Source organism: Rhodovarius lipocyclicus, assembly GCF_009900765.1.
GTDB classification, from domain to species: Bacteria; Pseudomonadota; Alphaproteobacteria; order Acetobacterales; family Acetobacteraceae; genus Rhodovarius; species Rhodovarius lipocyclicus.
Window position 1 is genome coordinate 1 of the sequence record NZ_JAAABL010000028.1, and the last position, 50457, is coordinate 50457.

Sequence of the window (50457 nt, forward strand, 5' to 3'; positions counted from 1 at the left end):
GCCGCGCCACCTTCCACTTGCACCTCAAGGAGTGCGAGTTCAGGTACAACAACAGAGCCAGGAACCTTACTCGCCTCCTGCTCAAACTCTGCCGGGATAACCCGCTCTCCTAGTCGAGACCCTCAATAAGAAACACGTTCTCAAGATGTAGCACCAACTCCCCGGGGTCCAGGGCCGCTACGGTCCTGGCGGGGTTCCAAGGGGCAGCGCCCCTTGGTGGGGTCCAGGGGCAAAGCCCCTGGCCCTCCCTCACCCAAACGCCCCCACCTCATGCGTAATGCCCGCCGAGCATTCCCGCGTCAGCGCGAACAGCCGCCGCATGGGCTCGAAGATCACCTGATGTTCCCGCGCGTAGGAGGTGCCGGTGCGCGGCGGCGCGGCCTCCCCGAAATCCAGCCCCGAGGCGGGGTCAGGGGCGGCGGGGAACACCTCGGTCAGGATGGCCAGCACCGGCTCCACATCCAGTTGCAGGATGCGCCCGATCAGGCTGGCGCGGGTGGCGCCGTGGCGGGGGCTGAATTCCGGCACCTCCACCGCCAGCAGCCAGATGCGCTGGATCAGCGCCAGGCGCAGCGCGTGCAGCAGCACCAGCCGGTCGGGCATGCGCGGCAGTTCGGGCCAGCAGGCGCGCAGGTTCAGCGCATCGGCCTGCAACCGGCGGAACATGCGGCGCACATCGGCGGAAAGGCCCAGCTTTTCCAGCGCCTCGGCCACGGCCATCAGGGCCTCCCGCCGGCCGGGGCGGGTGGTGAAGCCCGCGCGGTCCAGCCAGGAGCCGGGGTCGAGCGTATCCACCCCCGCGCGCAGCACGCCGATATCGCTGGCCGCCGCCGCGTGGCTCGCCATCTCGATCGCGCGGGCGAAGCGGGGTGAGCGCGCGTGCAGGTCCTGGAAGGCATCGGGGTTGGCGACCGCCGCGCGGCCCAGCCCATGCAGCGTGTTCGCCAGCCAGCCCAGTTGATGCAGGATGGCGTTGTTCGGAATGGCCCGCAGCTGGGAGGGATGGGTGATGCGCGCGGCGCCGCCCATCCCGTCGCTCTGCCGCGCGGCGGGGCGGCTGCCGGTGCGGTCCAGCAGCCCGGGCCCGAAGGCGCCCAGCAGCGCGGCATAGCCCGGGTCCTCCACCAGCCCCTGCACCGCGTCGCGGGCGGTGGCGAAGAAATCGGCGCCCCAGTCGCTCTCGGCATAGATCGGGTCCGGCACGGCGGAGGGTGCCGAGAAGGCGTGTTCCGCGATGCGGGCGATGGTGGCGCGCGCCAGCGTCGGCGTGCCGAACAGCATGTAGCCGTCGCCGCCCTGAAAGGCCGTTTCCTCCCGCAGCCACAGCCCCGCGCGCGCCAGGGAAAGCCGCACGGCGGGCGGCGAGAGATACTCGAACCGGTCCGCCAGGCTGGCCGGGTGCCCGCCCCGGCCGATGCTCTCGCCATGGGTGTCGAACAGCACCAGCTCGATGCCCGTCAGCCCGTGGCGGCGCAGTTGCTCGGCCAGGCGCAGCTTCAGGCGCTCGGCCAGATAGCTGGCCGCGAGCTGGCCCACATAGCGCCCGGAATCCGAATAGCCGAATTGCAGCGCGAGCCGCCCGTGATGGCGCAGATAGTCGCGGTAATGCGGGCTGCGCAGCGCCTCCTCCAGCACGCGCTCGCCGCGTTCCAGCGCCTCCGCCGTCTCGAACAGGGGCGAGATCTCCACCTGCTCCGCGATGCCGAAACGCCGCGCGAGCCAGAGGGCGGCCAGCAGCGTGTATCCCGTCTCGGTCTCCGCGATCAGGAAGCGCACGGGCTGGCTGGCGTCGATGTGCTTCACGATCTGGGCGACCGTCATCATCAGCCGCGCGGCGGAGGCCTGTTCGCCCATCAGCGCGCCGAAATCCACCGGTTGGGGCGTGACCTCGGCCAGGGCGGTGTTGATCTGCGCCAGCACCCCCCGGCGAGAGGCCATGTCGTTCGGTGCCTCCGCCATGCCCAGGCGCTGGCGCAGCGCGTTGTGCACCTGCGCCGCGTTCAGCCGCACATGGGTGTGGGCCAGCGCCAGCCCATGCCCCAGCAAGCCGGCCCGCGCGACCGAGAGCGCGCGGCGCGCTTCTTCCGGCGCCGCCATGATGGCGGTGTCGAACATCGCGGCCAGGGGGGCGGTGTGGGTCAGCGCGGCCTCCCGCCCCTCGATCAGCGCGGTGGCGAAGGCCTGGACGGCGGCGGGTTCCTGGCTGTCGGGGCTGGCCGCGATCTGCGCGCCCACGGCGGCCAGCGCCTGGGCCACGCGCTGCCGCAGCGCCTCCGCCGCATCCCCCAGCGGGGCCAGCTGCGCGCCGAGGCGTTCCAGCTGCAGGCGCTTCATCGTCAGGCGCAGGCGCAGCGTGTCGTACCACTGGATGTCCGTGCGGCCATCCGTGTCATAGCCCACCCAGCTGGAGAGGATGATCGGCCGGGGGGTCAGTTGCAGCACGCGCTCCCCCCACACCGCGCGGCCGGCGTCGAACAGGGCGCCCGCCAACTCGTCCAGTGCGTCCCGCCCGCGGGTGATGGCGGCGGTGGCCTGGATGAACTCGTCCATCAGGGTGGGGGCGATGGGGCGGTGCGGCAGCCCCTCCGGCAGGGGGGCGCCGCTGGCGGCGGCGGCCAGCGCCTCGGCGGTGGAACGCGGCAGGCTGAAGGTGGGGTGAGCGGTGAAGACGGCGGCGAAGCGCGGGCGCTCCAGCGCCTCCCGGAACTGGGCGAAGGGGATGGGGCTGTCATCCGGGTCGGGGCGGATGATGCGCTCGGCGGTGGCCTGGAAATCGGGCGCGGGGCCGACATAGGCGCCCATGCGGGCTGCCCGGTCGCGCGCCGCCGCATCGGCCAGCTGCTGGATGATGCGCGCCACCTTGTCCAGGTCCAGCCGCCCGTCATCCAGCCGCCGGCTGATGGACAAGGCGATGGCCAGCACCGGGTCCCCGAACGGGTCCTGGTCGGCGGCCTCACGCGTCGCGTGCAGGCGGGTGAGAAGATCTTGGAGCTGTTCCTCGGGCATGGAGCCATGCTGCATGCGCGAAGGGGGGAAAAGCAATGCTGATGAGGGGGTTGGAACGAGAGGGCGCCGCCCTCTCATTCCCTCCCGCCAGGAGCCCCGCCTAGCGTTGCAGCGCCTGCACGATCTGCTGCGTCACCTTCTTCGCATCGCCGAACAGCATCATCGTGTTCGGGCGGAAGAACAGCTCGTTGTCCACGCCGGCATAGCCGCTGGCCATGCCGCGCTTGATGAAGAACACGGTCTTGGCCTTTTCCACATCCAGGATGGGCATGCCGTAGATGGGGCTGGACTTGTCGGTCTTGGCGGCCGGGTTCGTCACGTCATTGGCGCCGATCACGAAGGCCACGTCGGCTTCCGCGAATTCGGGGTTGATCTCCTCCAGCTCGTGCACTTCCTCGTAGGGCACATTCGCCTCGGCCAGCAGCACGTTCATGTGGCCGGGCATGCGCCCCGCGACGGGATGGATGGCGTAGGAGATGTCCACCCCTTCCTTCTTCAGCAGCTCGGCCATTTCGCGCAGCACCTGCTGGGCCTGGGCCACCGCCATGCCATAGCCGGGCACGATGATGATCTTCTGCGCGTTCTTCATGATATAGGCCGCGTCCTCGGGGCTGCCGGCCTTCACCGGCGGGCGGTCGCCGCCGCCGCCACCGGCCGCCGCCGCCCCGCCATCCGAACCGAAGCCGCCCAGCAGCACGTTGATGATGCTGCGGTTCATGCCCTTGCACATGATGTAGGACAGGATGGCGCCCGAGGCACCGACCAGCGCGCCGGTCACGATCAGCAGCAGGTTGCCGACGGTGAAGCCGATGCCCGCCGCCGCCCAGCCGGAATAGCTGTTCAGCATGGACACCACGACCGGCATGTCCGCACCCCCGATCGGGATGATCAGCAGGAAGCCGAGGCCGAAGGCCAGCAGCGCGATCAGCCAGAACAGCAGCGGGTTGCCGCTGGCCACGAAGCTGATGATCAGCACCAGCAGCAGCGCGCCGAGCGCCGCGTTCAGCAGATGCTGGCCCTTGAAGGTGATCGGCGCGCCGGACATCCGGCCATCCAGCTTCAGGAAGGCGATGACCGAGCCCGAGAAGGTGATGGCGCCGATGGCCAGGCCCAGCGACATCTCGACCAGCGAGCCCGCCTTGATATGGCCCCGGGCATCCAGGATGCCGAAGCTCTCGGGCGCGTAGAAGGCGGCGGCAGCGACGGCCACGGCCGCCATGCCGACCAGCGAGTGGAAGGCCGCGACCAGCTGCGGCAGGGAGGTCATCTCGATCTTCTGCGCGACATAGGTGCCGATGCTGCCGCCGATGAGCAGGCCCAGCACGATCAGCGAAATGCCGGAGAAGGACATGCCCGGGTGCAGCAGGGTCGCCAGCACGGCGATGCCCATGCCGACCATGCCGAAGGTGTTGCCCTTGCGGCTGGTCTCGGGGTGCGACAGGCCGCGCAGCGCCAGGATGAACAGGACCGAGGCGACGAGATAGGCCAGCGTGGAAAGCGTGTGCGCCATGGGTTCAGCCCTTCTTCTTGAACATCGCGAGCATGCGCCGCGTGACCGCGAAGCCGCCGAAGATGTTCACCGAGGCGAGTGTGACGGCGATGAAGCCGAAGACCTTGGCGGCGGTGGATTCACCCAGGCCCGTGGCCAGCATCGCCCCCACCACGATCACCGAGGAAATGGCGTTGGTGACGCCCATCAGCGGCGAGTGCAGCGCGGGGGTCACGTTCCACACCACGTAATAGCCCACGAAGCAGGCCATCAGGAAAATGGTCAGCAGCAGCAGGAAGGGCTCGGCGGCGGCGGCGGCGGGGGCCACATGGGTCTCGGCCACCACGCGGGCCTGGGCGGCCAGCGCCATCGCGTCCTGGGCCAGGGCGGCGGCCCGGTTGGCCAGTTCGGTCGGGTTCATCTCTGTCTCCTCAGGCCAGGCCGGGGTGCACGACGGCACCGTTGCGGGTGATGGTGACGCCACGCACCAGGTCGTCGTCCTCGGGCAGTTTCGGCGCCTGGGCGTCCTTGTCCCAGAAGGTGGTCAGGAAGGTCAGCAGGTTGCGGGCGTAGAGCGCGCTCGCGGCATTGGCGATGCGGCCGGGCCAGTTGGTGTGGCCCAGGATGGTCACGCCATTGTCGGTCACCACCACCTGGCCCGGCTGGGTCAACGCGCAATTGCCCCCGGCGTCGGCGGCGATGTCCACGATCACGCTGCCGGGCTTCATGCTGGCCACCATCTCGGCCGTGACCAGGATGGGGGCGCGGCGGCCCTGCACCAGCGCGGTGCAGATCACCAGGTCCTGCTTGGCGATGTGGGCGGCCACCACCTCGGCCTGCTTGGCCAGGAATTCGGCCGACATCGGCTTGGCATAGCCGCCCGCGGTCTGGGCCGCGCGGCTTTCCTCATCCTCATAGCCCACATAGGTCGCGCCGAGAGACTTGATCTCCTCCTTCGCGGCGGGGCGCACATCGGTGGCCGAAACCCGCGCGCCCAGGCGGCGCGCGGTGGCGATGGCCTGCAGCCCCGCCACGCCCGCGCCCATCACGAAGGCATTGGCGGCGGGGATGGTGCCGGCCGCCGTCATCAGCATCGGGAAGGCGCGGTCGAAGGCGGCCGCCCCCTCGATCACAGCGCGATAGCCCGCGAGGTTCGCCTGAGAGGACAGCACGTCCATGCTCTGCGCGCGCGTCGTGCGCGGCAGCAGTTCCATGGAGCACGCATCCACCCCGACGCTGGCCAGCGCATGGGCGCGGCCGGGGTTCGGCAGCGCCTCCAGCGTGCCGATCAGCAGCGCGCCGCGATGGAACAGCGCCAGCTCGTCGATCGGGCCTTCGCCGGTGCCCAGCGGCGCGCGCACCTTCAACACGATGCCCGCGCCGAACAGGGCGCTGCCGGCATCGGGCGCGATCTCGGCCCCCGCATCGGCATAGAGCTGGTCGGGATAGCCGGCCGCGAGCCCGGCCCCAGTCTCGATCGCCACGGTGCAGCCCAGTGCCGCCAGTTTCTTCGCGGTTTCCGGGGTGGCGGCCACGCGCGTCTCACCCGCGCGACGTTCCTTCAACACTGCAAGGCGCATTCATTCCTCCACATCCCGGGACGCGATCATGCCCGCATGCGGGCGATCCCGGAATGTTCATGCCGAGATGCCCGGGCGGGCGCAAGCGCCCTGCCATGACGGTGCATGCCATGTGCATGGAAAATGGGCGTTTACCGCGCGTTTAGACAGAAGTGCCAAGCATGCGCCCCAGGGTCCGGATGTCCCGGCCCCGGATTGTCCTGAGGAAAAACCCCGATGGCACTCAACAGTATCAATACCAACCTCGGCGCCCAGGTGGCGCTGCAATCGCTGAACCGCACCACCGATGAGCTGGCGTCGGTTCAGAAGCGCATCTCCACCGGCTATCGGGTGGCGGATGCGAAGGACGATGGCGCGGCTTTCGCGGTGGCGGAACGTGTGCGGGGCGAGATCGCCGCGACCACCTCCGCCAACGAGCAGCTGGGCGGCGTCAAGGGCCTGATCGACGTGACGAGCTCCAGCCTGCAGAACGTCTCGACCTCGCTGTCGAAGCTGAAGGAACTGACGGTGAAGCTGGCTGACGGCAGCATCACCTCCGACCAGCGGACGCAGTATCAGTCCCAGGCCAAGGAACTGACGAACAACATCAAGGCCTTCGTCACTGACGCCTCCTACAATGGTCAGAACCTGATCAAGGCGGGCGGCGCCAGCGTGAATGTCGTGACCAATGGCTCGGGCAGTTCCTACACGGTGGCGGCGTATGACGCGGAAGCGAACATCTTCAATGGCGTTTCCGGTGCCAATGCCTACACCGCCGGCGATGCCGCCGCGGCGCTGACCACCTCCGGCGCCGTCAACAAGGCCATCACCAACACTCTCACTCAGCTGAACACCTTCGGCTCCTATTCCAACTACGTCGACACCCAGATCTCGTTCAACAAGAACAAGGTCGATGCGATGGAAACTGGCATGGGCGCCCTGGTGGATGCCGACCTCGCCAAGGAATCGGCCCGGTTGCAGGCGCTGCAGATCCGTCAGCAGCTCGGCACCCAGTCCCTTGGCATCGCCAACCAGGCCCCGCAGGTCCTGCTGAGCCTGTTCCGCTGATCCAGCATAGGGCCTGGCAAAATGCCGGCCCGCCCCTTTTCCCTTCCGATAAGCCGTCAGCGCAGGAACCGCCCCCGCCATGTCCGAAGCCCTGCTTTCCGCCCAGGCCTCTCCCTCGCGCCATGCCGGCGCCAGCGCCTATGCCCGCCGCCGCAGCGCGAAGCAGCAGGAGGCCGAGGTGTTCGCCCGCGCCACGCGCAGCCTGCGCGATGCGATGACGGGGGATGACACGCCGGCCTCTCCCATGGCGCTGGCCCGCGCGGTCGCGGACAACCGCCGGCTGTGGGATGCGGTGAACATCGCCGTGATGGACCCCTCCAACCAGTTGCCGCGCGAATTGCGGGCCCAGATCGCCTCCATCGCCCGCGCCGTGCTGCGCGAATGCGGCGCGGAGACGCCGGACCTGGCCTTCATCGCCGACATGAACGAGCAGGTGGCGGGCGGGCTGTGGGCATGATCCCCGCGCCGCTGGTGCCCCCCTTGGCGGCCGCCCCGCCGCCCCCCCTGGCCGAGCGCCTGCTGGCCGAGGCCGGCCGCCTGCTGGAACGCGGCCACGCGCCGGAAGCCCTGCCGCTGCTGACCACCGCCGCCCGCATCGCCCCCAGCCCCGGCACCTGGCTGGCGCTGGGCCGCGCGCGCTTCACCCTGGCCGATGTGCCGGGCACCATCGAGGCCTGCGGCCAGGCCCTGGCGCTGGGCGGCGACAGCCCGGAGGCCCTGACCCTGCGCGGCCGCGCCCATGCCCTGCTGGGCGACAACCGCGCCCTGCTGGCCGATGCCGCCCAGGCCGTCTGCCTGGCCCCGCGCGACACCCAGGCCCGGACCCTGCTGGCCCAGGCCCTGCTGCTGGCCGAGGAATTCGACGAGGCCCTGGCCGTGCTGGGAGAGCTGTGGCGCGAGAACCCCGCCGATCACGGCGCCAGCCTGCGCCTGGCCGAGGCCTTCCAGCGCGCCGGCCGGTACGACGCGGCGGAGGAGCTGGCCGCCGCCCTGCTGGCCCTGCCGGACCTGCCGCCGGCCCAGCGCCGCCTGGCCCATGGCATCCTGGCGCAGAGCGCGCTGGGGCGCGGCGACCATGCGGGCGCGATCCGCGCCGCCGAGCGCGGCCTGGCCGAGACCGGCCCCGACATGCCCCTGCTGAGCGTGCTGGGCCACGCGCAGCTGCACAGCAACGACCACGCGGGCGCCGCCCGCCACATCGCCGCCGCCCAGCGCCTGGCCCCGCGGGATGGCTATCTGAGCCACCTCTCGGCCGCCTTGAATGAGGATGCGGCGGCCGGCCGCGCCCCGGACGGCTATGTGGCGCATCTGTTCGATGGCTACGCGCCCCGGTTCGAGGCCTCCCTGTTCGGCCTCGGCTATCGCGTGCCCGGGCTGGTGCTGCGCCTGATCGAGGAACTCCGCCCCGGGTTGAACGAGGGGCGCAAGCTGGGCGATGTGCTGGACCTGGGCTGCGGCACCGGGCTGGTGGGCGTGGTGCTGCATGACCTGCTCGGCGGCCGGCTGAAGGGGGTGGACCTGTCCCCCGCCATGCTGCGGGAGGCCGAGGCGAAGCACGTCTATACCGAATTGCAGCGGGCGGAGCTGGGCCAGTCCCTGCTGACCGACCCGGCCCTGTACGATGCCGTGATCGCGGCGGATGTGTTCTGCTATTTCGGCGAATTGCTGCCCGCCTTCACCCTGGTGCCGCAGCGCCTGGCGCCCTGCGGGGTGTTCGTGTTCAGCGTGGAGCTGACGGCCGGCGAAGGCTGGGAACTGACCGGCTCCGGCCGCTATCGCCACGCGCGCGGCTTCGTGGAACGCGCCCTGGCGCTGGCGGGGCTCTCGCCCCTGGTGCTGCGGGAGGAAGTGCTGCGCACCGAGAACAACACGCCGGTCCGGGGCCTGCTGGTCGCGGCGCAGGCGACGCCGGCCGGGCGCGCATGAACCACATCGCCCCGTTCCGGCAGGCCATCCAGGCGCTTTCCGAGGGCCGGCCCAGGGAAGCCCTGCCCTGGCTGCGGCAGTCGATCGCGGAGGCCGATGAGCCGGAGCTGGCCGGGCTGAACCTGGGCATGGCCCTGGCCGACCTGGGCGAGTTCGGAGAGGCCGAACCCCTGCTGCTCCGCGCGGCCCAGGAATTGCGGCATCTGGCGGAGCCGCATTTCCGCCTGGGCCGCATCGCCGCCCAGCGCATGCGCATCGCCGAGGCGCGGCAGCATTTCGACACCGCCCTGGCCGTGGAACCCGACCATGTGATGAGCCTGGTGGGCCTGGCCATGCTGGAGGAAGCGGCGGGCCACCCGCATGAGGCGCTGGCCCTGCTGGACCACGCCGCCCTGCTGGCCCCGCGCGACGAGCACATCGCCCTGTTCCGCCTGCGCTGCCAGGCTGCGACCCGCGAACCCCAGGCGGCGATGGAAATCGCCCTGGCGCTGCTGGCCCATGGCCAGGGCGGGGTGGAGAATGCGCGCCTGGCCGCCAGCCTGCTGCCCCCGGCCGAGGCCCTGCCGAAGCTGGAGGCGGGCGCGGCCAACCAGCCGGTGAACTGGCTCTGGAGCTTCGCCATCGCCCTGGCCCAGCATGCCGCCGGCGCCACGGAGGATGCGGTGGCCAGCCTGCGCCTGGCCAGCCTGCTGTCCGACGGCGCGCCGGCCGTGGCGGGGGAGTTGGGCATGCGCCTGGCCGACCTGCGCCGCCATACGGAGGCCGAGCCCCATCTGGCCGCCGCCGCGCGCGGCCTGCCGACCGATCCGGGCTTCCGCAGCCAGCACGGCATCACCCTGTTCAAGCTGCACCGCTTCGCGGAATGCCGCGCCGTGCTGGAAGCCGCGATCCGCGATTTCGGCCCCCTGCCCGCGCTGCTGGGCAATCTGGCCCTGGCGCTGAACGCCCAGGGCGCGCAGCAGGAGGCCCTGGCCACCGCCCGGCGCAACCCCGGGAATGTGGCGGGGCTGGCGAACCAGCTGGGCGTGCAGCCCTATCACCCGCGGGAAGGCTCCGCCGCCGCGCTGGCCGCCACCGCCCGCGCGCTGGGCGCGCTGCTGCCCCAGCCCAGCCTGCCGCCGCACCCGCGTGGCTTCGCGCCCGAACGGCGGCTGCGCGTGGGCTTCCTGTCCAGCCATTTCGCCCGCCACCCGGTGGGCTGGCTGACGCTGGCGGGCATCGAGGCCCTGCCGCGCGACGAGATCGAGGTGGTGTGCTTTTCCCTGCGCCCCAACACGGATGCGCTGGCGCGGCGCTTCCACGACACCGCCGATCTGTGGCGCGAATTGCCGAAGCTGGACGACGCCGACCTGGTCGAGGCGATCCGCGCCGACGCGCCCGATATCCTGGTGGATCTGGGCGGGCATGGCGAAGGCGGGCGCGTGGCCGCCCTGGCCCATCGCGCCGCGCCCGTGCAGGTGAAATGGGTGGGCGCGCAAAGCTGCTCCACCGGCGTGCCCGCGATGGACTGGATGCTGACCGACGCGCGCGAAACGCCCCCGGGCAGCGAGGCCCATTACACCGAGCGCCTGCTGAGCCTGCCCGATGGCTATGTGTGCTACGCTCCGCCCGCTTGGGCGCCCGCGGTGGGTCCCCTGCCCGCGCTGGCCCGCGGCCACATCACCTTCGGCTGCTTCAACAACATGGCCAAGATCACGCCCGAGGCCCTGCGCGCCTGGGCCGCGATCCTGAACGCCGTGCCGGGCAGCCGGCTGGTGCTGCGCACCCACGCCCTGGCCGATGCCGAAACCCGCGCCCTGGTGCTGGCCCGCGCCGCCGCCTGCGGCCTGGACCCCGCGCGCATCGAGACCCACGGCCCGGTGCCGCATGAGGAATTGCTCGCAGCCTACAACGACATCGACCTGGCGCTGGAGCCCTTCCCCTATGCCGGGGGGCTGACCGCCTGCGAGGCGCTGTACATGGGCGTGCCGCTGGTGGCGCTGGCGGGCAGCAGCTTCGCCGGGCGCCACGCGGTATCGCACCTGACCAATGTGGGCCTGCCGGACTGGATCACGGACAGCACGCCCGCCTATATCGCCCGCGCCATCGCCGCCTGCCGGGATGTCCCGGCCCTGGCCGCGCTGCGGGCCGGGCTGCGGGCACGGGTGGCGGCGTCACCGCTGATGGATGCGCCGCGCTTCGGGCGGAACCTGGCGGATGCGCTGCGGCGGGCCTGGCGGGAGAGGTGCCTGGAAGGGTAGTGTCCTGCCCGCGAAGTTCGCGGGATCTCCCGCGAACGAAGCGGATCAGCAGGCCGCTGAAAACCATGGCTCGTGGCCTGAGAACGAAATCCGGGAGATTTCGGAATCAGGACACGAGATCACCCCCACTCCGGCGACGGCAGCCCCACCAGCGCCGAGCGCAGCGCCCCCGACCACCCCGCCCGCACCATGGAAAAATACGAGTCATCCTCATTGATCCGCCGCCAGCGCCCGATATGCAGGCTGTCGCGGTCCATCGTCAGCAGGTCCAGCGGCATGCCCACGGTCAGGTTCGATCGCAGCGTGCTGTCCATGCTGACCAGCGCCAGCTTCACGCCATCCATCATCGGCGTTTGCCAGCCCAGCGCCCGGTCCAGGATGGGCTTGCCGTATTTGTGCTCGCCGATCTGCAGGAAGGGCGTGTCCTGGGTCGCCTCGATGAAATTGCCGGCGGCGTAGACCAGGAACAGGCGCGGCGCCTCGGTGCCGATCTGCCCGCCCAGCAGGAAGCTGGCGTCGAACACCACGCCCTGGGCCGCCAGATCCTTGCCGTCGGCCTCGTACACCTCCCGCACCGCGGCTCCCAGCAGGCGCGCGGCCTGGAACATGTTGGGCACGTCGGTCAGCTTCTGCCGGCGCCCGTCCAGCGCAACGCCTTCCTGCAGATAGCCCCAAGTGGCCTGGGTGATGGCCAGATTGCCGGCGGTGGTCACGCAGATCACCCGCTCGCCCGGCACCTCCAGCACCTGCATCTTGGAAAAGGTGCTGATGTTATCCACCCCAGCATTGGTGCGGGTGTCGGACAGCATGACCAGCCCGTGTTCCAGATTCAGGCCCAGGCAATAGGTCACGGCTCGGCCACCTGGATGTAGAAGCGCTCGATTTCCTGGCCCAGGGATGCCGTGTGCTCGATCACCCGGGTCAGGAATTCGTGCAGGCCTTCCTCCAGGATGGCCTCGATGCGGCCATAGGCCAGGCGCGCGTGCAGTTCGCCCGCCATGCGGTGGCATTCGCCCCGCCGCCCGCCCTGGTCGGCGGAGATCGCGTCCAGCTGCTCCTTCACCCGGGCGAAGCTGGCCACCAGGCTGCGCGGCAGTTCGGGGCGCAGGATGATGAGTTCCGCGATGCGCGTGGGGTCCAGCCGGTCCCGGTACACCCATTGATAGGCCCGGGTGGCGGAGACGGAGGCCAGCACCGCCTGCCATTGCGCGTATTCCGTGGCGGCGCTGCCCGAGAGCATGGCGTGGCGCACATCCAGCAGCCGGGCGGAATTGTCTGCCCGTTCCAGCGCGGTGCCGATCTGCACGAAGCGCCAGGCCTCATCGCGCAGCATGGTGTCGGTGGCGGCGCCGTTGCACAGCAGCACGCGCTCCCGCACCCATTCCAGGAAGCCGGCCAGCGCCTCGCCACTGGTCTCGGCGGGGGTCATGCGGCGCAGCAGGTTCCAGGTGTCATTGATGGCGCCCCACATGTCCACGGTCAGCGCCGTGCGCACGGTGCGGGCGTTGTTCCGCGCCGCCGCGATGCAGGAGAAGATGGAGGAAGGGTTGTCCCGGTCGCGGACGATCCAGTCCACCACCGCCTCTGGCGTCACGCCGGGGTGCTTGTCGAGGAAGCCGGCCTCCCCGCCGCTGGCGGTCAGGATGCCGTGCCATTCGGCGCTCTCATCCTCCAGCGCGACGGAAAGCGAGGCCATGCGCCCCGCGACACCCAGGCCGCGGGCGAGGTTGGCCGCGCGCTCAGTGTAGCGGGCCATCCAGAACAGGCTGTCTGCGGTGCGGCTCAGCATCCCAGGCTGTCCTCCTGGGTCTGTGTCTGACTTTGGGCTTGCCCCATGGGCGCATGCGGCCGGGATGGGCCGTCCTCCAGCACCCAGGTGTCCTTGGTGCCGCCGCCCTGGCTGGAATTCACCACCAGCGACCCCTCCCGCAGGGCCACGCGCGTCAGGCCCCCGGGCACGATCGAGATCTCATTGCGGCCGAACAGGATGAAGGGGCGCAGATCCACATGGCGCGGCGCGATGCCGGTATCCGTCACGGTCGGCACGGTCGAGAGCGCGAGAGTGGGCTGGGCAATGTAGTCGCCGGGCTTTTCGGCGATGCGGCGGGCGAATTCGGCGCGCATCGCCTCATCCGCGTGCGGGCCGATCATCATGCCATAGCCGCCCGACCCGCGCGCCAGCTTCACCACCAGCTTGTCGAGGTTGGAGAGCACCTCCGCCCGGTCCGCCTCGCGCTCGCACAGATAGGTGGGCACATTGCCGAGCTTCGGTTCCTCATCGAGGTAGAAGCGCACCATGTCCGGCACATAGGGGTAGATGGCCTTGTCATCCGCGATGCCGGCGCCGGGCGCGTTGGCCAGGGTGACGTTGCCGGCCTTGTAGGCGCGCATCAGCCCCGGTACGCCCACCAGGCTATCCTTGCGGAACACCTCGGGGTCCAGGAAATCGTCGTCGATGCGGCGATAGATGACATCCACGCGCTGCGGCCCCCGGGTGGTGCGCATGAACACCACATCGTCGTCGCTGACGAACAGGTCCGCGCCCTCCACGACCTCCACGCCCATCTCATCGGCCAGGAAGCAGTGCTCGTAATAGGCGCTGTTGTAGCTGCCGGGCGTCAGCACGACCACGGTGGGGTCGAGGCCCGCGCGCTCCGGCGCCACGGATTTCAGCGTGGACAGCAGGTGCTCGGGATAGCGGGAGACAGGGGCCAGCCGGTGCCGGGCGCACAGGCGCGGGAACAGGCGCAGCATCGCCTCCCGGTTCTCCAGCATGTAGGAGACACCGGAGGGCGTGCGGCAATTGTCCTCCAGCACGTAGAAGGCGTCGGGGCCGGTGCGCACCATGTCGATGCCGCTGATGTGGGTGTAGATCCCGCCCGGTGGCGTGAAACCCATCATGGCGGGCTGGAACGCCTCATTCTCCAGCACCAGCGCGGAGGGGACGATGCCCTCCTTCAGAATCCGCTGCTCGCCATAGACATCCAGCATGAAGGCGTTCAGCGCCCGCACCCGCTGCTCCAGCCCCGCCGAGAGCGATTTCCACTCACTGGCCGCGATCAGCCGGGGGATGATGTCGAAGGGAATGAGCCGCTCGGGATCGCCGCCTTCGCCATAGACGGCGAAGGTGATGCCGAGCCGGCGGAACAGCAGTTCCGCCTCGGCACTCTTGCGTTTCAGGGCATCGAGCGGGGTCCGCTCGATCCAGGCGCGGATCTCGGCATAGGTGGCCGCGGCCACCGCGCCGTCCCGCATCTCATCAAAGGCGGTCAAGCTCTTCTCCCCGTATCCTGCCCTCAGCAGGCCATGGGCGGGGCCGCAAGGCAAGCGGGGCGGGTGGCCAAGCCGCTCATGTCGCTGCACTCTCTGCCTAGTCCATAAGCACAAGGGGGAACGGCCGATGAATGGAGCCGAGGTGGTGGTGCGTGCGCTGCACGAGGCTGGGGCGCGCGCCCTGTTCGGTGTGCCCGGGGGCGGCAGCAGCCTGGACCTGATGGCGGCGGCACGCGGCGTGGGCATGCCCTTTCACCTGGCGCGCACGGAAACCGGGGCCGCGATCATGGCGGGCGCGGTGGCGGAGCTGTCGGGCGCGCCCTGCCCGGTGCTGACCACGCGCGGGCCCGGCGTTTCCTGCGTCACCAACGGCATCGCCAATGCCAGCCTGGAGCGCGCGCCGGTGGTGCTGCTGGCCGATGGCTTCACGGCGCGCGAGCGCACCTTCGCCTGCCATCAGTTCGTGGACCACGCGGCCCTGCTGCGGCCGGTGACCAAGGCGCAGCTGCGCGCCGATGGCCAGGCGGGGGTGGCCATCCAGGCCGCGATCGCGGCGAGCCTGGCGGCCCCGCGCGGCCCCGTGCTGCTGGAACTGACCGGTGAGGCCGCCCAGGCCGAATCGGCGCCCGCCCCCGCCTTCACCCCGGCGCCGCCGCGCGCGCCGGAAGCCGCGGCCCTGGCGGCCGCCCAGGCGCTGCTGGCCGGCGCGAAGCGCCCGGCGATCATCGTGGGGCTGGAGGCCATCCCCCACGCCGCCCCCCTGCGCGCCCTGGCCCGCGCCCTGCGCTGCCCGGTGCTGGTCACCTACAAGGCCAAGGGCGTGTTCCCGGATGCGGACCCGCTGTTCGGCGGCGTCTTCACCGGCGGCGCGGCGGAGGTGCCGATCCTGGCCGAGGCCGACCTGATCCTCCTGGCGGGGGCCGACCCGATGGAATGGGTGCCCCAGCCCTGGAAATTCCAGGCCCCGGTCATCGACATCGCGGCCTGCCCGCGCAGCCCGCACTACCTGGTGCCCGCCGCCACGCTGGAAGGCGATGTGGGGCTGGCGCTGGCCGCCCTTGCCGGGGCCCCGGGCACATGGACCGAGGCTGCCATCGCCGCCCATCGCGCCGCCTGGCTGGCGGCGCTGTCCAACGGGCCCTCGGGCAACCGGGGCATCTCGCCCCAGGCGCTGGTCGAGATCACCCAGGCCGCCTGCCGCGCCGCCGCCGCCAACCCGCGCGTGGCGGTGGATGCTGGCGCCCACATGTTCCCCAGCACCACCTTCTGGCAGGCCAGCGAACCGGGCGACCTGCTGATCTCCAACGGGCTGGCCACCATGGGCTTCGCGCTGCCGGCCGCGATCGGGGCCGCGCTGTACGACCCCGCGCGCGGGGCCATCGCCTTCACCGGCGATGGCGGGCTGCTGATGTGCCTGGGCGAGCTGGCCACCGCGACCACGCTGAAGGCCAATATCCTGGTCATGGTGTTCAACGACGCGACGCTGAGCCTGATCGACATCAAGAAGGGCGGGCGCGCCCTGCCGCCGGGCGGGCTCGATTGGCCGAGCGCCGATTTCGCCACGCTGATGCAGACGCTGGGCGGCACCGCCTGGCACGCCCATGACGACGCCAGCCTGCGCCGGGCGCTGGACGAGGCACTGGCCGCCACCGGGCCCCGGCTGATCGATGCGCGGACGGATCCGGGGAGCTATCCGGCGCAGATCAAGGCGTTGCGGGGGTAGCACGGCGCGGGGGCCAAGCCCCCGCCTTCACTGCGCCTCGAAATTCACGCTGCGCAGCAATTGCGTGTTCCGGGCCTCATCCTGGCGGATATAGGCATCGAAGGCCGCCGCGTCCTCGTCCACCGGCTCGAAGGCCAGCGCGGTCAGGCGCTGCAGCACGTCGGGTTCGCGCATGCCCTCGTTCAGCGCGCTGTTCATGCGCGCGACCAGGGCGGGGGCCATGCCCTTCGGCCCCCACACCCCATACCAGGAATGGAAGACGAAGCCGGGCATGCCGGCTTCCTCCATGGTCGGGATCTCGGGGGCGGCGGGGATGCGGGTGCCATTGGTGATGGCCAGCGCCCGCAACTGCCCGCCGCGCACCATGGGCAGCGGCGCCAGCACCGGGTCGAACATCAGGGAAATGTTGCCCGCCATCACATCCGTCAGCCCGGCCGAGGAGCTGCGCTGCGGCACCATCAGGATATCGGCCCGCGCCGCCTGGCCGAAGGCGATGGCCGCCAGATGCCCGGCCGACCCCAGCGATGAGGTGGTGAAGGTCCAGTCCCGCGGGTTGGCATGGGTGGCCGCCGCCAGTTCGGCCACATTGCGCGGGGCGCGGCGGGGGTCGATCACGAACAGCAGCGGGCCCCGGGCCGTGCGGGCGATGGGCGTCATGTCGTTGATCGGGTCGAAGGGGATGCCGCGCAGCACCCGGTGCAGCAGCGCCTGGATGGAGGCCGAGGCCATGATGGTCAGCCCATCCGGCTGGGACTGGATCAGCGCCATGCCGCCCACCACCCCATTGCCACCCGAACGGTTCTCCACCACCACGGTCTGGCCCAGCTTTTCCTGCAGTTTCCCGGCGGCGATGCGGCTCAGCGCATCGGTGGCGCCGCCGGGGGGAAAGGGCACGATCATGCGGATCGGCCGCAGGGATTGCGCCGTCACCAGCCCCGGCGCGGCCAGCAGCCCGGCGGAGAGGATGACGGCGCGGCGGCGCATCAGCGCGCGATCACCGGACGGTTGCCATAGCTTTCCTGCGGCACGCCGCGTTCCAGCGACATGTGGCTGTGCACGCCCACCCAGCCGTCGCCGCTTTTCAGCAGCACGATGCTGGCCCGGCCCGGCCGCTCGAACGGCGTGCCGTCGGGGTTGTAGCCGGTACTGTCCCAGGGGGTGATGGCGATGGCCATCTGGCCGTCGGGGCTGGCCAGCACGCGCGTCTGGTCATGGATGAAGCTGAAGCCGGAGGTCTTGGGCCACACGCTGTCCCACTGGCGGTCGCGCCAGTCCCACAGCCCCTCCAGCACGCGCTTGTGGGTGCCGAAGGCCAGGGCCTGCTCATGCCAGAAGGGATAGGCGCTTTTGTAGTCCACCGCCTGCACGCAGGCGGCGAAGCGGTCCAGCCAATCCAGGATCTCGGCACGCAGTTCGGGGCTGGCTTCAGGCAAGGCGGGAATCGTCACGGTCAGTCTCACTCCGGTGTCAGGAACCGGAAAGCTACGGCGCCCCCCTTGCGGCGCGCAAGCGAGCAGGCAGGATTGTATACAGATCCATGTCCCGGAGTAGCTGATGACTGACCGCCCCCGCGTCTTCCTGGTGACCGGCGCCGCCTCCGGCATTGGTGCCGCATGCTGCCGCGCCATGGCGGCCCCCGGCACCGCCTTCCTGGTCCATACCCGCAAGAACGAGGAAGGCGCCGAGCGCACCGCCGAGGCGATCCGCGCCCGCGGCGGCCAGGCCGTGGTCGCCCTGGGCGATATCGGCGCGCCGGAAATCCCGGCCGCCCTGGTCCAGCAGGCCATCGCGGCCTTCGGCGGGCTGGACGTGGTGGTGGCCAATGCCGGCTTCGCCGACCGCACCCCCCTGCTCTCCCTGACCGATGAGGCCATCACCCGCAGCCTGGATACCATCCTGTGGGGCTTCATCCGCCTGGCGCGCGCCGCCGCCACGCCGCTGGCCGCCAGCGAGGCCGGGCGGCTGATCGGCATCTCCTCCTTCGTGGCGCATGTGTTCCGGCCGGATGTGACGACCTTCCCCGCCACCGCCGCCGCCAAGGGCGCGCTGGAGGCCACGCTGCGCGCCATCGCCATCGAACTGGCGCCCAACGGCACCACCGTGAACGCCGTCGCCCCCGGCTTCACCCAGAAGGACGCCGGCAGCCACACCGCCATGACGCCCGAACAGTGGAAAGCCATCGCGGCTCGCATCCCCCTCGGGCGCCTGGGCACGCCGGACGACGTGGCCCAGGCCGTGGCCTTCCTGGCCTCGCCAGGCGCCGCCTACATCACCGGACAACTGCTGCACGTGAACGGCGGCCTGGTCTGAACCAGACCTGGGGAGCCCGCGGGGAAAGTTAGGCCCGGTGAGAGGGTGGTATACGAGAGGGCTCCGCCCTCTCGAGCTCTCCCGCCAGGAGCCGAAAGGCCCCTGGACCCCATCAGTTTAAGTTGGAAGTTTGGGGAGGGGGCACAAAGCGCCTTCCCGGCCAGACGACCTGTCGGTGCCCCCTCCCCAAACTTCCAATTAATTGGGTTCCAAGGGCCTTTCGGCCTTTGGTGGGGGGAGCGCGAGGGGGGCAAAGCCCCTCTCGCACGCCGCCCTGCCCACCCGCACCTACCCTCTCCGCAGGTTCCACAGGAACGGGTTCGGGCCTTGCAGCACGTCCTGCAGGTCCCGGCGGAAGGCGGTGCGCAGGCGGAACACGCCGGTGGGGGCGATCGGCACCGCGTCCCAGGCGAGTTCCTGCAGGCGTTGCATGGCCTGATTCTGGCCGGCGGTGTCCGGGGCATCGATCCAGGCCTGCACCTGGGCTTCCACGGCCGGGTCGTCGGGCCAGCCGGGCCAGGCCTGGGCGCCGTTCATGCGGATCACCCAGCTGACAGCGGGGTTGGCGATGGTGGCGGCCGGGGCGTTGGTGTTGTGCAGGTTCCAGCCGCCTTGCGGCCCGGGTGCGCGGTTGGCGCGGCGGGCGAGCGTGCTGGCCCAGTCGCTCTCCACCGCCTGGATGTTCACGCCCAGGCGCCGCATCAGCTCCACGGTGATGCGCCCCTGCTGGGTCACGGCGGGGAAGTCGGTGGGGTTGATGTGGATGATGGGCTCGCCGTTGTAGCCGGCATCCCGCAGGGCGGCGCGGGCCGCGTCCATCGCGGCGGCGGCGCCGACGGCGGGGGGGAATTCCGTGGCACCGGGCAGGCCGCAGGGGAACATGGAGTGGCATTCCTGCCAGTCCTGCGGCAGGGCCACGGCCTGCATGAAATCGGGCTGCACGATCGCGTCGCGGATGGCGCGGCGCACGCGCGCGTCGTCGAAGGGCGCGTGCAGGTGGTTGAAGCGCAGGAAGCCCAGGAAGCCGTTGGGGTCGTAGATCTGGGTGCGGGTGTTGCGGTCGCGGTCCAGCACCGGCACCAGGTCCGGCAGCGGGTATTCCACCCAGTCGATCTCGCCGGTGCGCAGGGCGGCGGCGGCGGTGCCGCCATCGGGGATCCAGAGCAGTTCCAGCCGGTCGAAATGCACGCGCTTGCCGCCGCTGGCGGCCTCGGCGGGTTCGTCGCGGGGGGTATAGGCCTCGTTGCGGAGATAGACGGATTTGCTGCCCTGCACATATTCGCTGGCGACGAAGCGCCAGGGGCCGCTGCCGATCATCTGGTCGGGGCCGAGCGCGCGGTCGCCGGGCGTGCTGGCGAAGCGCTCGGGCATCATGAAGCAGGGCGAGGCGCCGGGCTTGGCCAGCGCGTCGAACAGCGCCGGAAACGGCCGGCGCAGGCGGAACTGGATGGTGTGGTCGTCGGGGGCCAAGAGATCCTCGGTGGCGCGCATCAGAACGGCGCCGAAGCCGTCGCGGCTGGCCCAGCGGCGGATGCTGGCCACGCAATCGGCGGCGCGCACGGGTTCGCCATCGTGCCAGCGCAGGCCATCGCGCAGGCGGATCAGCACGCGCAGGCCATTGTCCTCGATGCGGTGGCCCTCGGCCATCTGCGGGTGGGCGCGCAGGGCGCGGTCGGCGCCGTACAGCGTGTCGAACACGCAATAGCCGTGGGTGGTGATGATGGTGCTGGGGTTGAAGATGGGGTCCAGCACCGCGAGTGCGGCCTGCGGCATGAAGCGCAGGGTGCGGGCGCGTGGCGCCGCACCTTGGCCCCAGGCCGCGGGCGCGGCCAGCATGGCGGGGCCCGCCCCGAGCAGTGAACGGCGCAGCATCGCGCTTCCTCCCTAAAACCGGCGCGGGAGGGGCGGTTCGTGGCGGCCGCTGCGTCCCCATCCCTCCGCCGGTGCGAACCGGATCAGGTTCCGCGGGTCGCGGGGAAGAACCCGCCTCTCAGCCCTTCATCGGGCTCCCCGTGGTGACGGTGCGATTGTGCTTGGGCGGCCCAGGGGGCGCAAGCGCCCCCCTCCCGGTTATCAGGCGTTCAGCGCGGCCACGCCCGGCAGTTCCTTGCCTTCCAGCCATTCCAGGAAGGCGCCGCCGGCGGCCGAGACATAGGTCATCCGCTCCGCGACGCCCGCGTGGCGCAGGGCCGAGACGGTGTCCCCGCCGCCGCCGATGCTGGCGAGCGTGCCGGCCTCGGTCAGCCGCGCCACTTCCTGGGCGACGGCCACGGTCGCGGCATCGAAGGGCTCGATCTCGAAGGCGCCGAAGGGGCCGTTCCAGACCAGCGTCCGGCAGCTGGCCAGCTTGGCGATCACGGCCGCGACCGAGGCCGGGCCGACATCGAGCGCCATCTGCCCGGCGGGCACGGCGGTGGCCGGCACCACGCTGTGGGGGGCGTTGGCCTTGAACTCGGTGGCGGCGACGAGATCGACGGGCAGGATGATCTCGCAGCCGCGGGCGCTGGCGCGGGCCAGGATGTCGCGCGCGGTGTCGTGCATCTCGGCTTCCTGCAGGCTTTTGCCCACATCGGCGCCCTGGGCGGCCAGGAAGGTGTTGGCCATGGCGCCGCCGATGATCAGCACATCCACCTTGGAGGACAGGTTGCCCAGCAGGTCGAGCTTGGTGGAGACCTTGGCCCCACCCACGATCGCGGCCACCGGGCGCTGCGGGTTGCCCAACGCCGCATCCAGCGCCTCCAGCTCCGCCTGCATCAGCCGGCCGGCATAGGCGGGCAGCAGCCGGGCCACGCCCTCGGTGCTGGCATGGGCGCGGTGCGCGGCGGAGAAGGCATCGTTGACGAAGGCATCGGCCAGCTTGGCCAGGCCCGCCGCCAGGGCCGGGTCGTTCTTTTCCTCGCCCTTGTGGAAGCGGGTGTTCTCCAGCAGCAGCACGTCGCCGTCCTTCATGGCGGCCACGGCGGCCTCGGCCTCGGGGCCCACGCAGTCATCGGCGAAGGCGACGGGCTTGCCCAGCGTCTCGGACAGCGCCACGGCCATGGGCTTCAGCGACATTTCGGGCACGCGGCTACCCTTGGGGCGGTCGAAGTGGCTGCACACGATCACGCGCGCGCCCTTCTCGGCCAATTCCCGGATGGTGGGTGCCAGGCGCTCGATGCGGGTCATGTCGGTGATGCGGCCGTCGCGCACCGGCAGGTTCAGGTCGGCGCGCAGCAGCACCCGCTTGCCTTGGGCGTTCAGCGCGTCGATGGTCTTGAAAGCCATAGGTTTATTTCCATCCAGAAGGGCAGGGTTTCGCAGCGAATGCTGTGGCTGGGGATTTTTTGCTGACCGCCCCAGTAGCATCGGCGCAAAGCGGCTTCCAGTCGCCCAGCGGCAACATCTATTGCCAGCAATTCGCGCAAGGCGGCCTGCGCCGCGATATCGGGCAGTACAGCTATCGTGCGCCCCGCCCGCCACGCCGGTGCGAGGGTGCGCTGGGCTCCGGCGGGTCCGTGGGGCTGACCGGGCATGGTTGGAACTGCACCGAGGGCGGCGGATGCGAACGCACGTGACAATCACTCGCAAATACACATAACTATAACCCTTCTTTCCCTTTAGTAAAAAGCCCCTCCGTGAGACCCCTGCCGCCGTTCGGGGTTGTCACAGGAGGTCTCCCATGTCCGGTACCACTGGTCCGTCTTCCAGCCAGGCTGCCTATCTGATCGGGCAGCAGCCCAATGTGCGGTTCATGTCCATCATCACCGCGGGCGATACCGCGGCCGGCGGCGCGGCCACCGGCTTCGCCGGCGTGCCCGACGGGCTCGGCGCCTTCGACAATGGCGACGGCACCGTCACCATCCTGGTGAACCATGAGATCGGGAACACCGCGGGCGTCGTCCGCGCCCATGGTTTCAAGGGCTCCTATGTCGATCAGATCGAGCTGAACAAGGCGGACCTGTCCGTCGTCTCCATGACCGACCTGGCCACCGGCCTGCACCTGTGGGACAGCGCCAGCACCAGCTATGTGCTGGCCACGGCCGGGGCCTCGGGCATCGCGGGCCAGGGCGCGCTGGCGCGGCTGTGCTCGGCCGACCTGCCCTCCGTCTCGGCCTTCTACAACGCGACCAGCGGCCTCGGCACGCAGGACCGCATCTTCATGAACGGCGAGGAAACCGGCGCCGAGGGCCGCGCCCTCGCCTGGATCGTGACGGGCACCGAGGCCCACCAGGCCTTTGAGCTGCCGCGCCTGGGCAACACCTCCTTCGAGAACCTGCTGGCCCGCCCGGTCGCCAGCGACAAGACCGTGGTCATCGGCACCGACGACAGCACCGGCGGCCAGGTCTATGTCTATATTGGCGACAAGCAGGCCACCGGCAGCGCGATCGAGAAGGCGGGCCTGACCAACGGCCAGCTGTTCGGCATCAAGGCCAGCTTCGCGGCCGAGACCACCTCCGGCCCCACCAGCGGCACCTTCACCCTGGCGGCGCTGGGCGATGTCAGCGCCATGAACGGCGCGCAGCTGGAAACCGCGAGCGCCGCCGCCGGCGTCACCACCTTCCTGCGGCCCGAGGACGGCGCCTGGGACACGGTGAACCCGAACCGCTTCTATTTCCAGACGACGGACGCGATCAACCAGCCCTCCCGCCTGTGGGCGCTGGATTTCGTCGACCCCACGGACCCGACCAAGGGCGGCACCATCACCGCCGTGCTGGACGGTACCGAGGGCCAGCAGATGCTGGACAACATGGCCGTGACGGCGGGCGGCGGCTTCGTGCCCGCCGGCACCACCATCAACCAGGAGGATACAGGCAACAACATCCGCACCGGCCGCGTCTATGCCTATGACGTGACCAGCGACCAGTTGAGCCTGATCGCCAAGCACAACCCGGCCCTGTTCGGCGACGACAACAACGTCGTCACCGCGCCCTTCACGGTCGATGACGAGACCTCCGGCGTCATCGACGTCACCTCCCTGTTCGGCAACGCCAACACCAGCGCCTATCTGATCGTCAGCCAGGCGCATTACGGCATCGCCACCCCCGGCATCGTCGAGGGCGGCCAGCTGCAGATCATGTATGTGGACCGCCCCATGAACGGCGGCGCGGGCGCCGACACGGTGCGCGGCAGCTGGTATTCCGAGGCGCTGGGCGCGGGCGCCGGCAACGACACGATGCTGGGCGGCGACGGCCATGACCAGCTGTTCGGCGAGGCGGGCGACGACGCCATCGACGGCGGCGCGGGCAACGACACGCTGTATGGCGGCGCCGGCAACGACGCGATGACCGGCGGCACCGGCGACGACCGCTACCTGATCGAGGACGCGGGCGACACGGTGGTCGAGGCCGCGGGCGGCGGCAACGACACGCTGTTCGTCGCGGTCAGCGGCTGGCAGGCGCCGGCCAATGTCGAGACGGTCTATCTGGTGGGCAACGCCGTCAGCGCCTCCGCCCTCGGGGCGGTCACCATGGTGGCGAATGCCAGCCTGGGCAGCAGCCTGACCGGCGGCACGGGCGCGGACACGCTGTGGGGCCAGGCGGGCAACGACACGCTGAACGGCGGCCAGGGCGCCGATGTGCTGCGCGGCCAGGGCGGCGACGACATCCTGGTGGGCGGCGCGGGCAACGACCAGCTGGTGGGCGGCGCGGGCGCCGACACCTTCACCTACAACGCCCCCGGCTGGGGCTATGACCAGATCTTCGACTTCGTCCGCGCCGAGGGCGACAAGATCGACCTGCGCGGGTCCGGCGTGACCAGCTTCGCGGGGCTGACGGTGCAGGTGATCGGGGACAGCACCGCCATCATCGTCGGCGCCGACCGCATCGACGTGTATGGCGTGTCGAACCTGGTGGCGGGCGACTTCATCTTCGCCTGAGGCCGGGCATGAAAAAGGCGCCTGACCCTTCCGGGCCAGGCGCCGATCTCCGGGTCCGGGGGCTGACGCCCCCGCCCCCTTACAGGCTGCCGAACAGCGCCGCCGTGTCGGACATGCGGTTCGAGAAGCCCCACTCATTGTCGTACCAGCTCATCACGCGGATCATCTTGCCGCCGTCCAGGCTCTGGGTCTGGGTGGCGTCGAAGGTGCTGGAATGGGGGTTGCCGTTGAAGTCGATGGAGACCAGCTGCTCGGTCTCGTAGCCCAGGATGCCCTTCAGATAACCCTCGGAGGCTTCCTTCATCGCGGCGTTCACCTGGTCCTTGGTCACGCCATCGACGGCCAGGTTCACGTCCAGCGACACCAGCGACACGTTCGGCGTCGGCACGCGGATGGCGGTGCCGTCCAGCTTGCCGGCCAGCTCCGGCAGCACCAGGCCCACGGCCTTGGCCGCACCCGTGCTGGTCGGGATCATGGAGACGGCGGCGGCGCGGGCGCGGCGCAGGTCCTTGTGCAGGGTGTCCACCGTGTTCTGGTCCCCGGTGTAGGAGTGGATGGTGACCATGTAGCCGCGCGCGACGCCCCACTTGCTGTGCAGCACATGCACGACCGGCGCCAGGCAGTTGGTGGTGCAGCTGGCGTTGGAGACCACGGTCATGTCGCTGGTCAGCGTCTTGTGGTTCACGCCATAGACGATGGTGGCGTCCACCTCATCCGCCGGGGCGGAGATCAGCACCTTGCGCGCGCCCGCGGCCATCAGCGGCGCGGCCTTGGTCTTGGTGGCGAAGATGCCCGTGCATTCCAGCGCCACATCCACGCCCTGGAACGGCACCAGGGAGGGATCGCGCTGCGCGGAGACCTTGATCGGCGCGTACTGGCGGCCGTTGTAGGAGATGACGAGCGCGCCGTCCTCGACCTTCACCTCGCCGGCGAAGCGGCCATGCACGCTGTCGTACTTGAACAGGTGGGCATTGGCTTCCGGGCTGCCCAGGTCGTTGATCACCACCGGCACCACATCGGTGCGGCCGCTCTCGATCATCGCGCGCAGCACCAGGCGGCCGATGCGCCCGAAACCATTGATGGCAACCTTCACAGCCATGATCCGTCTCTCCTCAAAGGCGTTTCTGCACCGCCGCGACCACCGCGGCGGGCGTGATACCGAAATGCTCGTACAGGACCTCGGCCGGGGCCGAGGCACCGAAGCCCGTCATGCCGATGAACACGCCATCGGGGCCGAGCAGGCTATCCCAGCCGAAGCCGATGCCGGCCTCGATGCCCACGCGCAGCGCGGTGCCCAGCACCTCCGCCCGGTATTCGGCGGGCTGGGCCTGGAACAATTCCCAGCAGGGCAGCGAGACGACGGCGGTGGGCACGCCCTCGGCTTCCAGCGTGGCGCGGGCGGTCATGGCCAGCGACACTTCGCTGCCGGTCGCGATCAGGGTCGCGCGGCGGGGGCCGCTCGCCTCGGCCAGCACATAGCCGCCGCGGGCGGAGCGGTTCTCCCCCGCATCGTCGCGCAGCGCGGGCAGCGCTTGGCGGGACAGCGCGAGGATGGAGGGCCCATCGGCGCGGCGCAGCGCCAGCTCCCAGCACTCCGCGGTTTCCATCGCATCCGCCGGGCGGAACACGTTGAGGTTCGGGATGGCGCGCAGGGCGGCCAGGATCTCCACCGGCTGGTGGGTCGGGCCGTCCTCGCCCAGGCCGATGCTGTCATGCGTGCCGACATGCACCACACGGGTGCGCATCAGCGCGGCCAGCCGCAGCGAGGGCCGCAGATAGTCGGAGAAGATCAGGAAGGTGCCGGAATACGGGATGATGCCGCCATGCAGCGCCATGCCGTTCATCGCGGCGGCCATGCCGTGCTCGCGCACGCCCCAATGCACATAGCGCCCGGCGAAATCGCCCGGGCGGATGGAGGGGATGCCCTTCACGTCCGTGTTGTTGGACCCGGTGAGGTCGGCGGAGCCGCCCACCATTTCCGGCACGCTGGGCACCAGCGCGGCCAGGGCCTGCTGGCTGGCGATGCGGGTGCCGATCTTGGGCTTGGTCTCGGCCAGCTTCTGGCGGTGGGCGGCCAGGGCCTCGGTCCAGTTCTCGGGCAAGCGGCCGGCCATGGCGCGCTCGAACTCCGCGCGCATCGGGTGGCGGGCCAGGCGCTTCAGCCAGGAACGGCGGGCGCCGCCGCCCCGGCTGCCGGCCTGTTCCCACAGGGTCTTGATACCCTCGGGGATCTCGAAGGGCGGGTGGTTCCAGCCCATGGCGGCGCGGGCGCCGGCGATCTCGTCGGCACCCAGCGGCGCGCCGTGGCTGCCGGCGGTGCCGGCTTTCTTCGGCGCCGCGAAGCCGATGATGGTGCGGCAGGCGATGATGGTGGGCTTGCGGTTGCGCTGGGCCCAGCCGAGCGCGCCCGCCAGTTCCGTGGGGTTGTGCCCGTCCACCCGCTTCACCGCCCAGCCATAGGCCTGGAAGCGCTTCAGCACGTCCTCGGTGAAGGAGATGGCGGTGTCGCCATCGATCGAGATGTGGTTGTCGTCCCACAGCACGCACAGCTTGTTCAGCTGGTAATGCCCGGCGAGCGAGGCGGCCTCATGGCTGATGCCTTCCTGCAGGTCGCCGTCGGAGGCGATGACCCAGGTGCGGTGATCGACCAGGGACTTGCCGAAGCGCGCGGCCAGCATGCGCTCGGCCATCGCCATGCCCACGGCGGTGGAGATGCCCTGGCCGAGCGGGCCGGTGGTCATCTCGATGGCCGGGTGCTCGCCGCGCTCCGGATGGCCGGCGGTGGGGCTGTGCAGCTGGCGGAAGTTCTTCAGTTCCTCGATGCCCATGCCGGCATGGCCGGTCAGGTGCAGCAGGGAATACAGCAGCATGGAACCATGGCCGGCCGAGAGCACGAAGCGGTCGCGGTCGGGCCAGGCGGGGTCGGCGGCGTCGAATTTCAGCGCCTTGGTGAACAGGGCGGTGGCGGCATCGGCCATGCCCATCGGCATGCCGGGGTGGCCGGACTTGGCCTTTTCCACCGCGTCCATGGCCAGGACGCGGATGGCGTCCGCCATGCGGCGCTCCTCCGTCACCGGCCGGGCCAGCAGGGCGGCCTGGGCCGCCAGGGCGGGGCTGTTGTCGGAGATCGTGTCGGAGGATGCCAAATTCGTCACTCTCTCGATGGGGGCGCGCGGTTCTACTAGCGGCGCGGAGGGCCTTGGGCAACCGCATGGCTGATGCCACAACAGGGCAAAGCCCCTTGATCCGCCCCAGAGAAGCCGAGGATGAAGCTTATGCCCGTGCCCGCGACCCAGGTTTTCCGCATCCCCATGCGCCATCCGGGCGATGTCTCGGGCATCGAGGCGCTGTTCGCGGCGGGGGCCACGGCACCCGCGCAGGTTGTGGCGATCCTGGCGAAAACCGAGGGCAATGGCTGCGTGAACGACTTCACCCGCGCCTATGCGGTGCAGTCGCTGGAGTTGCTGCTGCACCGGCACGGCGTGACGCGGGACGTGGCGCTGGTGATGTCCGGGGGCACGGAGGGCGGGCTTTCCCCACACTGGATCGTGTTCGCGGTGAGCGAGGCCGAGGCCCCCGCGCCCGGCGGCGCGCTGGCCATCGCCAGCGCCTTCACCCGGGATTTCCTGCCGGAGGAGCTGGGCCGGATGCCGCAGATCCGCGAAACCGCCGCCGCCGTGCGCGCCGCCATGGCCGAGGCCGGCATCACCGAGGCCCATTACGTGCAGGTCAAATGCCCCCTGCTGACCAATGAGCGCATGGCCGATGCCGCCGCCCGCGGCCGGACGGTGGCCACCACCGACACCTATGCCTCCATGGGCCTGTCGCGCGGGGCCTCGGCGCTGGGTGTGGCGCTGGCGCTGGGAGAGGTCGCGGAGGACGCGCTGTCGGACGCGGTGGTGGGGGAGGACTGGTCGCTGTTCTCGGGCGTCGCCAGCGCCTCGGCGGGGGTGGAGTTGACCCGCAACGAGGTGGTGGTGATGGGCATGGCCCCGGGCTGGGGCGGCGATCTGGCCATCGCGCATGATGTGATGATGGATGGCATCGACTTCCCGGCCGTGCAGCGGGCGCTGGCGGCGGCGGGCCTGGCCGCCCCCGGCCAATTGACGCCGGCGCAGCGGGAGCGGGCGGTGGCGGTGCTGGCCAAGGCCGAGCCCAGCACCACCGGGCGGATTCGCGGCGCGCGCCACATCATGAACGACGACAGCGACATCAACGCGACGCGCCACGCCCGCGCGCTGGTGGGCGGGGTGATCGCGGCCGCGGTGGGGCGGACGGAGCTGTTCGTCTCCGGCGGGGCGGAGCACCAGGGGCCGGATGGCGGCGGGCCCGTGGCGGTCATCGTCAGGCGTTGACCCTTGGGCGGCAATAATTGCCGGGTTTCCGGCCCAAATCACCACCACAGGTTGCTAGAGTGTTAACGCCGCCCTGCCCCACCCTGCGGGCATGGCACGGATCACATCTTCTCACGCACGCTATCGCCCGTTAACGCGATCTTCAGGTCTTTCCTGGATGGTGTTGCGCATGATCTCGCTCAACACCCTTTCCGCCTTCACACAGGAAGTGGCGCGTAACCGCGCGGCCCAGGGGACTCAGGGCACCCAGGCCGCCCAGGGCGCACAGAACGCTTCCGGTATCCAGCAGGTCCAGGCCATCGCGGCGCGGGACGTGCAACCAGCCCAGCGCACGCTGGAAGCGGTGCCGGCCCAGCCGGCGCGGCCCCTGCCGCGCGGATCGCTGCTGGATTTGCGGGTCTAAAGCGCCCCCAGCCGCGCCAGCACCGCCCGCGCCACCGCCTCGCGCTTCGGCGCGTGGCGCGCGATGCTGCCCGGCAGGCTGGCGCTGGGCAGGTCCATGTTGACCGCGAAGACCCAGCGCCCGGCCTCGCGCTCCACCCAGCCGACCAGCCAGCCCAGATCCGTGGCGCCGCCGCCGCTGAACCAGCCGGTCTTGCCATGCAGGCGGAAGCCCGGGCCTTCCTCCAGCCCCGGGCTTTCCTCCAGTAGCGTGATGCGCCGCACGATCCGCTGCGACCGCTCGGAGAAGGGCAGCCCGCCGGCGGCCAGGCGGCGCAGGAACTCCACCTGCTGCCAGGCGCTGATGCGCAGCGTGCCGTTCAGCCAGAAGCGGTCCACCTCCGTGCCCAGCTCCTGGTTGCCATAGCCCGCGCGGGCTATCCATTCGCGCATCCGCGCCATGCCGATGCGCCGGGCCATGGCCTGGTAGAACCAGACGGTGGAATGGCGCATGCCCTCGGCCAGGGTGGTGTCGCGGTTCCAGGCCGGCAGGCCGCGCCGCACGCCATCCCAGGGAAACACCTCGTTCTCGTCGCGCACGGCGCCGGTTTCCAGCCCGATCAGCGCGTTGCAGATCTTGAAGGTGGAGGCGGGGGAGAAGGCCGTTTCGGCGCGGGGGCGGTCGAAGACATGAAAGGCCCCGCGCGCCTCATCCAGCACCAGGGCGCAGCCGGGTGCCTCGCGGCCGGCGAATTCGGGCGCCCATTCCGGGTGCTCGGTCCAGTCCGCGGCCGCCGCCGCCCCGGGGGCCAGCGCGGCCAGCAGAAGATGGCGTCGGAACATGGCAGCTTCCTCCAGCGCGCCCCTATACCCACGGGAATCCGGACGCGATACTGAACCCATGCAGACCAACCAGCGTATCGACGGTATCCGGCTGTGGGACAGCCTGATGGCCATGGCCCGGATCGGCGCCACCCCCAAGGGCGGCGTGAAGCGCCTGACCCTGACCGAGGTGGACAAGCGCGGCCGCGACCAGTTCCGCCAATGGTGCGAGGCGCTGGGCCTGACCGTGCGCGTGGACGCCATCGGCAACATGTTCGCCCGGCGCGAGGGCCGGGACCCCACCCGCCTGCCGGTGCTGCTGGGCTCGCACCTCGACAGCCAGCCCTCCGGCGGCAAGTTCGACGGGGCGCTGGGCGTGATCGCGGGGCTGGAGGTGATGCGCACCCTGCATGACCTGAACATCACGACCGAGGCGCCCATCGAGCTGGTGAACTGGACCGATGAGGAAGGCAGCCGCTTCGGCCATTCCCTGATGGGCAGCGGCGCCTGGTCCGGCATCTACACCCTCGACAAGCTGTATAATCTGAAGGACCCCGACGGCGTGCGCGTCGAGGACGCGCTGGACGCCATCGGCTATCGCGGCCCGCACCCCGCCGCCCCCTTCCCGGCGGATGCCTATTTCGAGCTGCATATCGAGCAGGGCCCGATCCTGGAGCGCGAGGAAAAGCCCATCGGCATCGTCACCGGCGCCCAGGCGATGATCTGGTACGATGCCCGGGTGGTGGGCCAGGACGCCCATGCGGGCACCACCCCGCCCTCCGCCCGCCGCGACGCGCTGGTGGCCGCCGCCCGGGTGGTGGATCTGGTGGACCGGCTGATGCGCGAACGCGGCGAGGATGGCCGTGGCACGGTGGGCTACATGCAGGTGCTGCCCAACAGCCGCAACGTGGTGCCCGGCGAGGTGCGCTTCAGCGTCGAATTCCGCCACCCCGCCGATGCGCGGATCGCCGGGCTGGGCGAGAGCTTCCCCGCCGAGGCCCAGGCCCTGGTCGCCGCCACCGGCTGCAAGCTGGAGTTGACGGAGCTGTTCCGCCTGCCGGCCCAGCCCTTCGATGCCGGCTGCGTGGACCTGGTCCGCCAGGCCGCCGCCCGCCTCGGCCTGCCCGCGCGCGAGATCGTGAGCGGCGCGGGCCATGACGCCTGCTACGTCGCCCGGCATGTCCCAACGGCCATGATCTTCACCCCCTGCAAGGACGGTCTTTCCCATAATGAGGAGGAAAGCATCGAGCCGCATGAGGCCGAATCTGGCTGCCAGGTGCTGTTCGAGGCCGTTCTGGCCCGGGCGAACCGGGCTCTGTCAGCCGGTTAACGCCCTGTCACGCGCCCCCCGGTTGGGTTCTGTAACCGATCGGTCTATATTCCCGGCCTTGCATTGAGCGGGGCGCCAGAAATGCCGGCAGAAAAGGTCGCCGAAAGGACCGTGGACAGCCTGAGTTTCGAGGAAGCCCTGGCGGAGCTCGAAACAATCGTGCGCGGGCTGGAATCGGGCAAGGGCGACCTGGCCCGGGCCATTGCCGATTACGAGCGCGGCGCCCTGCTGCGCCGCCATTGCGAGGCCCGGCTGGCCGAGGCCGAGGCCAAGGTGCAGGCGATTGTCGAGGGGCCCAACGGCCCCGTGCTGAGGAATGTGGAATAGGCTGCGATGAGCATCACAATGACGGACGGCGCCACCCTGACGGCAGCTCTCTCCGCCTCGGCCGCCGAGCTGGAGCGGGCGCTGGACCAGTTGCTGCCCCCCAATGAGGGCGCGGAGGCCCGGCTGTTCGATTCCATGCGCTATTCCGCCATGGGCGGCGGCAAGCGCATGCGGGCCTTCCTGGTGCTGGAAGGGGCGAGGCAGTTCAATGTCTCCCGCACTTCCGCCCTGCGGGTGGCGGCGGCCATCGAGATGATCCACGCCTATTCGCTGGTGCATGACGACCTGCCCGCGATGGACAACGACGATCTGCGGCGCGGCAAGCCCACCAACCACAAGGCCTTCGACGAGGCGACCGCCATCCTGGCGGGCGACGCGCTGCAATGCCACGCCTTCACCGTGCTGGCGGAGGAGGAGACCCACCCCGACCCCGCCGTGCGGATCGAGCTGGTGCGCGCCATCTCCCGCGCCGCGGGGCCTCGGGGCATGTGCGGCGGCCAGATGCTGGACATGATGGCCGAGCAGGCCACGGCGGCGCTGGATGAATCGGCCATCGGCCGCTTGCAGCTGCTCAAGACCGGCAAGCTGATCGAGGTCTCGGCCGAGGCCGGGGCCATTCTGGGCAAGGCCGCCCAGCAGCAGCGCGCGGCACTCGCGGCCTATGGCCGCGATGTCGGCGCCGCCTTCCAGATCGCGGACGATGTGCTGGATGCCACCGTCTCGGCCGAGGAAGCGGGCAAGGCCACCGGCAAGGATGCCGGCGCCGGCAAGGCCACGCTGGTCGGCCTGCTGGGGCTGGAACGGGCCCGGCTGCAATCGGAACGCTTGGTCGCCCAGGCCAAGTCCCACCTTGAAGGGTTCGGGGAGCGCGCCGATCTGCTGCGGGCACTTGCCGACTACACGATCGCGCGGAGAAGCTGACATGGACCGCCCCGAAACGCCGCTGCTGGACCGGGTGCGCGTGCCCGCCGACATGAAGAACTTCTCGAACGAGCAACTCCGCCAATTGGCGGATGAGCTGCGGTCCGAGACCATTTCCACCGTCTCCACCACCGGCGGCCATCTCGGCAGCTCGCTGGGCGTGGTGGAACTGACGGTGGCCATCCATGCCGTGTTCGACACGCCCGATGACCGCCTGATCTGGGACGTGGGCCACCAGTGCTACCCGCACAAGATCCTGACCGGCCGGCGCGACCGCATCCGCACGCTGCGCCAGGGCGGGGGGCTCTCGGGCTTCACCAAGCGCAGCGAGAGCGAATACGACCCGTTCGGCGCGGCGCATTCCTCCACCTCGATCTCGGCGGGCCTGGGCATGGCCGTGGCCAGCGACCTGAAGGGCGACGACCGGCATGTGATCGCGGTGATCGGCGATGGCTCGATGTCCGCCGGCATGGCCTATGAGGCGATGAACAATGCGGGGGCGCTGCGCTCCAAGCTGATCGTCATCCTCAACGACAACGACATGTCGATCGCGCCGCCCGTGGGCGCGATGAGCGCCTATCTGAGCCGCACCATCTCCTCCCGCCCGTTCCTGTCGGTGCGGGAGTTCATGTCCAAGATGGCCAAGAACTTCCCCGCGCCGCTGGAGCGCGCGGCGCGCCGCGCCGACGAATACGCGCGCGGCCTGCTGACTGGCGGCACGCTGTTCGAGGAAATGGGCTTCTACTATGTGGGCCCGGTGGACGGTCACAACCTGGACCATCTGCTGCCCGTGCTGCGCAATCTGCGCGACAGCCAGCATCCCGGCCCCTTCCTGCTGCATGCCGTCACGCAGAAGGGCAAGGGCTATGCCCCCGCCGAGGCCGCCGGCGACAAGTATCACGGCGTGCAGAAGTTCGACGTGGTGACCGGCGTGCAGCAGAAGGCCCCCCCGGGCCCGCCGCAATACACCAAGGTGTTCGCGCAGGCGCTGATCGCCGAGGCCGAGGCCGACGACCGCATCGTGGCGGTGAACGCCGCCATGCCCTCCGGCACGGGCCTGGATGCCTTCGCCAAGAAGTTCCCGACCCGCTGCTTCGATGTGGGCATCGCGGAGCAGCACGCCGTCACCTTCGCCGCCGGCATGGCGACGGAGGGGCTGAAGCCCTTCTGCGCGATCTATTCCACCTTCCTGCAGCGCGGCTATGACCAGGTGGTGCATGACGTGGCGCTGCAGCACCTGCCGGTGCGCTTCGGCATGGACCGCGCCGGGCTGGTGGGCGCTGATGGCGCCACCCATGCGGGCTCCTACGACATCGCCTTCCTGGGCTGCCTGCCGGGCTTCGTGCTGATGGCGGCGTCCGACGAGGCGGAGCTGGCCCATATGGTTGCCACCATGGCGGCCTATGATGCCGGCCCCTCCGGCGTGCGCTATCCGCGCGGTGAGGGCTTCGGCCTGGTGCCCGTGCCCGCGCGTGGCGAGGTGCTGGAGATCGGCCGCGGCCGCATCATCCGGGAGGGCAGCAAGATCGCCATCCTCAGCTATGGCACGCGCCTGCAGGAATGCCTGAAGGCCGCCGATGAGCTGGGGAATTTCGGCCTGTCCACCACCGTGGCCGATGCGCGCTTCGCGAAGCCGCTGGACACCGCGCTGATCGAGCGCCTGGCGCGTGAGCACGAGGTGCTGATCACCATCGAGGAAGGCAGCGTGAACGGCTTCGGCGGGCTGGTGATGCACCATCTGGCGACGCACGGCCTGCTGGACCGTGGCCTGAAGCTGCGGCCGATGACGCTGCCGGACTTCTACATCGACCATGATTCGCCGAAGAAGCAGTACGATGTGGCGCGGCTGAACGCCCCGCAGATCGTGGAAACCGCCCTGGCGGCCCTTGGTCAGGAAGCGTTGAAGGCGCGTGCCTAAGAGCCGGTCCGGAAAGGGTGGCGGGTCGGCCGGGCGGGTCTTTTCCGCCCCTGACACGCCGCCCTCCTTGCCGATGCAGCCAGCATCGGCCGCGTCGGTCGCGTCGGACGACGCGCCAGGGACGCAAAATCCCTCGCCCACCCTCAACCGCCCCCCTCCCCGGACCGGCTCCAAGATCCGCGTCGACCAGCTGCTGGTCGAGCGCGGGCTGGCCGAAAGCCGCACCCGCGCCCAGTCGCTGATCATGGCGGGCGTGGTGCTGTCCAACGGCCGCCGCATCGACAAGCCCGGCACCTCGGTGCCCGACGACACGCCGCTGGAGCTCAAGGGGCAGGACCACCCCTGGGTCTCGCGCGGCGGGCTGAAGCTGTCCCATGCCATCGCGCATTTCGGCTTCGACCCCACGGGCCGGGTGTGCCTGGATGTCGGCGCCTCCACCGGCGGCTTCACCGATGTGCTGCTGCATCACGGTGCGGCGCGCGTCTATGCGGTGGATGTGGGGCACGGGCAGCTCGCCTGGAAGCTGCGCAACGACCCGCGCGTGGTGGTGAAGGAAAAGCTCAACGCCCGCCACATCACCACCGAGGACGTGCCCGAACCCATCCAGGCCCTGGTCTGCGACGCCAGCTTCATCGGGCTGCGCACCGTGATCCAGGCGCCCGTGGCGCTGTGCGCGCCCGGCTGCTGGGCGGCGGTGCTGATCAAGCCGCAATTCGAGGTGGGGCCCAAGATCGCCCAGGGCGGCGTGGTGCGCGACCCGGCGGTGCATGAGCAGGTGTGCCAGGAGATGGCGGCGTGGTGGGCCACCCTGCCGGGCTGGCGGGTGCTGGGGGTTGAGGCCAGCCCGATCACGGGGCCTGAGGGCAACCGGGAGTTTCTGCTGGGGGCGGTGAAGGAATAAGAATCTTCTTTTTCTGTAGAAAAAGAAGCAAAAAGACTTTTGAGAGTTCAGACAGAAAAATCATCAAAAGTTTTTTGGTTCTTTTTTTCAAAAAAGAACATTCCTTCAGTCCGTTATGACAAGACCATGCCCAAGCAAGCCATCACCGATCGCGCCCACGCGCTGGGCTTCGACGCCATCGGCTTCACCACCGCCACCCTGCCGGCCGAGGCCCGCGCGCGCCTCGACGCCTTCCTGGCGGCTGGCGCCCACGGCGCCATGGGCTGGATGGAAAGCCGCGTGGAACAACGCGCCCACCCCCAGGCCCTGTGGCCGGAAGCCGTCACCGTCATCTCTCTCGGCCTGAACTACGGGCCCGGGGAGGATCCGCTGGCCATCCTGGCGCACCGCCATCGCGGCGCCATCAGCGTCTATGCCCAGGGGCGCGACTACCACGATGTGGTGAAGAAGAAGCTGAAGGCGCTGGGGCAATGGATGGTCCATGCCTTCAAGGGCAGCGGGCTGAAGGTGTTCGTGGACACCGCCCCGGTGATGGAAAAGCCCCTGGCGGCGCAGGCGGGGCTCGGCTGGCAGGGCAAGCACACCAACCTGGTCAGCCGCACCCATGGCTCCTGGCTGTTCCTGGGCGAGATCTACACGACGCTCGCCATCCCGCCCGACGCGCCGGAGGGCGAGCATTGCGGCCGCTGCACCGCCTGCCTCACGGCCTGCCCCACCAACGCTTTCCCGGCCCCGTTCCGGCTGGATGCGCGGCGCTGCATCTCCTACCTGACCATCGAGCAGGCGGGGCCGATCCCGCAGGAATTCCGCGCCGCCATGGGCAACCGCATCTATGGCTGCGACGATTGCCTGGCGGTCTGCCCCTGGAACAAATTCGCGGCGCGCGCGCGGGAAGCGGAGTTGCACGCCCGCGAAACCGCGGCCAACCCGCCGCTGGCGGAACTGGCGGCGCTGGAGGACGCGACCTTCCGCGCCCGCTTCTCCGGCTCGCCCATCAAGCGCATCGGGGTGAACCGCTTCCTGCGCAATGTCATGATCGCCATCGGCAACAGCGGCGATCCCGCCTTGCGCGCGGCGGCGCAGGCGCATACCGAGGCAGCGGACCCCGTGCTGGCAGAGGCCGCGCGCTGGGCGGTGGAGAGGCTGGATGATGCGCGATGACGGGGCTCTGGTGCTGCTTTCCGGCGGTCAGGACAGCGCCACCTGCCTGGCCTGGGCGCTGGACCGCTTCGGCCATGTGGAGACCCTCGGCTTCGACTATGGCCAGCGCCACCGGGTGGAGCTGGCCTGCCGGGACACGCTGCGCGCCGGCATGGCGGGGCCGCGCCTCGGCCCCGACCACACCCTGTCTATCCCGACCTTCGCCGAGATCGGCGGCACCGCCCTGACGGAGCAAGTCGAGATCGCGATGCGCGCCGACGGGCTGCCCAACACCTTCGTGCCCGGGCGCAACATCGTGTTCCTGACCTTCGCGGCGGCGCTGGCCACCAGGCGCGGCCTGAAGCACATCGTGGCCGGCATGTGCGAGACGGACTACTCCGGCTATCCCGATTGCCGCGACGACACCATCAAGGCGCTGCAGGCCACGCTGAACCTGGGCATGGCCACGCGGCTGGTGCTGCACACGCCCCTGATGTGGCGCGACAAGAAGCAGACCTGGGAGCTGGCGGAGGCGCTGGGCGGCGCGCCCCTGGTGGAACTCATCCGGCGGGAAAGCCATTCCTGCTACAAGGGCGAGCGCGGCGTGCTGCATGACTGGGGGTATGGCTGCGGCGCCTGCCCGGCCTGCGAGTTGCGCGAGAAGGGCTGGCGGGCCTATGCGGTCGGCCATGAGCACTGACACGCAACGCCGCCGGGAAGGCTTCCTGTTCCTGCTGGGCTTCGCGCTCTGTATTCCCGCGGCGAACTGGCTGATCGGGCATGTGGGCACCTTCTGTGTGCCGCAGGGGCCCTGCCTGGTGCCGGTGGCGCCGGGCGTCACGGCGCCGTCGGGCGTGCTGATGATCGGCCTGGCGCTGGTGCTGCGGGACCTGGTGCAGCGGCGGCTGGGCCTGCCCTGGGCGGGGGTCGCGGTGCTGGCGGGGGCGGGGCTTTCGGCCTTCCTGGCGCCGCCCGCGCTGGTGCTGGCCTCCGCGCTGGCCTTCCTGTTCAGCGAGTTGGCGGATCTCGCCGTCTATACGCCCTTGCAGCGGCGCGGGCTGACCATCGCCGTGGCCGCCAGCGGCGTGGTGGGGCTGGTGGTGGACAGCCTGATCTTCCTCCACCTCGCCTTCGGCTCGCTCGCCTATCTGCCGGGGCAGGTGATCGGCAAGGCCTGGATGGTGCTGCTGGCGCTGCCGGTGGTGGCCTGGCTGCGCCGGCGGGATGAACGGCTGGGCCTGACGCCGCAAGCGTAAATAGGCCACCCAGGGGGCTCCGCCCCCTGGACCCCCGCCAGGACCGTAGCGGCCCTGGACCCCGAGCCGTTGGCGCTGACCTTGGAACGTCATATCTAATTGATATTTATAATATAATTGACGCCACACCTGTCAGGATCGGCGCCAATCTGATGGGTTCCAAGGGCCTTTCGGCCCCCTGGGGTGTGGGGCTTCGCCCCACGGCTTGGGGCGGGGAGCCGAGGGGCAGAGCCCCTCGGTGGGGGTCCGGGGGCGAAGCCCCCGCCCGCCTCACCCGAAGAACTGGTTCGCCGGCCTCGGCAACCCCAGATGGTCCCGCAAGGTGGTGCCCTCGTATTCCGTCCGGAACAGCCCGCGCCGCTGCAGTTCCGGCACCACCTGGTCGCAGAATTCCTCCAGCCCCGCCGGCACGTTCGGGAACATGATGTTGAACCCGTCCGAGGCGCGGGTCTCCAGCCATTCCTGCATCTCGTCCGCGATGCTGGCGGGCGTGCCGACGAAGGCGTTGCCCGAATAGCCGCCCAGCCGCTGGGCCAGCTGGCGCACCGTCAGCCCCTCGCGCTCGGCGATGCGGATGGCGCGCTCACGCCCGCTCTTGCTGCTTTCGGTCTCGGGCACGGGCGGCAGCGGGGCGTCGGGGTCGAAGGCGCGCGCATCCAGCCCCAGCGCCACGGACAGCGCGCCGATCGCGCTTTCGTAATGCACCAGGCTGTCCAGCTTCGCGCGCTTGGCGCGGGCTTCCGCGATGGTCTCGCCCACCACCACCAGCGCGCCGGGCAGGATCTTAATGTGATCCGGGTTGCGGCCGAGGGCCGCCGCCCTGCCCTTCACATCGGCGTAGAAGGCGCGGCTGTCCTCGATCAGCCCGCCGGCGGCGAAGATCATCTCGGCGGTCTCGGCCCCCAGTTGCCGCCCGGCGTCGGAGGCACCGGCCTGCACGATCACAGGCCAGCCCTGCACGGGGCGGGCCACGTTCAGCGGGCCGCGCACGGACAGTTCCTCCCCCACATGGTTCAGCACATGCATGCGGTCGGGGTCCCAGAAGATCCCGCTCTCCTGGTCGCGGATGAAGGCATCGTCGGCGAAGCTGTCCCACAAGCCGGTGACGACATCGTAGAATTCGCGGGCGCGCTTGTAGCGCTCGCCATGGGCCATGTGGGCGTCATGGCCGAAATTCAGCGCGGCGTCGGGGTTGGCGGTGGTCACCAGGTTCCAGCCCGCCCGCCCGTTGGAGATATGGTCCAGCGAGGCGAATTTCCGCGCGACGTGATAGGCATCGTTATAGGTGGTGGAGGCGGTGGCGATCAGGCCGATGCGCTCCGTCACGGCGGCGAGTGCCGGTAGCAGCGTCAGCGGGTCGAAGCTGGTGACGGTGTGGCTGCGGCGCAGCGCCTCGATGGACATGTTCAGCAGCGCCAGGTGGTCGGCCATGAAGAAGGCGTCGAACTTCGCCGCCTCCAGCCGCTGGATCAGGGTCTTCAGGCGGGAGAAGTTGAAGTTCGCATCCGCCCAGGCCCCCGGCCAGCGCCAGGAACCGGTGTGGATGGTGACCGGGCGCATGAAGGCGCCAAGGTGGAGCTGGCGTTGCGCCATGCGGGGTGTCCTGTTGCATCGGGGCGCTGGCGCCGCCGGCTGTTGCGGTATGGCGGCGGCGCCGCCGGGTCGATGCAGCAGATGGTTTCGATCCCGCAAGGCAAAAGGGGCAAATCAACCCAAATCGGCAAATAGCGCCGTGGATTAACTCACCCCCTGTGAGCCCTGCTCACAGCCCCGCTCAGGCCCCCACTCGGGCCGGGCCGATCACGGCGGGCTGTCGGCAGGCGCCTCCGCGCGGTCCTGCATGCCGTAGTCGCGCAGCACCTGCGCCACCCGCAGCCGGTAGCCCGCGAAGATGCCCCCGCGCCCGGCGGCCTGGGCGATGCGGTGGGCGGCGCGGTTGCGCCATTCCGCCACCGCCGCCTCGTCCCGGAAGAAGGAGATCGAGAGGAATTTGCCCGGCGTGGTCAGGCTGCTGAAGCGTTCCACCGAGATGAAGCCGTCCACGCTGGCCAGCTCCTCCCGCAGGGAGGCGGCGATGGCGAAGTAATCCTTGTCCCGTCCGGGGGCGGGTTCGACCTCGAAGATGATGGCGATCATGCGTTGTCTCCCTGTGCGGGCCGGATCATGCCCAATCCAGGCCGAAGGCGTCACGCATCAGCCGCGCCCCCTCGGGCGAGGCCCGCACCGCGCGGCTGCCGGGCACGCGGCGCAGCCAGCCGCGCTCCAGGCAATGCCGGCACAAGGCCGCCCCCAGCCGGCCCGCCAAATGCGGGCGGCGCTCGCTCCAGTCCAGGCAGGGGCGGCACAGCAGCCGCCCGCCCGGCGCGGTCTCGACGCCCAGGGCCAGCAGATGCGCGGCCCCCGCCTCCGTCAGCCGGCCGGCGTCGTGGTCCAGTTCCAGATGCCCGCGCGCGACCAGCGCATCGGCCAGCGCCACGCCCATGCGCCCGGCCAGATGGTCGTAGCAGGTGCGGGCATGGCGCAGCGCGGCCTCTCTCGGGCCGGTGCGGATGGCGGGGCGGGCGGGTGCCTCGGCCAGCGCCATCAGGGATTCCAGCAGCCGTGCCACCTCGGTGCCGGCCAGGCGGTGGTAGCGGTGGCGGCCTTGGCGCTCCATGGCCAGCAGCCCGGCCTGGGTCAGCCGGGCCAGATGGGCGCTGGCGGTCTGGGGCGTGATGCCGCCGGCCTGGGCGAGTTCGCCCGCCGTCAGCGCGCGGCCATCCATCAGCGCCTGCATCATGGCGGCGCGGGCGGGTTCGCCCAGCAGGGCGGCGATCTCGGCGAGGCGGGCGGTGCTGGCCATGCGCCTTCCTAGCATGGCCGGGCTGCCGGCACTTCGTCCCGGGCCGAAGCGTGCCTATCTTGCCCGCATGAGTGTCCCCGCCTTCGCCGAATTGCTGGAGCGCCTGGCCTTCACCCCCTCCCGCCTCGGCAAGCAGGCGCTGCTGCGGCAATGGTTCGCGGGCCAGCCCGACCCGGACCGCGGCGTGGGGCTGGCGGCGCTGGCGGGGGAGCTGAAGCTGCGCGCCGCCAAGCCCGCCCTGGTCAAGGAGCTGGCCACCGCCCGCACCGACCCCACGCTGTTCGCCCTCAGCTACGATTATGTGGGCGACCTGGCGGAGACCATCGCGCTGATCTGGCCGGTGCCGCGCGGGGTGAACATGCCCCCGCCCGGCCTGGCGGAGGTGGTGGAGGCGCTGGAGACCACCCCGAAGGCGGAGCTGCCCGCCCTGATCGCGGGCTGGCTGGACACGCTGGACGCCAGCGCGCGCCTAGCGCTGATCAAGCTGATCACCGGGGGGCTGCGCGTCGGCGCCTCGGCCCGGATGGCGCGGGTGGCGCTGGCCGAATGGTCCGGCCAGCCGGTGGAGGCGATCGAGGAGGTGTGGCACGGCGTGGCCCCCCCCTATCAGCCGCTGTTCCGCTGGCTGGAGGGGGCCGCCCCCCGCCCCGACCCCGGCGCCGCGCCCATCTTCCGCCCCCTGATGCTGGCCCACCCGCTGGAGGAGGAGGCGCTCTCCTCCCTGGCCCCCGCCGACTGGGCGGCTGAATGGAAATGGGACGGCATCCGCGTGCAGCTGACCGCCGGGCCCGGCGGCGCGCGGCTGTGGTCGCGCGGCGGCGAGGACATCTCCGCCAGCTTCCCGGAGATCCTGGCCGCCATGGATTTCCACGCGGTGCTGGATGGGGAGCTGCTGGTGCTGCGCGACGGCCAGGTGGCGCCCTTCGCCGATCTGCAGCAGCGGCTGAACCGCAAGGCGCCGGGGCCGAAGATGCTGCGCGAGCACCCGGCCGCCGTGCGCCTCTATGACCTGCTGTTCGAGGGGGAGGAGGATCTGCGCCCCCTGCCCTTCGCTGCCCGCCGCGCCCGGCTGGAGGGCTGGCACGCCGCCGCCGCCCCGGCACGGATGGACCTGTCGCCACTGATCCCCTTCCAGGGCTGGGAGGAGCTGGCGGAGCTGCGCGCCGGCGCGCGCGCCGCCAGCATGGAGGGGCTGATGCTGAAGCGCCTCGACAGCCCCTATCTGGCCGGGCGCATGAAGGGGCCGTGGTGGAAGTGGAAGCGCGGCACCCAGAATGTGGACGCCGTGCTGATGTATGCCCAGCGCGGGCACGGCAAGCGCAGCTCCTTCTACTCCGACTACACCTTCGGCCTGTGGCGGGACGGGCCGGACGGCGCGCCGGAGCTGGTGCCGATCGGCAAGGCCTATTCCGGCTACACGGACGCGGAGCTGGCCTTCCTGGACAAATGGATCCGCGACCACACCACCAACCGCTTCGGCCCGGTGCGGGAGGTGGAGCGCGGCCTGGTGCTGGAGGTGGAGTTCGACGCCGCCCAGCGCTCCGGCCGGCACAAATCGGGGGTCGCGCTGCGCTTTCCGCGCATTGCCCGCCTGCGCCGCGACAAGCCCGCCGAGGAGGCGGACCGGCTGGAGACGCTGCTGGCGATGATTCCCGCCTGAGGCGTCAGATGCGAAGCGTTCGCAATGCACTTGCGAACGCCTCGCACTCTCGCTACATGGCGGTCTCCATCGGGAGCACGTCATGCGCCGTCGCCAGATTCTCGCCCTGCCCAGCCTGCTGGCCGCGCCCCTCGCGGCGCCCGCCTTGGCCCCCGCCTGGGCGCAAGAACGCACGATCAACCTGTATTCGGCGCGCCACTACGATTCCGACCGCAGCCTGTGGGACAGCTTCACCCGCCAGACCAACATCCGCGTCCGCGTGGTCGAGGCCAACATCGACCAGCTGATGGAGCGCCTGCGCGCCGAGGGCGCCAACAGCCCCGCCGACGTGCTGGTGACGGTGGACATCGCCCGGCTGGTGCGCGCGACGGAGCTGGGCATCTTCGAGCCCATCCGCAACGCGGCGCTGGAAAGCCGCATCCCCGCCCATCTGCGCGACGCGGACGGCCATTGGTTCGGCTTCACCACCCGCGCCCGGGTGCTGATGTACGACAAGGCCCTGGGCCTGCCCGCGGGGCTGGCGCGGTACGAGGACCTGGCCAAGCCGGAATTCGCCAATTCCATCGCCGTGCGCAGCTCCAACCACGTCTACAACGTCAATCTCGCGGCCTCGATCGTGGCGGCCGATGGCGCGGCGGCCACGGAAGCCTGGGCGCGCGGCGTGGCGCACAACCTGGCCCGCCCGCCCGCCGGCGGCGACCGCGACCAGATCCGCGCCGTGCTGGCCGGCCAAGGCCGCATCGCCGTCTCCAACTCCTACTACCTCGGGCTGATGGCGATCTCGGAGCGCGAGGAGGACAAGCAGCTGGCGGCCCGGGTGGGCGTGCTGTTCCCCAACCAGGGCGACCGCGGCACCCATGTGAACGTCTCGGGCGCCGGCATGGTCAAGACCGCGCCGAACAAGGAAGCCGCCCGCGCCTTCCTGGAATTCCTCTCCACGCCCGAGGCGCAGTCCCAGTTCGCCATGGGCAACATGGAATTCCCGGCCGTGACGGGTGCCGCCGTGCACCCGTTCCTGGCCGCGCTCGGCAGCTTCAAGCAGGACCCGGTGGACCCGCGCGTGCTGGCCAGCCACATGCCGGAGGCCCTGCGCATCATGCAGCGGGCCGGCTGGCGGTGATCGTCTGCTCCTGCAACGCGCTCAGCGAGGCCGCGATCCGCGCCGCGCTGGCCGCCGGCGCCGCGCGCCCGGGCGAGGTGTACACGCAATGCGGCTGCGCGGCGCAATGCGGCTGCTGCACGCAAACCATCCTGAGTATCATTCGCGAGCCCGCTCAGGACAAACCGCGCGCTTGACCTGCCGCCCGGCAAGACCGCATGACTGCGCGATCCAAGCCAGGAGCGCGCGTCATGAAGGGCGACACCAAGGTTATCGAGTTTCTCAATACTCAGCTGACGAATGAGCTGACGGCCATCAATCAATACTTCCTGCACGCCCGCATGCTGGACAATTGGGGCGTGACCAAGCTCGCCAAGCACGAATACGGCGAATCCATCGAGGAAATGAAGCACGCGGATGACCTCATCCAGCGCATCCTGTTTCTCGGCGGCCTGCCCAATGTCCAGCGCCTCAACCACATCCTGATCGGGCAGAATGTCCAGGAAGTCCTGGAATGCGACCTGAAGCTGGAAGAGAAGGCGATCGGCGACCTGAAGGACGGCATCGCCTATTGCGAGCAAGTGCGCGATTTCGTCAGCCGCGACCTGCTGTTCCGCATCCTGGCCGATGAGGAAAGCCATGAGGACTTCCTCGACACCCAGTTCGAACTGATCCGCCAGGTGGGGCTGCCCAAATACATCCTGCTGAACAGCGGTGCCGCCAACGAGGGCAAGACGGAAGATTAACGCCCGGCAACGCCCCGTCTGACGGGGCGTTTAACGCTGGGCTGACAGGGCGCTGACGCTGGGTGCGGCAAAACCTCCTCATCAGACGAGGAGAAACCCACCATGCCGAGCGAATCGCCCCTGCTCCCCTCCCCCGCCGCCGACCTGGGCATGCTGCTGACGCGCCGGCCGATGCCGGCGCCGCCCGCCGCCGAGCCCAGCGGCGAGATCGGCATGCTGGCCGCCGCCCTGGATTGCCAGGGCGTGGCCATCAGCCTGCACGGCCCCGATGGCCAGGCCCGCTTCCTGAACCGCGCCATGCACCGGCTGCTGCGGACCGACACCACCGCCTTCACCCCGCATGGCAGCTTCGGCGTGGTGCCGGCCGAACCCATGCAGCGCAGCCGCTACGCGGCCTCCCTGCTCGCGGCCGCCCATGGCCGCCCAGCCGAAATGCCGCTGCTGCGCGGCGAGGGCCCGCCCCCCTACATGGTCTGCTTCCAGCCGATGGAAGGGATGGGGGCCATGGTCACCATCCTCGACCCCTCCCGCCGGCGGCTGCCCAGCCAGGCCTTCCTGCGTGAGGCCTTCGGCTTCACCGCCGCCGAGGCCGCCCTCGCGCTCGACCTGGCCGATGGGCTGGCCGCGGCCGATTGCGCCTCTCTGCGCGGGGTGTCGGTGCACACCGTGCGGTCACAGCTGCGGGCGCTGTTCGCCAAGACCGGGCTGTGCCGGCAGGCCGAGCTCGTCTCCCTGATCCTGACCATGGGCCTGCAGCAGGCCGGCGGCCAAAAGGATTAGGTGATTAGGGCCATGCCGGATTGAAACCGGCCCCGCTTCGTGGTTAAGCCCGGCAAACCTCTCCCAGGGAGCCTGGCATGAACATCGACGCGATCCCCACCGGCAAGAAGACGCCCGATGACGTGAATGTCGTCATCGAGGTCTCGATCGGCGGCGAGCCGATCAAGTACGAGATGGACAAGGAAGCGGGCGTGCTGTTCGTCGACCGCTTCCTGCACACCCCCATGCGCTACCCCGGCAATTACGGCTTCGTGCCGCACACCCTGTCCGAGGATGGCGACCCGATCGACGTGCTGGTGGCCAACACCCGCCCGATCATGCCCGGCGCCGTCATCAACTGCCGCCCCATCGGCGTGCTGAAGATGGAGGACGACGGCGGCGAGGACGAGAAGATCATCGCCGTGCCGTCCGACAAGCTGACCAAGAAGTATCTGAACGTGAAGACGCTGACGGACCTGCCGCAGGCGACCGTCGACCAGATCCAGCACTTCTTCGAGCACTACAAGGACCTGGAGCCCGGCAAGTGGGTGAAGGTGAAGGGCTGGGGCGACGTGAACGAGGCCAAGGCGCTGATCCTGGCCGCCGTGGAACGGGCCAAGTCCAAGGGCTGAGGAAAGGGGGGCTTCGGCCCCCTTTTTCATATCCGGCCCACTGCCCTACCCTGCCCGGGAAACCCCGGGAGATACGCCATGGAATACCGCCCCCTCGGCCGCAGCGGCCTGAAGGTCTCGCCGCTCTGCCTCGGCACCATGATGTTCGGCGACGCCACGGACGAAGCCACCGCCACCCGCATCATCGACCGCGCCCGCGACCAGGGCATCAACTTCATCGACAGCGCCAATGCCTATAATGGCGGCCGCTCCGAGGAGATCACGGGCCGCGCCATCCGCGCCCACCGCCGCCACTGGGTGCTGGCCACCAAGATCGCCAACCCCGTGGGCCCCGGACCCAACGACCGCGGCCTGTCCCGCCGCCACGTGATGCAGGCCACCGAAGACTGCCTCCGGCGCCTGGGCACCGAGACCATCGACATCCTGTACCTGCACAAGGAAGACCACTCCACGCCGCTGGCCGAGACGGTGCTGGCGCTCGCGCAGCTGGTGCGGCAGGGCAAGATCCTGCATTTCGGCGTCTCCAACTACCGCGCCTGGCGCGTGGCCGAGATCTGCCGCCTGTGCGACGAGGCCGGCATCGACCGCCCCGTCGTCAGCCAGCCCTACTACAACGCGCTGAACCGCATGCCGGAGGTGGAGCACCTGCCCGCCTGCGCCCATTTCGGGCTGGGCGTCGTGCCCTACAGCCCGCTGGCGCGCGGGGTGCTGACCGGCAAATACGCCAGCCAGGCCGCCCCCGAGCCCGGCAGCCGCGCGGGCCGCGCCGACCGCCGCATGATGGAAACCGAATGGCGCCCGGAAAGCCTGGAAATTGCCCAGACCCTGCGCGCCCACGCCGAGGCCCAAGGCATCACCGCCGGCCAGTTCGCCGTGGCCTGGGTGCTGAACAACAAGCTGGTCACGGCCCCCATCGGCGGCCCGCGCACCGAAGCCCAGTGGGAAGACTACGTCGGCGCCCTGGACTACCGCTTCACAGCGGAGGACGAAGCCCTGGTGAACCGGCTGGTGCCGGCGGGCCATCCCTCCACACCAGGCTACAACGACCCGGCCTACCCGCTCGAAGGGCGCGTGGCGCGGAGCTGAGGCGCGCGGCAGGGGGCTCCGCCCCCTGTCCGCCCTCAATAGCTGCGCGGCATGCCCAGCACGTGTTCGCCGATGTAGGACAGCACCAGGTTGGTGCTGATCGGGGCCACCTGGTACAGGCGGGTTTCGCGGAATTTACGTTCCACGTCGTATTCTTCGGCGAAGCCGAAGCCGCCATGGGTCTGCACGCAGGCTTCGGCCGCGGCCCAGCTGGCGTCGGCGGCCAGCATCTTGCCCATATTGGCTTCCTCGCCGCAGTTCTCGCCGGCCTCGAACTTGGCCAGGCCCTTGTGGACGATGGCCTCGGCGGCGCGCATGGCGGCATAGGCCTTGGCGATGGGGAATTGCACGCCCTGGTTCTGGCCGATCGGGCGGCCGAACAGCACGCGCTCCTTGGCGTAGCTCACCGCCTTGTTGATGAACCACTTGGCGTCGCCGATGCATTCGCTGGCGATCAGCAGGCGCTCGGCGTTCATGCCGTCCAGGATGTAGCGGAAGCCCTTGCCCTCGATGCCCACCAGGTTTTCGGCGGGCACTTCCATGTTGTCGAAGAACACTTCGCAGGAATTGTGGTTCATCATGGTGCGGATGGGGCGGATGGTCAGGCCGTTGCCCAGCGCCTTGCGCATGTCCACGATGAAGGTGGACAGGCCTTCGGTCTTCTTCGCTTCCTCGCCCTTCGGCGTGGTGCGGGCCAGCAGCAGCATCAGGTCCGAATGCTCGGCGCGGCTGGTCCAGATCTTCTGGCCGTTGACGATGTACTTGTCGCCTTCCTTCTTGGCGAAGGTGCGCAGGTTGGTGGTGTCGGTGCCGCTGGTGGGCTCGGTCACGCCGAAGGCCTGCAGGCGCAGTTCGCCGCTGGCGATCTTGGGCAGGTATTCCGCCTTCTGCGCCGGGCTGCCGTGCTTCAGGATGGTGCCCATGATGTACATCTGGGCGTGGCAGGCGGCCCCGTTGGCGCCTTCGGCCTGCACGGTTTCCAGGATGGCGGCGGCGGCCGAGAGCGGCAGGCCCGCGCCGCCGAATTCCTCGGGGATCAGCGCGCCGAGGTAGCCGGCCTCGGTCAGGGCGGTGACGAATTCGGTGGGATAGCCGCGCACCTCATCCAGCTTGCGCCAGTATTCGCCGGGGAAGCGGGCGCAGAGCTTGCGCACTTCCTCGCGGATTTCGGGATGGGTCTCGGCTTGCGTGGACGTCATGGTGACCTTGGGTGCGTTGTCGTTGGCTTGCCGCCAATCTGCCCGCAGACGGGGCTTGCGAGAAGACCCGCCGGCCCACGATCACCTATAACGGATTTGGCATGCTCGACAGCAGCTGCCCGTCCCAGACCTTGGTGCTGACCATCTCGGTCACCTCGTCGCGCAGCACCTCCGCGAAGCGGCGCACGGCGTGGCTGGCCTGGCGGCCGAGCGGCTGGGCCACCACCAGCTTGCGCGACAGATGGGGGTCGATGATGGGGGCGGCCGCGAGCTGGCCGGCCATCACCTCCGCATGCACGGCCGCCAGCGGCAGGATGGTGGCCCCCAGCCGGCGCTGCACCAGCCCCTTCAGCACCTGCAACGCATCGGCCTCCACCGGGATATCCAGTGCCAAGCCGCGCTGCCGCGCCTCGCGCTCCACCAATATGCGCAGACCATGCTGGGGGCCGGGCAGCACCAGGCGGTGCCGCACCACATCGGCGAAGGAGACGGCATGGTGGGGCACCGCCTCCGGCCCCACGGCGGTCACGAAGCACAGGTTTTCCACCAGCAGCGGCGAGAAGCGGATATTGGCGCCCTGCTCGGTGCCATAGACCACGGCGATGTCCACCTCCCCGCTGTGCAGCCAGTCGAGCAGATAGCCGCTGAAGGCCGGCACCACGCGCAGCGTCACCTGCGGGTACAGGGCCAGGAAGCGCTCGATCAGCCGTGTGGCCAGCACGTCGCCCACGGTGGGCGGCATGCCGAACACCACCCGGCCGCGCACGGCCGCGGCCTCCGTGATCAGGTCGGCGCGGGTTTCCTCGATCTGGCGCAGGATGCTGCTGGCGCGGCCGCGCAGCAGTTCCCCCGCATGGGTCAGCACCATGCCCCGGCCGTGGCGGGTGAACAGCGGGGTCTTCAGCTCCTCCTCCAGCAGGCGGATCTGGCGGCTGAGGGCGGGCTGGGCGGTGTGGAGCCGGTCGGAGGCCCGGCTGAGGCTGCCCAGCTCGGCCACCTGCAGGAAGGTATTGAGCTGGCGGAGGTCCATGACGGCCATATAAATCCGCTATATCTCGTCAAGCAATACGATCATTCAGGCAAGGCATGCCCCGCGCTAGAACCGCCCCGCGCAACAACGGAAGGTTCGCATGGGAACGGAAACCATCGCCCCACCCAAGGCTGCTCCCTGGCAGCGGGACGTCTTCGACGTGCTGAAGGAAGCCGGGGTGAAGCACATCGTCTATGTGCCCGATGCCGGCCACTCCACCGCCATCCGCCTGGCCGAGGCTGACAACGACATCCATTCCGTGGTGCTGACGACGGAGGAGGAAGGTATCGGCTACCTCGCCGGCGCGTGGCTGGGGGGTGAGCGCGGGGCGCTGCTGATGCAGTCCTCCGGCGTGGGCAATTGCATCAACACGCTGGCCCTGCCGGCCTGCGCGCGGTTTCCGCTGCTGATGGTGGTGACGATGCGCGGCGACTGGGCGGAGTTCAACCCGTGGCAGAACCCCATGGGCCAGGCCACCGAACCCGCGCTGAAGCTGATGGGCGTGATGACCTGGCGCGCCGACGAACCCGAACAGGTGCGCCCGAAGCTGGAAGGGGCGGCCACCATGGCCTTCAACGGCGATGCCGCCTGCGCGCTGCTGCTGGGCCAGCAGCTGATCGGCCGGAAGGAGTGGGTGAAGTGAGCATCGCAGGAAACCTGGACCGCCGGGCCGTGGTGGCGGAGCTGCTGCGGGACCGGGGCGATCTGCTGGTGGTGACCGGCCTCGGTTCGCCATCCTATGACGTGATGGCGGCGGGGGATCACCCGCTGAACTACTATCTGTGGGCCGCGATGGGCAGCGCCACCACGGTGGGGCTGGGCCTGGCCGCCGCGCAGCCCAACCGCCCCGTGCTGGTGCTGACCGGCGATGGCGAGCAACTGATGGGGCTGGGCGCGCTGGCCACCACCGCGCTGCGCCGGCCCGCGAACCTCAGCATCGTGGTGCTGGACAACGGCCATTTCGGGGAAACCGGGATGCAGCCGAGCCACGCCGGCCAAGGCGTGGAACTCAGCCGCGTGGCCGCCGCCTGCGGCTTTCCGCACAGCCAGGCGGTGACGGACATGGACGCCATCCCAGCCCTGCGCGCACGCATCCACGCGCGGGAAGGGCTGAACTTCGCCACGGTGAAGATCAAGGCGGACAACCCGCCCCGCGCCCTGCCCCCGCGTGACGGCGTGTACGTGAAGAACCGCTTTCGGCAGGCGCTGGGGTTCAGCCCGAATTGAGGTAGCGGGTGGCAGGGGCTTCGCCTCCGAACCCCCACCAGGGGCGCCGCCCCTGGACCCCGCCAGGACCGTGCTCGGTCCTGGACCTAGATCAGTTTGGCGCTGACCTTGGGAGGGTTTTTCCCATTGATTTTTATAATGAAAATGGCACCTGACCTAACAAGGTAAGGCGCCAAACCCCTGGGTTCCAAGGGCCTTTCGGCCTTTGGCGGGGAGCCGAGGGGCAGAGCCCCTCGGTGGGGGTTCGGGGGTGTTCAGACTGGAGAGATGTTTGACAGGTGTACGGAGACATCCCTGACGGTTTTGAGATGGGGTGTTTCGTCCCTGAGGTCGAGTGTGGCGAGAGGAAATCGCGAGAAGAACACCTGCCATACTCCA

At 70.1% G+C, this 50457-nt stretch carries 46 protein-coding genes and 1 riboswitch; of the genes, 26 read left to right on the top strand and 20 right to left on the bottom strand.

Going from position 1 to position 50457, the window contains the following annotated elements; genetic code table 11:
• Positions 1-249: 249 nt before the first annotated feature.
• The 4 genes from GT007_RS15870 to GT007_RS15885 all read right to left on the bottom strand — a co-directional run bounded on the left by GT007_RS15870 (position 250) and on the right by GT007_RS15885 (position 6075).
• Entirely contained in the window at positions 250-3021 is a 2772-nt protein-coding gene (locus GT007_RS15870) for a phosphoenolpyruvate carboxylase (protein WP_160122608.1), read from the bottom strand.
• A gap of 85 nt (positions 3022-3106) precedes the next feature.
• Positions 3107-4516 (bottom strand): NAD(P)(+) transhydrogenase (Re/Si-specific) subunit beta, encoded by a 1410-nt coding sequence (locus GT007_RS15875; protein WP_160122609.1) that lies wholly within the window; start codon positions 4514-4516, stop codon positions 3107-3109.
• 4 nt (positions 4517-4520) lie between these two features.
• The gene (locus GT007_RS15880) at positions 4521-4916 is read right to left on the bottom strand and encodes an NAD(P) transhydrogenase subunit alpha part 2 (RefSeq protein WP_160122610.1); all 396 of its coding nucleotides are present in this window, start codon (positions 4914-4916) and stop codon (positions 4521-4523) included.
• Positions 4917-4926: 10 nt separating this feature from the next.
• Positions 4927-6075, bottom strand: coding sequence for a Re/Si-specific NAD(P)(+) transhydrogenase subunit alpha (locus tag GT007_RS15885; protein WP_160122611.1), 1149 nt, complete (start codon positions 6073-6075; stop codon positions 4927-4929).
• 216 nt (positions 6076-6291) lie between these two features.
• On the opposite strand from GT007_RS15885, the gene GT007_RS15890 reads away from it, so the two are divergent.
• The 4 genes from GT007_RS15890 to GT007_RS15905 all read left to right on the top strand — a co-directional run bounded on the left by GT007_RS15890 (position 6292) and on the right by GT007_RS15905 (position 11288).
• Complete coding sequence (locus GT007_RS15890; protein WP_160122612.1) at positions 6292-7122, top strand: flagellin; 831 nt, start codon at positions 6292-6294, stop codon at positions 7120-7122.
• A gap of 79 nt (positions 7123-7201) precedes the next feature.
• Positions 7202-7579 carry a flagellar biosynthesis regulator FlaF gene (locus GT007_RS15895; RefSeq protein ID WP_160122613.1) on the top strand — a complete coding sequence of 126 codons (378 nt, stop codon included), beginning with the start codon at positions 7202-7204 and terminating at the stop codon, positions 7577-7579.
• Positions 7576-9048, top strand: a complete 1473-nt coding sequence (locus tag GT007_RS15900; protein WP_160122614.1) for a tetratricopeptide repeat protein — start codon at positions 7576-7578, stop codon at positions 9046-9048. The genes GT007_RS15895 and GT007_RS15900 overlap by 4 nt, the downstream gene beginning before the upstream one ends.
• A complete protein-coding gene (locus GT007_RS15905) occupies positions 9045-11288 on the top strand; it encodes a tetratricopeptide repeat protein (protein ID WP_160122615.1) in 2244 nt (747 codons plus the stop codon). Before GT007_RS15900 ends, GT007_RS15905 begins: the two co-directional genes overlap by 4 nt.
• Positions 11289-11407: 119 nt before the next feature.
• Here GT007_RS15905 and GT007_RS15910 read toward each other — a convergent pair whose 3' ends face one another.
• The 3 genes from GT007_RS15910 to GT007_RS15920 are packed head-to-tail and all read right to left on the bottom strand — an operon-like array spanning position 11408 to position 14561.
• Positions 11408-12139 carry a proteasome-type protease gene (locus GT007_RS15910; RefSeq protein WP_160122616.1) on the bottom strand — a complete coding sequence of 244 codons (732 nt, stop codon included), beginning with the start codon at positions 12137-12139 and terminating at the stop codon, positions 11408-11410.
• A complete protein-coding gene (locus GT007_RS15915; RefSeq protein ID WP_160122617.1) occupies positions 12136-13077 on the bottom strand; it encodes an alpha-E domain-containing protein in 942 nt (313 codons plus the stop codon). Before GT007_RS15915 ends, GT007_RS15910 begins: the two co-directional genes overlap by 4 nt.
• Positions 13071-14561 carry a circularly permuted type 2 ATP-grasp protein gene (locus GT007_RS15920; protein ID WP_457852344.1) on the bottom strand — a complete coding sequence of 497 codons (1491 nt, stop codon included), beginning with the start codon at positions 14559-14561 and terminating at the stop codon, positions 13071-13073. Before GT007_RS15920 ends, GT007_RS15915 begins: the two co-directional genes overlap by 7 nt.
• 127 nt (positions 14562-14688) lie before the next feature.
• On the opposite strand from GT007_RS15920, the gene GT007_RS15925 reads away from it, so the two are divergent.
• Positions 14689-16284, top strand: a complete 1596-nt coding sequence (locus GT007_RS15925; RefSeq protein ID WP_160122618.1) for a thiamine pyrophosphate-binding protein — start codon at positions 14689-14691, stop codon at positions 16282-16284.
• Positions 16285-16311: 27 nt separating this feature from the next.
• Here GT007_RS15925 and GT007_RS15930 read toward each other — a convergent pair whose 3' ends face one another.
• Positions 16312-17268, bottom strand: coding sequence for a Bug family tripartite tricarboxylate transporter substrate binding protein (locus tag GT007_RS15930; RefSeq protein WP_160122619.1), 957 nt, complete (start codon positions 17266-17268; stop codon positions 16312-16314).
• Positions 17268-17732, bottom strand: coding sequence for a YybH family protein (locus tag GT007_RS15935; protein WP_201451944.1), 465 nt, complete (start codon positions 17730-17732; stop codon positions 17268-17270). The genes GT007_RS15930 and GT007_RS15935 overlap by 1 nt, the downstream gene beginning before the upstream one ends.
• A 106-nt stretch (positions 17733-17838) precedes the next feature.
• Between GT007_RS15935 and GT007_RS15940 the strand changes: the two genes are divergently transcribed.
• Positions 17839-18594, top strand: a complete 756-nt coding sequence (locus tag GT007_RS15940; protein ID WP_160122621.1) for an SDR family NAD(P)-dependent oxidoreductase — start codon at positions 17839-17841, stop codon at positions 18592-18594.
• 288 nt (positions 18595-18882) lie between these two features.
• Here GT007_RS15940 and GT007_RS15945 read toward each other — a convergent pair whose 3' ends face one another.
• Positions 18883-20466: an ABC transporter substrate-binding protein gene (locus tag GT007_RS15945; RefSeq protein WP_160122622.1), complete on the bottom strand. Its 1584-nt coding sequence runs from the start codon at positions 20464-20466 to the stop codon at positions 18883-18885.
• 43 nt (positions 20467-20509) lie between these two features.
• A riboswitch (TPP riboswitch) is annotated at positions 20510-20617 on the bottom strand.
• Between the two features lie 50 nt (positions 20618-20667).
• A complete protein-coding gene (locus tag GT007_RS15950) occupies positions 20668-21858 on the bottom strand; it encodes a phosphoglycerate kinase (RefSeq protein ID WP_160122623.1) in 1191 nt (396 codons plus the stop codon).
• Positions 21859-21902: 44 nt separating this feature from the next.
• Here GT007_RS15950 and GT007_RS15955 point away from each other — a divergent pair, with 44 nt between their 5' ends.
• Both GT007_RS15955 and GT007_RS15960 read left to right on the top strand, forming a co-directional pair.
• Entirely contained in the window at positions 21903-22148 is a 246-nt protein-coding gene (locus GT007_RS15955) for a hypothetical protein (RefSeq protein ID WP_160122624.1), read from the top strand.
• A gap of 104 nt (positions 22149-22252) precedes the next feature.
• A complete protein-coding gene (locus GT007_RS15960) occupies positions 22253-24448 on the top strand; it encodes a calcium-binding protein (RefSeq protein WP_160122625.1) in 2196 nt (731 codons plus the stop codon).
• 79 nt (positions 24449-24527) lie between these two features.
• Here GT007_RS15960 and gap read toward each other — a convergent pair whose 3' ends face one another.
• Together gap and tkt are read right to left on the bottom strand one after the other, a co-directional pair.
• Positions 24528-25547, bottom strand: coding sequence for a type I glyceraldehyde-3-phosphate dehydrogenase (gene gap, locus GT007_RS15965; protein WP_160122626.1), 1020 nt, complete (start codon positions 25545-25547; stop codon positions 24528-24530).
• A 13-nt stretch (positions 25548-25560) separates the two neighbouring features.
• A complete protein-coding gene (gene tkt, locus GT007_RS15970) occupies positions 25561-27594 on the bottom strand; it encodes a transketolase (RefSeq protein WP_160122652.1) in 2034 nt (677 codons plus the stop codon).
• Between the two features lie 120 nt (positions 27595-27714).
• Here tkt and atzD point away from each other — a divergent pair, with 120 nt between their 5' ends.
• Both atzD and GT007_RS15980 read left to right on the top strand, forming a co-directional pair.
• Positions 27715-28803: a cyanuric acid amidohydrolase gene (atzD, locus tag GT007_RS15975; RefSeq protein WP_328798951.1), complete on the top strand. Its 1089-nt coding sequence runs from the start codon at positions 27715-27717 to the stop codon at positions 28801-28803.
• Positions 28804-28972: 169 nt separating this feature from the next.
• Entirely contained in the window at positions 28973-29206 is a 234-nt protein-coding gene (locus tag GT007_RS15980) for a hypothetical protein (protein WP_160122627.1), read from the top strand.
• Here the strand turns inward: GT007_RS15980 and blaOXA are convergent.
• The gene (blaOXA, locus tag GT007_RS15985) at positions 29203-30027 is read right to left on the bottom strand and encodes a class D beta-lactamase (RefSeq protein ID WP_160122628.1); all 825 of its coding nucleotides are present in this window, start codon (positions 30025-30027) and stop codon (positions 29203-29205) included. The genes GT007_RS15980 and blaOXA overlap by 4 nt on opposite strands.
• Before the next feature lie 58 nt (positions 30028-30085).
• On the opposite strand from blaOXA, the gene GT007_RS15990 reads away from it, so the two are divergent.
• The 8 genes from GT007_RS15990 to GT007_RS16025 all read left to right on the top strand — a co-directional run bounded on the left by GT007_RS15990 (position 30086) and on the right by GT007_RS16025 (position 37799).
• Positions 30086-31336, top strand: coding sequence for a Zn-dependent hydrolase (locus tag GT007_RS15990; RefSeq protein WP_201451945.1), 1251 nt, complete (start codon positions 30086-30088; stop codon positions 31334-31336).
• 81 nt (positions 31337-31417) lie between these two features.
• Positions 31418-31663 (top strand): exodeoxyribonuclease VII small subunit, encoded by a 246-nt coding sequence (locus GT007_RS15995; protein WP_160122630.1) that lies wholly within the window; start codon positions 31418-31420, stop codon positions 31661-31663.
• Between the two features lie 6 nt (positions 31664-31669).
• Positions 31670-32584, top strand: a complete 915-nt coding sequence (locus GT007_RS16000; protein ID WP_160122631.1) for a polyprenyl synthetase family protein — start codon at positions 31670-31672, stop codon at positions 32582-32584.
• 1 nt (position 32585) lies between these two features.
• Complete coding sequence (dxs, locus tag GT007_RS16005; protein ID WP_160122632.1) at positions 32586-34502, top strand: 1-deoxy-D-xylulose-5-phosphate synthase; 1917 nt, start codon at positions 32586-32588, stop codon at positions 34500-34502.
• 73 nt (positions 34503-34575) lie between these two features.
• The gene (locus GT007_RS16010) at positions 34576-35403 is read left to right on the top strand and encodes a TlyA family RNA methyltransferase (protein ID WP_160122633.1); all 828 of its coding nucleotides are present in this window, start codon (positions 34576-34578) and stop codon (positions 35401-35403) included.
• 126 nt (positions 35404-35529) lie between these two features.
• On the top strand, positions 35530-36564 hold the full coding sequence (queG, locus tag GT007_RS16015; RefSeq protein WP_160122634.1) for a tRNA epoxyqueuosine(34) reductase QueG: 1035 nt from the start codon (positions 35530-35532) through the stop codon (positions 36562-36564).
• Complete coding sequence (gene queC, locus GT007_RS16020; protein ID WP_160122635.1) at positions 36551-37243, top strand: 7-cyano-7-deazaguanine synthase QueC; 693 nt, start codon at positions 36551-36553, stop codon at positions 37241-37243. Before queG ends, queC begins: the two co-directional genes overlap by 14 nt.
• Complete coding sequence (locus GT007_RS16025; protein WP_160122636.1) at positions 37233-37799, top strand: VUT family protein; 567 nt, start codon at positions 37233-37235, stop codon at positions 37797-37799. Before queC ends, GT007_RS16025 begins: the two co-directional genes overlap by 11 nt.
• Positions 37800-38069: 270 nt before the next feature.
• Here the strand turns inward: GT007_RS16025 and GT007_RS16030 are convergent, their stop codons facing one another.
• From GT007_RS16030 to GT007_RS16040, 3 genes are all read right to left on the bottom strand, one after another.
• A complete protein-coding gene (locus tag GT007_RS16030) occupies positions 38070-39392 on the bottom strand; it encodes an LLM class flavin-dependent oxidoreductase (RefSeq protein ID WP_160122637.1) in 1323 nt (440 codons plus the stop codon).
• Positions 39393-39599: 207 nt separating this feature from the next.
• Entirely contained in the window at positions 39600-39935 is a 336-nt protein-coding gene (locus GT007_RS16035) for an antibiotic biosynthesis monooxygenase family protein (protein ID WP_160122638.1), read from the bottom strand.
• Positions 39936-39960: 25 nt separating this feature from the next.
• Positions 39961-40641 carry an ArsR/SmtB family transcription factor gene (locus tag GT007_RS16040; protein WP_160122639.1) on the bottom strand — a complete coding sequence of 227 codons (681 nt, stop codon included), beginning with the start codon at positions 40639-40641 and terminating at the stop codon, positions 39961-39963.
• 67 nt (positions 40642-40708) lie between these two features.
• Between GT007_RS16040 and GT007_RS16045 the strand changes: the two genes are divergently transcribed.
• The gene (locus GT007_RS16045; RefSeq protein WP_160122640.1) at positions 40709-42301 is read left to right on the top strand and encodes a cisplatin damage response ATP-dependent DNA ligase; all 1593 of its coding nucleotides are present in this window, start codon (positions 40709-40711) and stop codon (positions 42299-42301) included.
• Positions 42302-42383: 82 nt separating this feature from the next.
• Positions 42384-43421 (top strand): extracellular solute-binding protein, encoded by a 1038-nt coding sequence (locus tag GT007_RS16050; protein WP_160122641.1) that lies wholly within the window; start codon positions 42384-42386, stop codon positions 43419-43421.
• Here GT007_RS16050 and GT007_RS16055 read toward each other — a convergent pair.
• Complete coding sequence (locus GT007_RS16055) at positions 43396-43542, bottom strand: hypothetical protein (protein ID WP_160122642.1); 147 nt, start codon at positions 43540-43542, stop codon at positions 43396-43398. The two genes, GT007_RS16050 and GT007_RS16055, sit on opposite strands and share 26 nt — an antisense overlap.
• Positions 43543-43651: 109 nt before the next feature.
• Between GT007_RS16055 and bfr the strand changes: the two genes are divergently transcribed.
• From bfr to GT007_RS16075, 4 genes are all read left to right on the top strand, one after another.
• Positions 43652-44146 (top strand): bacterioferritin, encoded by a 495-nt coding sequence (gene bfr, locus GT007_RS16060; protein WP_160122643.1) that lies wholly within the window; start codon positions 43652-43654, stop codon positions 44144-44146.
• Positions 44147-44248: 102 nt separating this feature from the next.
• Positions 44249-44926, top strand: coding sequence for a helix-turn-helix transcriptional regulator (locus GT007_RS16065; RefSeq protein ID WP_160122644.1), 678 nt, complete (start codon positions 44249-44251; stop codon positions 44924-44926).
• A 77-nt stretch (positions 44927-45003) separates the two neighbouring features.
• Positions 45004-45537 carry an inorganic diphosphatase gene (ppa, locus tag GT007_RS16070; RefSeq protein ID WP_160122645.1) on the top strand — a complete coding sequence of 178 codons (534 nt, stop codon included), beginning with the start codon at positions 45004-45006 and terminating at the stop codon, positions 45535-45537.
• A 78-nt stretch (positions 45538-45615) separates the two neighbouring features.
• Positions 45616-46623, top strand: a complete 1008-nt coding sequence (locus GT007_RS16075) for an aldo/keto reductase (RefSeq protein ID WP_160122646.1) — start codon at positions 45616-45618, stop codon at positions 46621-46623.
• A gap of 35 nt (positions 46624-46658) precedes the next feature.
• Here the strand turns inward: GT007_RS16075 and GT007_RS16080 are convergent, their stop codons facing one another.
• Together GT007_RS16080 and GT007_RS16085 are read right to left on the bottom strand one after the other, a co-directional pair.
• A complete protein-coding gene (locus GT007_RS16080; RefSeq protein ID WP_160122647.1) occupies positions 46659-47822 on the bottom strand; it encodes an acyl-CoA dehydrogenase family protein in 1164 nt (387 codons plus the stop codon).
• A gap of 85 nt (positions 47823-47907) precedes the next feature.
• Complete coding sequence (locus GT007_RS16085; protein WP_160122648.1) at positions 47908-48852, bottom strand: LysR family transcriptional regulator; 945 nt, start codon at positions 48850-48852, stop codon at positions 47908-47910.
• Positions 48853-48952: 100 nt separating this feature from the next.
• Between GT007_RS16085 and GT007_RS16090 the strand changes: the two genes are divergently transcribed.
• Together GT007_RS16090 and GT007_RS16095 are read left to right on the top strand one after the other, a co-directional pair.
• Positions 48953-49495 carry a thiamine pyrophosphate-binding protein gene (locus GT007_RS16090; RefSeq protein ID WP_160122649.1) on the top strand — a complete coding sequence of 181 codons (543 nt, stop codon included), beginning with the start codon at positions 48953-48955 and terminating at the stop codon, positions 49493-49495.
• Positions 49492-50079, top strand: a complete 588-nt coding sequence (locus GT007_RS16095) for a thiamine pyrophosphate-dependent enzyme (protein ID WP_201451947.1) — start codon at positions 49492-49494, stop codon at positions 50077-50079. Before GT007_RS16090 ends, GT007_RS16095 begins: the two co-directional genes overlap by 4 nt.
• Positions 50080-50457: the final 378 nt, after the last annotated feature.

Coding starts and splice junctions, on each gene's coding strand:
- GT007_RS15900 (WP_160122614.1), top strand. CDS start 7,576: ATGATCCCCGCGCCGCTGGTGCCCCCCTTGGCGGCCGCCCCGCCGCCC.
- GT007_RS15950 (WP_160122623.1), bottom strand. CDS start 21,858: ATGGCTTTCAAGACCATCGACGCGCTGAACGCCCAAGGCAAGCGGGTG.
- GT007_RS16090 (WP_160122649.1), top strand. CDS start 48,953: ATGGGAACGGAAACCATCGCCCCACCCAAGGCTGCTCCCTGGCAGCGG.
- GT007_RS15930 (WP_160122619.1), bottom strand. CDS start 17,268: ATGCGCCGCCGCGCCGTCATCCTCTCCGCCGGGCTGCTGGCCGCGCCG.
- GT007_RS15880 (WP_160122610.1), bottom strand. CDS start 4,916: ATGAACCCGACCGAACTGGCCAACCGGGCCGCCGCCCTGGCCCAGGAC.
- GT007_RS15995 (WP_160122630.1), top strand. CDS start 31,418: ATGCCGGCAGAAAAGGTCGCCGAAAGGACCGTGGACAGCCTGAGTTTC.
- bfr (WP_160122643.1), top strand. CDS start 43,652: ATGAAGGGCGACACCAAGGTTATCGAGTTTCTCAATACTCAGCTGACG.
- GT007_RS15960 (WP_160122625.1), top strand. CDS start 22,253: ATGTCCGGTACCACTGGTCCGTCTTCCAGCCAGGCTGCCTATCTGATC.
- atzD (WP_328798951.1), top strand. CDS start 27,715: ATGAAGCTTATGCCCGTGCCCGCGACCCAGGTTTTCCGCATCCCCATG.
- ppa (WP_160122645.1), top strand. CDS start 45,004: ATGAACATCGACGCGATCCCCACCGGCAAGAAGACGCCCGATGACGTG.
- GT007_RS15885 (WP_160122611.1), bottom strand. CDS start 6,075: ATGCGCCTTGCAGTGTTGAAGGAACGTCGCGCGGGTGAGACGCGCGTG.
- GT007_RS16080 (WP_160122647.1), bottom strand. CDS start 47,822: ATGACGTCCACGCAAGCCGAGACCCATCCCGAAATCCGCGAGGAAGTG.
- GT007_RS16045 (WP_160122640.1), top strand. CDS start 40,709: ATGAGTGTCCCCGCCTTCGCCGAATTGCTGGAGCGCCTGGCCTTCACC.
- GT007_RS16035 (WP_160122638.1), bottom strand. CDS start 39,935: ATGATCGCCATCATCTTCGAGGTCGAACCCGCCCCCGGACGGGACAAG.
- gap (WP_160122626.1), bottom strand. CDS start 25,547: ATGGCTGTGAAGGTTGCCATCAATGGTTTCGGGCGCATCGGCCGCCTG.
- GT007_RS16085 (WP_160122648.1), bottom strand. CDS start 48,852: ATGGACCTCCGCCAGCTCAATACCTTCCTGCAGGTGGCCGAGCTGGGC.
- GT007_RS16050 (WP_160122641.1), top strand. CDS start 42,384: ATGCGCCGTCGCCAGATTCTCGCCCTGCCCAGCCTGCTGGCCGCGCCC.
- GT007_RS15905 (WP_160122615.1), top strand. CDS start 9,045: ATGAACCACATCGCCCCGTTCCGGCAGGCCATCCAGGCGCTTTCCGAG.
- GT007_RS15915 (WP_160122617.1), bottom strand. CDS start 13,077: ATGCTGAGCCGCACCGCAGACAGCCTGTTCTGGATGGCCCGCTACACT.
- GT007_RS15925 (WP_160122618.1), top strand. CDS start 14,689: ATGAATGGAGCCGAGGTGGTGGTGCGTGCGCTGCACGAGGCTGGGGCG.
- GT007_RS15870 (WP_160122608.1), bottom strand. CDS start 3,021: ATGCAGCATGGCTCCATGCCCGAGGAACAGCTCCAAGATCTTCTCACC.
- GT007_RS16030 (WP_160122637.1), bottom strand. CDS start 39,392: ATGGCGCAACGCCAGCTCCACCTTGGCGCCTTCATGCGCCCGGTCACC.
- GT007_RS15990 (WP_201451945.1), top strand. CDS start 30,086: ATGCAGACCAACCAGCGTATCGACGGTATCCGGCTGTGGGACAGCCTG.
- dxs (WP_160122632.1), top strand. CDS start 32,586: ATGGACCGCCCCGAAACGCCGCTGCTGGACCGGGTGCGCGTGCCCGCC.
- GT007_RS15945 (WP_160122622.1), bottom strand. CDS start 20,466: ATGCTGCGCCGTTCACTGCTCGGGGCGGGCCCCGCCATGCTGGCCGCG.
- GT007_RS16065 (WP_160122644.1), top strand. CDS start 44,249: ATGCCGAGCGAATCGCCCCTGCTCCCCTCCCCCGCCGCCGACCTGGGC.
- queC (WP_160122635.1), top strand. CDS start 36,551: ATGATGCGCGATGACGGGGCTCTGGTGCTGCTTTCCGGCGGTCAGGAC.
- GT007_RS15940 (WP_160122621.1), top strand. CDS start 17,839: ATGACTGACCGCCCCCGCGTCTTCCTGGTGACCGGCGCCGCCTCCGGC.
- GT007_RS16025 (WP_160122636.1), top strand. CDS start 37,233: ATGAGCACTGACACGCAACGCCGCCGGGAAGGCTTCCTGTTCCTGCTG.
- GT007_RS16000 (WP_160122631.1), top strand. CDS start 31,670: ATGAGCATCACAATGACGGACGGCGCCACCCTGACGGCAGCTCTCTCC.
- GT007_RS15890 (WP_160122612.1), top strand. CDS start 6,292: ATGGCACTCAACAGTATCAATACCAACCTCGGCGCCCAGGTGGCGCTG.
- GT007_RS15895 (WP_160122613.1), top strand. CDS start 7,202: ATGTCCGAAGCCCTGCTTTCCGCCCAGGCCTCTCCCTCGCGCCATGCC.
- GT007_RS16040 (WP_160122639.1), bottom strand. CDS start 40,641: ATGGCCAGCACCGCCCGCCTCGCCGAGATCGCCGCCCTGCTGGGCGAA.
- GT007_RS15980 (WP_160122627.1), top strand. CDS start 28,973: ATGATCTCGCTCAACACCCTTTCCGCCTTCACACAGGAAGTGGCGCGT.
- GT007_RS16075 (WP_160122646.1), top strand. CDS start 45,616: ATGGAATACCGCCCCCTCGGCCGCAGCGGCCTGAAGGTCTCGCCGCTC.
- queG (WP_160122634.1), top strand. CDS start 35,530: ATGCCCAAGCAAGCCATCACCGATCGCGCCCACGCGCTGGGCTTCGAC.
- GT007_RS15875 (WP_160122609.1), bottom strand. CDS start 4,516: ATGGCGCACACGCTTTCCACGCTGGCCTATCTCGTCGCCTCGGTCCTG.
- blaOXA (WP_160122628.1), bottom strand. CDS start 30,027: ATGTTCCGACGCCATCTTCTGCTGGCCGCGCTGGCCCCCGGGGCGGCG.
- GT007_RS16010 (WP_160122633.1), top strand. CDS start 34,576: ATGCAGCCAGCATCGGCCGCGTCGGTCGCGTCGGACGACGCGCCAGGG.